The sequence below is a fragment of the Ruegeria lacuscaerulensis genome, from assembly GCF_013034745.1.
In the GTDB taxonomy this organism is placed as follows: Bacteria; Pseudomonadota; Alphaproteobacteria; order Rhodobacterales; family Rhodobacteraceae; genus Ruegeria; species Ruegeria lacuscaerulensis_B.
The window spans coordinates 225,747-280,265 of record NZ_WQGP01000001.1 but is presented as its reverse complement, the minus strand read 5'-3'; the positions used below and the strand labels follow the sequence as shown (position 1 = coordinate 280,265).

Genomic DNA, 54,519 nt, shown 5'->3' with positions numbered 1-54,519 from the left:
ACGGATACCCGCGCGGCGCTGGTGCCCTTCACCTTCTCGGATGGCCGGTTCAAAGAGCTGTCAGGCGTGTCCGTACCTGCGCGCCTGTCGAACGTGCGCACCAGCTTTGATGAGGCGTTGTTGTTCACCCATCGTGGCCTCAGCGGACCGTCAGTGCTGCAACTGTCGTCCTATTGGCGTGAAGGCGAGGCGATCTGCGTCAACCTGATCCCGGGCTTGCCCCTGTTCGACCTGCTACGCGATCAGCGTCAGGTCGGAGGGCGCAAGGCCCTGACCACCGAACTGGCACGCCACCTGCCCGCACGATTGGTGGAGTACCTGAAACACCACCTTCCGATGAATGGAAATCTGGCCGATCAATCCGACGTCGCCCTGACCGATCTATCAGCAGCTCTGTCCGACTGGCAATTGACCCCCTCAGGCACCGAAGGCTATCGCACCGCCGAGGTCACTTTGGGCGGGATCGACACTGATGATCTGTCGTCCAAAACGATGGAGGCCAGGGATGTCCCCGGCCTCTATGCGATTGGTGAAGCAGTGGATGTCACGGGGTGGCTGGGCGGCTATAACTTCCAGTGGGCGTGGTCCTCGGGCCATGCTGCCGGAACCGCCATTGCGGCGCGTTAGCCAACACATCCCATGGCGCGGCCCTAGCCGACGACGTTGTACCCGCGTCCACGCATGCAGTTGCGCACGATGACTTCCTGGTTCTGAGTATTGCTGATCGCACTGGCCCCTGCACCGACAATGGCACCAGCAACTGCCGCGCGGCCAAGATCACTGGCGCTGTCGTCGATGATAGCCTTGGTGCCAGCGACACCCGCCGCACCGATCGCCGCAGCCCCTGCCGTGTTACCATCCACTACTGGCTGAGACCGGGCCAACGCCTGACATTGGGCCAGATCCGCGTTGTAGTTCGGACCCACAGGCCCATCGACCACGGGCTGGTAATTGGCCCCCACATTGGTGCAGGCCCCCGCAACAAGCAGAGCGGGCAGGATCAAAGAGACTTTACGGTAGGACATAATCTTAACCTCACATTGAATTTGGTGGCACGCAAAACCAAAAATGTTGGTGCGTCAAGCAGATGGCACCGCAGCTTGGCGCAACCGGCGGTCTATTGCAAATCCTTAGTCCGCCAGCCGCTTCTGCACCTCTGCCGTGAAGTCGTCGCCTCGTTGTTCAAAATTGTCATATTGGTCGAAGCTGGCCGCCGCCGGGGCCAACAAGACCGTCTCACCCGGTTGGGCATCGGCGAAGGCCTGCGCCACGGCTGCGCCCATGGTGGTGCAAACCTGCGCCACAGTCTCAAGCTGCATGGCAAAACCAGCAGCCTCACGCCCGATGACGTAGGCTTTGACAACATGGTCTTTCGCGCCGTTCAGGGCATCGAGCCCGCCCTCCTTCTCAAGCCCGCCGCAAATCCAGCGAATCTTCTTGAACGCGCGCAACGCCTTGAGCGCACTGTCCACATTGGTGGCCTTCGAGTCGTTCACATAGGTCACACCATTCGCTTCGGCGATGATCTGACTACGATGCGGCAAGCCCGGATAGCTGTGTAGCGCATCTTCGATCACGCGCGGGGCCAGCCCCAACGCGCGGCACGCTGCATAAGCGGCACAGGCGTTTTGATGGTTATGGGCACCCGGCAGACCCTTGATCTCACGTAGGTCAATCGCGCCGGTTTGGCGGCCTTTGCGGTATTCCGAAAGAAACCCCTTGCGCGCAAAAACCTGCCACCCCGGCCCCGTCAGCTTGCGCGTGACCGAAATCCGCATGACCCGGTCATCCGCGGGCCCCTCGGCCAGTTGGCCTGCCAGAAACGCACCTTCTTTCTCATCCACTCCGATCACCGCGCGGTCGGGTCCGCCTTCGGCGAACAGGCGGCGCTTGGCCGCGAAATAGCCACCCATCCCGCCATGCCGATCAAGATGATCGGGCGACAGGTTGGTAAAAACCGCCACATCCGGCGTCAGCGCACGCGCCAGTTCGGTCTGATAGCTCGACAGTTCCAGCACGACGACCGAGCCATCGCCCCCCGGCTCGATATCCAGCACACCGCGCCCGATATTGCCCGCCAGTTGCGTTTCTCGCCCGGCCGCAGTCAGAATATGATGGATCAGCGCGGCGGTCGTTGATTTACCGTTCGACCCGGTGACCGCTATGACCCGCGGAGGGATGTCGTAATTGTTCCACTCCGGCCCGGCGAAAGACCGAAAAAACAGGCCGATATCATTGTCCACCGGCACTCCGGCCTCCAATGCCGCCGCAACAACCGGGTTCGGCTCAGGGTAGAGATGCGGAATGCCGGGGGAAACGATCAGGCTCACGATATCGTCAAACGCACCTTGCCGCCGCAGATCAGCGCAAGTGAACCCCTCGGCTTCGGCCTTTTCTCGGGCTGCTGGGTTGTCATCCCAACAGATCGGTTCAGCCTTCCCGGCCCGCAGGGCCCGCGCGGTCGCCAACCCGGATCGCCCCAGCCCCAGAACTGCAATTTTTTGTCCTGAACACCCTTTGACCGGGATCATGCCGCCCACCTTCTTCTGCCGCCAAATGCGCCGCCACACTGCGCAGAAGAAACCAGCATTGGCAAGAGACGCAAAAGGCTCGCGCGTCAGCGCGAGCCGGGCCCAACTGGTGGCAGGCGGGCCGCAGGCCCTCCGAACCAGGCGGGAGCGTTACCGGACCTTCAGCGTCGCCAACCCGATCATCGCCAGGATCAGCGAGATGATCCAGAACCGGATCACAATCGTCGGCTCAGCCCAGCCTTTTTTCTCATAGTGATGATGGATCGGCGCCATCAGGAACACCCGTCGCCCGGTCCGTTTGAAATACAGCACCTGAATGATAACACTCAGCGCCTCGACCACGAACAGGCCGCCAACAACAGCCAGCACCAGTTCGTGCTTCGTGGCCACCGCTATCGCCCCCAAAGCACCGCCCAAGGCCAACGACCCCGTGTCGCCCATGAACACCGCCGCCGGGGGTGCATTGTACCACAGGAACCCAAGTCCCGCGCCGAAGAGCGCCGAGGTAAAGATGAAAATCTCACCAGTCCCCGGCACATAATGCACGTCCAGATATTCGGTAAAGTCGACCCGCCCAACCGCATAGGCAATCACACCCAAAGTCGAGGCCGCGATCATCGCAGGCATGATCGCCAAACCGTCCAGCCCGTCGGTCAGGTTCACCGCATTCGCAGCCCCCACGATCACAACAATCGCAAACGGGATATAGAAAATACCCAGATTGACCAGCGTATCCTTGAACACCGGCACTGCCAGCTGGTTCTGCAACGCCTCGGGGTGGTGCAGCGTTGCCCAGCCCGAAGCCAAAACCGCAATCAGTATACCCAAAGCCAGTCGCATCTTGCCCGACACGCCCTTGGTGTTCTGCTTGGAGACCTTGGCATAGTCATCCGCAAAGCCAATCGCCGCATAGCCCAGTGTCACGAACAAAACCATCCACACATAGGGGTTGTCCCACCGCGCCCAGACCAGCGTCGACGTGACCAGAGCACCCACGATCAGCAAGCCCCCCATCGTTGGCGTTCCCGCCTTGGAAAAATGCCCCTCGGGACCATCGTCACGGATCGGCTGACCCTTGCCCTGCTTGCGACGCAGCACATTGATCAGCGGTTTGCCGAAGATAAACCCAAAGATCAGCGCTGTCATAAAGGCACCACCCGCACGGAAGGTGATATAGCGAAAGAGGTTAAAGAAATCCCCGCCATCCGATAGGCCGGTCAACCAATAGAGCATCCTAGTACCTTTCTGATGCGGCGATCATGGCTCAAGCGCGTTCCCTTGCCCCATTTCACGCAGCCCGTCAACAATCCGTGCCAATGCCATACTCAGCGAGCCCTTGGCCAGAACTACATCCCCCGACCGGATCAGGTCAGGCAGCTTGTTGGCCATCTCGGCGCTTGTTTCCGTCCAAAGCCCGCGCTTGTCGTCGGGCAGCGCGTCGTGCAACGATTTCATCAGCGGACCAATGCAATGCACTTGATCGACCTTGGCCATCGCCGCAACATCTGCCATAGCCGCGTGCATTGGCAATTCCTGCGCACCCAGCTCTTTCATGTCACCCAGAAACGCGATGCGGCGGGAACCTTCGGCGGCTGCCAAAACGTCCAACGCCGCTGCCATCGAGGTCGGGTTGGCGTTGTAGCTGTCGTCCAGCAGCTCAATCTGACCACCACCAGCCAACGCGATTTGCTCGCGTACGCCACGGCCTTTGACTGGGGACCAGCGGCGCAGACCGGCAATCGCCTTGTCCAGATCGACCCCCATCTCGACGCAGGCCGCCAGAGCACCCAGGGCATTCATCGCAAAATGCGTGCCCGCCGATTGCACGTCGAAACGGACGGCGTCACCGCCCACCTGAGCCGTCGCGTGAACGGAGTCTGCGCTCTGCTCAACATCCGTGAGAATGTAGTCTGCCGCCGCGCGCCCAAATTCCACAATGCCGGCACCACAGCTTTGCGCTGTCTCACGCAAGATACCCGCATGTTCAATATCAGCATTCACGATGGCCGCCCCACCGGGTTCCAGCCCTTCGAAGATCGCAGCTTTTTCATGGGCGATACCGGCCACCGAGTCGAACGCTTCAAGATGCACGGCCGCCACGGTCGTCACCAGCGCCACATGTGGGCGGGCCTGTAGGGCCAGAGGCGCAATCTCTCCGGGATGGTTCATGCCGATCTCAATCACTGCAAATTCGGTGTCGCGCGGCATCCGCGCCAAGGTCAGCGGCACGCCCCAATGGTTGTTGTAGCTGGCGACGCTGGCGTGGGTTTTGCCCTGCGTTTCCAAAATATTGGCCAGCATTTCCTTGGTCGAAGTCTTGCCCACACTGCCCGTCACACCCACCACGCGCGCATCGGTGCGTGCGCGGCCTGCCCGGCCCAACGCCTCCAACCCGGCCTGTACATTGTCGACGATCAGCAACGGCGCATCCGCGGCCACGCCATCGGGGATGCGGGACACCAAAGCCGCCCCTGCCCCCTTTTCCAACGCCTGCGCCACGAAGTCATGCCCGTCCCGTGCCGCCTTTAGCGCCACGAACAGGTCGCCGGGTTGCAAGGTTCGGGTGTCAATCGACACGCCGTTCACAGACCAGTCACAGGTGACGCGCCCGTCTGTAGCATCAGCGGCCTCAGCCGCAGTCCAGAGCGTCATGCCACCCTCCCGTCCAGCGCGGCCACGCTGATGCTGGCCTGTTCCACATCGTCAAAGGGCAGAAACTGATCGCCGACAATCTGGCCGGTTTCATGCCCTTTGCCCGCAATCAACAAAGCATCCCCCGGTTGCAACGCGTCTACGCCGCGCAAAATTGCCTCGGCCCGGTCGCCCACCTCAGCCGCCTCAGGCGCGCCCAACAAAACGGCGGCGCGTATGGCGGCCGGATCCTCGCTGCGGGGGTTGTCATCGGTGACAAAAACCACGTCGGCATGGTTTGCAGCCGCTTGCCCCATCAAAGGTCGCTTGGTCGCATCGCGATCGCCGCCGGCGCCAACAATGGCAATCAGCCGCCCCATCACATGTGGGCGCAATGCCTTGAGCGCAGTGGCCACAGCGTCGGGCGTATGGGCATAGTCAACGAACACCGCCGCTCCATTGTGGCGCGTCGCCGCAAGTTGCATCCGGCCCCGCACGGTTGTCAGATGCGGCAAAGTTTCAAACACGCGTTCGGGCTCTTCCCCACCGGCGATCACCAGACCACAGGCCAGAAGGATGTTTTCAGCCTGGAACCCTCCGATCAGGTTCAAGCGCGTCTGGAAAACTTTGCCCTTCCATGAAAACCGCAAATCCTGCCCGGTCGCGTCAAAACGCTGGTTCATCAGGCACAGATCTGCATTGCCCAGCCCAACGGTCAGAACCTCCTGTCCGCGCGCCTTGGCGATCTTGCGAACTTCGGCCCCCTTGGGGTCACTCATATTGATCACGACTGTGCCGTCTTGCGGCAGCACCCGGTCGAAGAGACCAGCCTTGGCGGCGAAATACGCCTCGAACGTTTCGTGATAGTCCAGATGGTCTTGCGTGAAGTTCGAGAACCCTGCAGCCACTAGATGCACTCCGTCCAGACGGCGCTGTTCTAACCCGTGCGAGGACGCCTCCATCGCGGCGTGGGTCACGCCATTTGCGGCCGCCTCAGCTAGACAGCGATGCAGGGTGATCGGCTCGGGCGTGGTATGGGCTAGCGGGGCGGTCCATGCGCCCTCGACCCCGGTGGTGCCCAAGTTGACGGCGGCGTGGCCCAGTTCCATCCAGATTTGGCGCACGAATGTGGCGACCGAGGTTTTCCCATTGGTTCCAGTTACGGCCACAATGGTCTGCGGCTGCGCGCCGAACCACAGCGCCGCACATCCAGCCAGCGCCTGGCGCGGGTCTTCAACCACAACCAAAGCCGCATCTGATGGGGCCAGTTCATCGGCTGCAATCTCGGCCCCTTCGGCATCCGTCAGGATCGCTGCCGCGCCCATGCGCAGGGCGTATTGGATGAACTCTCCGCCATGGACCCGCGTGCCCGGCAAGGCAGCGAACAGAAAGCCCTCCTGCACCTCGCGGCTGTCTACGGCCAGACCGGTGATTTCGGGATTCGCGCCTCCGCGTGCGGTCAGGGCCAGTTGGCTGAGTGTTTTTGTTCTTGTGCCCATGCCCTACCCTTTGCCGGACGGTCTAATTTGAGGTGAGCGTTATAGCAGCGCGCGCCTCAGGCTCAAGCCGGGGACGAAGGCCCAGCAAGGGGGCGACACGTCCGATCAGTTCCGCAGCAACCGGAACGGCTGTCCACCCTGCCGTACGGCGCTTCTCGCCGTATGCCACGATTGAAGGTTCATCCAGCGTGACGATCAGCACGTATTTCGGATCATAAGCTGGAAAGATCGTCGCAAAGGTCGAGATCACTTTGTCATCGTAGTACCCACCGCGCGGTTTGGGCTTATCGGCGGTGCCTGTCTTACCCGCAACGTCATAACCAGCCACATCGCCAAAGCTGGCGGTGCCATCTGTGACCACCTTGCGCAACATCTGCTGCGCCTGGCGCGCCGCACTGTCAGACATAATGCGCGGACCGTACTGAGGCCCATTGCGCCGCAAGATCGTCGGGCTGACATAGTGCCCGCCATTGGCAATTGCCGCATAACCCGCCGCCAGATGCATCGGGCTCGTCGACAACCCGTGGCCATAGGAAATGGTCACAGTGCTAAGTTCGCCCCATTTCTTGGGTTTCAGCGGTTCGCCACCTGCGGCCTCGACAATCTCAAACGGGGTGGGCTCGAACATGCCCAGCGCCTTGAGGAACTGTTGCTGCCGCTGCGCGCCGATCTGCAAAGCCAGCCGTCCCGTGCCCCGGTTCGAGCTGTGGACGATCACATCCGCAACGCTGATCTCCCCATAGTTCTTGCCGTTGAACTCGCCAATCGGGAACCGCCCGATCCGCATTGGTCCGGACGTGTCGATGATCGTGCTGGAATTCACCAAGCCAAGCTGCACCGCCTGAGCCGCCGTGAAAATCTTGAAGACCGAGCCCAGCTCGTACACGCCCTGCACATAGCGATTGAACAGCGGACTGTCCGAAGGATCGAACCCCGAGGTCGGCGGGCGCGGTCGGTCATTGGGATCAAAAGACGGTAGCGATGCAGCTGAGACGACCTCGCCCGTATGAGCGTTCATCAGAACGGCGGACGCGCCCTTGGCGTTCATGATCTTCATGCCGCCATACAGAACCTGTTCGACCGCCGCCTGTACCGTCAGGTCCAGCGACAGTTGCAGCGGTTTGTTGCCATTGGCAGGGTTGCGCAGATAGTCGTCGAATTGTTTCTCGACACCAGCCACACCGATCACCTCGGCGGCGCTTACGCCTTCGCGCCCAAAGCCCGAGCCACCCAGAATATGCGCGGCCAGCTTACCGTTTGGATAAAGCCGCATCTCACGCGGGCCGAACAGGATACCAGGATCGCCGATGTCATGCACAGCCTGTTTCTGCTCGGGCGAGATCCGTTTCTTAATCCACAGGAATTTACGGTCGCCTGTGAAGTCCTTGATCAGGCGTTCTTTTTCCAGATCAGGAAAAATCGCCACTAACTGGTCCGCAGCCGCCACCGGGTCAATCATCAAAGGCGGCTGGGCATAGACAGAATAGGTGTCCAGATTGGTCGCCAGAATGCGCCCTTCACGGTCAACGATATTGGCGCGCTGCATAGCAATTGCAGCACCGGGGGCACTGGCCAGCGGTTCCTGCGCCTCGGAGGTGGCGAGCATCCCCATGCGAAAACCAACGACCGAAAAGGCGCAGAAAAAGAACAGACCCAGCACCAAAAGGCGCCCTTCGGCCCGCGCACGGGCGCGGTCTTTCATGTCTTCGTGACGCTGGCGGATATTCTCGCGTTCGATGGCTTTGGGGTTCTCACCCTTGGCGCGGGCGTCGAGAATACGGGCCAGAGGACGGAGGGGCGTACGTGTCATGGAATCTGCACCTCGCCCAGTGCCTGAATATTGGTGATCGCTTCCAACTCAAAAGGATCAACACCCGGCAAGTCCGGGTCTTCGGCGTAAGAAACCTGGTCGGCGCGCCCAAACTGCTCGGCACGCAAGGGCAACAGGCCCAAGCGCTCAAAGTTCAAGTCAGCCAGTTCGCGAAGGCGGTCCGGACGGTTTAGATAGGCCCATTCAGCGTTCAACACCGCCAGACGTACCTGCGCCATACCGATTTCACGCTGCAATTTCTGCGTTTCCTTCACCACCTGCTGGGTGCGGTAATTTTCTTGATACGCCCAAAGGGCCAGCCCGAACACCGAAAGCGCAGTTAAGACGTACAATATACTTTTCATCTTGCTCTTCCCCCAAGTTGCGGCATCCCAATGGCGCGGGCTTCAATTTCCCCCGCCGGAGCCTCAGTCCGTACCGCCACGCGCAGCTTGGCCGAGCGCGCGCGCGGATTTTCTTGCAATTCCTGCTCGTCCGGCCCCACCGCCTTGCGCGTTTTCAGCGTGAATTGCGGAAGCTCCTGTTCCATCTCGGGCGCATAGCGGTTGGCGCGCCCGGTTTTACCCGCCCGCGACTGAAAGAACCGTTTGACCATGCGATCTTCGATGGAATGAAACGTCACCACGGCCAGTTGCCCGCCGGGCTTTAACGCCCGCTCGGCAGCCATGAGGCCTTGAAACAGTTCCTCATATTCTGCATTCACCGCGATCCGCAGCCCCTGAAAGCTGCGGGTCGCCGGGTGCGACTGCCCCGGTTTGGGGCGCGGCAGGCAGGATTCGATGATCTCGGCCAAACGAAGGGTCGTCGTGATCGCCTCCTCCGTACGCGCCTTGACAATGGCCTTGGCAATGCGGCGGCTGGCGCGTTCTTCGCCATAATGGAATAGAATATCGGCCAGTTGCGCTTCGGTTGCGGTATTGACCAGATCTGCAGCGCTTTCGCCCTCCTGGCTCATCCGCATGTCCAGAGGGCCGTCCTTCATGAAGGAAAAGCCCCGCTCGGCCATATCCAACTGCATGGAAGACACGCCCAAATCCAGCACGACGCCATCCAGATCCTGCGCATATTCGTCCATGCGCGAGAATACACCGGCCTGCATCATCAGCCGGTCACCATAGTCGCCCGCCCATTCGGCTGCCATCTGAAAGGCCAGCGGATCACGATCAACGCCGATGACCTTGTCAGCCCCGGCGTCCAGCAGACCGCGCGTATAGCCACCCGCACCGAACGTCCCATCCAGCCAGACGCCCGAAACAGGAGCCACAGCCGCCAGCAATGGGCGCAACAGAACAGGGATATGAGGCTTCTCGGACGAGGGAGTAGCGCCGGCCATGCCGCTACGCGTCCCCGGCGCCGTCTAGGAATTCCAGCGGATCGAAATCGTCCGGCTGATCATCCAACCACTCTTCGGCGGCGGCGAGTTCCTCGGATTCGTATGTTTCCGGCTTCCAGATTTGGAATGTATCGCCCGCGGCGATAAAGAAGGCCTCGCCCTCGAGACCGATTTTGCTGCGCAGCTTGGCCGGCAGCACCAGACGTCCGGTTTCATCCACGGTTGTTGGAAAGGACTGCCCGTGGAACATGCGCTGCAACATCTTCCGCTGCATCGACCCGCGCGGCAAAGCGTCGATCTTGGCATCGACCTCGTCGATCGCCTGCATTGTATAGCATTCCAGAAATTTGCGGCGATGGTCGCCGTAGACGATCACCAGCTCAGGTGTGTCACCGGGCTGCCAGTTCGGATCAGAGGATTCAAGCACGCGGCGAAACGAGGCCGGGATCGAGACCCTGCCTTTCGTATCCACCTTGTGGTGGCTTTCACCTCTAAACCTGCGCGCCAAGACGACTGTCCCTTTCGCTTGCGCCCCACTTGAACTTCACGTTCCCCCCGGATGAAAAACGGCGGGTTGATCTGCTGCCACCGATCAACCCGCCGCATTAGCCCGCTGAGCGGGAAGTCCAGCTGCGCGCGCCACCTGGGGGGATGTCTGCTCGCCCGCGCGCCGGATCTCTTGAATGATGAAAGCGAGATGCCTGTATGAAACCTGTATTTTATTGGTTCGGGGTCGTTTGATGCCCCATGTGCCTCGTCCTCATCGGATGAATAAGGGATGCCATGGGAATTCATGGAAAGCAATGGAAAATTTCACCGCAAAATTGCCGATTCTACAAATCTACCTCAAAAATCGAGGTCAAGTGCAAGCTATCAACACAATATATAGACGATAGACCCCAAGTTATGCCGATATATACGCATACTGGAGCACTTCCCCGAATTCCCATTAATTCCCAAAAAATTTTCCTATCAAGCAGGAATTCTAGATAATCGGCATTTCCGCAACAGATTTTCGGGACGAATCGATGGCGATGAATCGCAGGCTTTCCATAAGATCCATTGAGCAGACAACGCTTCGCCCATGAATTCCCATGCCCTTCTGGTACAATAGTTCAGCAGCGCGACTACAAAAGCATCGCTAAACGGATGCACAAATTTCGGAAACCCCGCACAAAGAATTTGCAGAAAACCCGCATCAAGGATCAAGCTGACATTTCTTCCGAAAAGTGTAAAAGCTGAAAACCTTTATTTTTAAGGCACTTTCTTCCCAAAAACGCCAACCGGTTGATATCCATGCATTTGCTGCATAGCGGCATTGACGACGCGAACCATTGTGCAATCGCAGCATTTGCCTATTTTCAATCTCAAGCAAACGCCGGAACGCCCGGCAACACGGAAACACACAGGTTTTACTCATGGCCGCAGCAACACATCAAACCGCGCTCAAAAGTTCACCGGCAACCGGCATGGCTTCATTGATCGACGCGGCAAAGATCCGGTTCGCGCGCTATCGCGTCTACCGTCGGACAGTGAATGAACTGTCCGAATTGTCGAACCGAGAGCTGGCTGATTTGGGCCTGCACCGCTCGATGATCCGACGCCTTGCGCTGCAAGCGGCCGAAGAGCAATTCGCGCGCACTTAAGCGCAACCATATACCGAGATCAGGTCCTTCCTCCTCCCTTTAGGACCTGTATTTCAGCGGCGGCATCTCTCCTCCTCCCTGATGTCGCCGCAGATTATACCGGCCCTGAACGCCGGAACGCGATACACCGGGTTCTCCTCCTCCCTTTCCCGGTGTTGAAAGCGCGCGGCGACGTCTCTCCTCCTCCCTGACGTCGCCGCGACTTAAACATACCGGGATCAGACCCGGACGAAGATACATCAGGGCTCTCCTCCTCCCTGCCCTGATGTTGAAAGCGCGCGGCGACACCTCTCCTCCTCCCTGGTGTCGCCGCGACTTAGACATACCGGGATCAGACCCGGGTTCAGATACATCAGGGCTCTCCTCCTCCCTGCCTTGATGTTGCAAAGAACGGCGGTTCCCCTCCTCCTCCCTGGGAACCGCCGTTTTTCTTTTTTCGGCCCATTTTGTATGGTGATGGAGTGTTGGCTTAGTTCAGGAGCATTCCATGGCCGCGTATTTCATCGCTCAGATATCGATCCACGATCCCGACGGGTATCAGAAATATCTGGAAGGCTTCATGCCCATCTTTGATCGACACGGAGGGCGCCTGCTGACGGTCTCGTCAAAACCGGTCGAAGTGATCGAAGGCGTTTGGGAAAAAGATGGGATCGTTCTGATGGAGTTCCCCAGCCTCGAAGCCGCAAAGGCATGGAAAGACGACCCCGACTATATCGAGCTGGCCAAAATCAGGCAGAATACAGCCTCAGCCAATTTAGTTCTGGTTGACGGATTGTGACCGCTAAAACGGCACGTCGTCCTTGGCGGTCAGGAAACGCGCAACTACTTTTTTGACGCCTGCCTTGTCGAAATCGACCTCGACCTTGTCGCCCTCGATACCGATCACCGCGCCGTAGCCGAATTTCTGGTGAAAAACCCGCTCACCCAGAGTGAAACTGGCCACTGCGGTCGCATCAATCACCGTATTGCGGCTTTCGCGGGGCTGCGACATCCCATATTGCCCCTGCCGCGCCTGCATCCGCTTCCACCCCGGTGAGTTGTAGACATCCGCCTTTACCGCGCGTGTTTCAATGGTCGCTGCCGGTTGAGCACCGCCATAAAGCCCCGGAGGCGTCAACACTTCCACATGATCCTCGGGCAATTCGTCGATGAAGCGCGATGGCATCGCATTCTGCCACTGCCCGAACACCCGCCTATTGGCCGCGAAGGAAATCGTACAGACCTCTTCAGCGCGCGTGATGCCCACATAGGCCAGACGCCGCTCTTCCTCCAAACCCTTGAGACCGGATTCGTCCATCGATCGCTGCGAGGGGAACAGACCATCCTCCCACCCCGGCAGGAACACGGCGGGAAACTCCAAACCCTTAGCCGCGTGCAGCGTCATGATCGAGACTTTGGCCCCGTCGCCGTCCTGCTCATTGTCCATGACCAGACTGACATGCTCCAAGAACCCCTGCAGGTTCTCGAAATTGTCCAACTGGTTGACCAGTTCCTTGAGGTTTTCCAACCGCCCCGGTGCCTCGGGCGTCTTTTCATTCTGCCAATGGGCCGTATAGCCGGATTCGTCCAACACGATCTGCGCCAGTTCGATATGCGAGACCTCGGGCTCACCAAACCGCAGCGGAGCACCGTCGTCGATGACCGAGTCATCCTCGACCTCGATCCGCGGCCCGCGCGTCATCGCATTCCAACGCGCCAGCCCCTCGATCAATTCGCGCAGCGCCTTGCCGCCTTTGCCCTTGATCAGCCCATTGTCGACCGCAATCCGCGCCCCATCGACCAGCGACACGCCATTTTCGCGCGCGGTCATCTGGATCGTCTGCTGCGCCTTATCGCCCAAACCACGTTTGGGCGTGTTCACGATCCGCTCGAACGCCAGATCGTCGCCGGGGCTGACCACAAGCCGGAAATAGGCCATGGCATCGCGTATCTCCATCCGCTCATAGAACCGAGGGCCACCAATCACCTTGTAAGGCAACCCGATGGTCAGAAACCGATCCTCGAACGCGCGCATCTGGTGCGAGGCGCGAACAAGGATGGCGATTTCATCCAGATTCATCGGACGAATCCCACGCGTGCCACCTTGCAGCGCGTCGATTTCCTCGCCGATCCAGCGGGCCTCTTCCTCGCCATCCCAATGGCCGATCAGGTTGACCTTGTGACCGTCTTCTGCATCCGTCCAAAGCTCTTTCCCCAAACGGTTTTCATTGCCCCGAATGACATTCGAGGCAGCGGCCAGAATATGCGGGGTCGAGCGGTAATTCTGCTCCAATCGCACCACAAACGCGCCTGGGAAATCCTTTTCGAACCGCAAGATGTTACCCACCTCGGCCCCGCGCCAGCCATAGATCGACTGGTCATCATCGCCCACGCAACAGATATTCTTGTGCCCCCCGGCCAGCAGTCGTAGCCACAGATATTGAGCGACGTTGGTGTCCTGATATTCGTCCACGAGGATGTATCGGAACCAGCGTTGGTACTGTTTCAACACATCCTCGTGCTGCTGAAAGATCGTGACCATGTGCAGCAACAGGTCGCCGAAGTCGACGGCGTTCAGCTCCAGCAGTCGGCGCTGATACGCGGCGTAGAGCTCAATGCCTTTGTTGTTATACGCTCCGGCATCTGCAGCGGGCACTTTGTCGGGCGTCAATGCGCGGTTCTTCCAATCGTCGATAATTCCGGCCAACATACGCGCCGGCCAGCGCTTGTCGTCAATATTGGCTGCCTGAATCAATTGCTTGAGAAGACGCAACTGGTCGTCGGTGTCCAGAATGGTGAAGTTCGATTTCAAGTGAAGCGCTCGATCGGCAACTTGCTCTTGTGGACGAGGAACTGGTCCAACATCATAGTTTGAGGCTTCTTGCATCCCCAATGGATCGACAAGCCCATCAGATTTGTCTGCGGCCGGAAGCACCTGACCATCTCCAACCAATTCCGCATGTCGGCGCAGCAGCTTGACGCAAATTGAGTGGAAGGTCCCCAGCCAAGGCATTCCCTCGGCCGGCTGGCCCAACAATCGACCCACACGATTTTTCATTTCGCGCGCGGCCTTGTTCGTGAATGTCACCGACAGAATCTCATTCGGGCGGGCTCGCCCGGTGCTGAGCAGATGCGCGATCCGCGCTGTCAGCGCTTTGGTTTTACCCGTTCCCGCCCCGGCCAACATCAGAACTGGACCTTCCAAACGCTCCACCGCCTCGCGCTGCGCAGAGTTCAGATCGTCCAGATAGGGGGAAGGTCGCGCAGCCATCGCGCGCGCGGACAGGGATGCGCCCTCGAAGGCGTCCATTTCGTCGGAACTGCTCATACCCGCAAACTACGCCGGATCAGTCCCGAGGGAAAGAGTTTGTTCACCCCTTGTTCGCAAAGAGTTTTGTAGAAGGTTCCAATCAATTCTAATCAACTCCTGTGATTTGCGCAGACAAAAGTTAACCTTCCGTCAAAGCTTGCACCTGATGCTTCCAGCCAAAGAAGTGGGAGCGCGAAAATGGAAACCAATACAGAAACAACCGGGGCATCCCGCTTGAAAATGGCCGCCATCATATTGACTTTGATGGCTCTGACTGCGGTGTCCGGCTGGGGAATCTATGCGGTACCAACGCCGGTCGTAGATCGGATGCTGGAAGCAGACCTGCGTAAAGAAGCAACGCAACTGGGCAAACAAGTCACCTCTCATCTTAATGATGTAGAAGCCACGTTCCAGACGGGATCTATTGGAATTCATGACCAGGAGTTTCTGGAACTGTTGCCGGCGACTTCGGACATCTACCGATTTAAACTGTTCAATGCGGATGGCGGCGTGTTCTGGTCGACCCGGTCTGCGGACGTGGGAACCGTGAATTCCAAGCCCTATTTTCAATCCGTTATCCGGCAGGGAAATATCTATTACAAACACGAAGAAAAACCTCTGACCGAAGTCGACGACTATGAAGGAACGGCCATTCACGCCTCTGGTCCTGAAACCCGTCATGTGGCCGAAATCTATACGCCAATCATCCGCGACGGTGAGTTTCTTGGCGCGATCGAATTCTATTCCGACATCACCGATGTTCGAAATCTGTTCATTGATCGCGTTCGCTTGTCGCTTTTCATTCTAAGTGCCGTTGCGCTTCTGGCCTTCAGTATCGTGACGCTGGTTGTCTATCGCAGCAACCGCCGACAGATGCGTAGCCTACGCGGGCGTGCGGTGAAAGAGCGCCAATTGATGGATGAACAACTCCGCCTGGCCCGCGAAGTTCGGTTACTGGGCGAATTGAACGAGTGGCTGCAATCCAGCCAGTCTCTGGATGAGCTTTTCGACATGGTTTCACGGTTTATGACGCATATCCTGCCCGAGGCCGAGGGGAGCGTCTATGTTTATTCGAACTCCCGCGATGTGCTGGATGGCTGCGCCAGTTGGAACGGGGCAGAGCATAAGGCGCATATTCATCCCGAAGGCTGTTGGGGCCTGCGGCGCGGCCGCACCTATGAGTTCGGCGCGTCCGAAATTGATTTCGTCTGCGAGCACGCCGAACCGCATGATGGTCGCCCGTATTTCTGCTTTCCGATCCTCGCACATGGCGAAACTGTCGGATTGCTGCACTTGCGAGCGTTGGAGGGGCGTAAAGATTGCTTCCATTCCAGCAAGAAATTGGCTCAACTTTGCGCCGAACAGATCAGTATGGCGATTGCCAACGTGCGGATGCGTGATCAACTGCATGACCAATCTGTCCGCGACCCGCTGACCGGGCTTTTCAATCGCAGACACATGACAGAGACTTTGCGCAAGTCCATCAACCGCAGCCAACAGACCGGTGCCCCGCTGAGCTTGATTGCAGTGGATGTGGACCATTTCAAGAAGTTTAACGACACCCATGGGCATGATGCGGGTGACATGGTTTTGCGGGCGGTTGGCTCGGCGCTGGAGCAAGGATGCGACCGGGATGAGGTCGCCTGCCGGATCGGAGGAGAGGAATTCATGTTGATCCTGCCGGACAATCGCCCAGAGGAAGCTGTAACCCGCGCAGAACACTTGCGTCAGACGGTCGAGGCGGTCACGGTTCGCTACGGTGAAAAGGCGTTGCCGCGCATCACGATTTCGGTTGGCGTGGCCCACTATCCGGCCCATGGGGCAATGCCGCAGGATCTGATGCGCGCGGCGGACGACGCGCTATACGCGGCCAAGGATAAAGGGCGCAATCAGGTGCAGATGGCCGGCGATGCGCAGAACGCACCAGAAGCTCTTCGTCCCGTGAAAACCGCTTTGGGCAAAGCAAAACCTTAAAATCCTTGCCGAATCGCCCGTTTGGTCAGATCAAACGGCATGGATCTACACAGCCTCTACCCCGGCATAGCCGACCTGAAACGCCGTGCGCAGCGTCGTATCCCTCATTTCGTATGGGAATATCTGGACAGTGGCACGGGAGTCGAAGCGACCCTGCGCAGGAATCGTGTCGGATTAGATCGCCTGGGGTTCGCACCTTCGATCCTGCACGGCCCAATCGAATGCGACACACAGGTGGAATTTCTGGGTCGCACCTATCCTATGCCTGTTGGCGTCGCGCCTATCGGGATGGCGGGATTGATCTGGCCGGACGCCGAGGGGCTGCTGGCCCGTGCAGCCGCAGCAGCCAGACTGCCCTTCACGCTGTCGAATGTCGCCGCCCAAAGCCCCGAGGATGTCGCCCCGCATCTGGGCAATGACGCGTGGTTTCAACTGTATCCGCCAAAAGACCCGGATATCCGGCGCGACCTGTTGGACCGAGTTGGGCAAGCCGGGTTCTCAACCCTTGTACTGACCGCAGATGTTCCGGTTGCGTCCAGACGCGAACGGCAGACACGCTCCGGGCTGACCAATCCGCCGAAGCTTACACCAAAGCTACTGGCTCAGATCGCACAACGCCCGGCTTGGGCCATGGCCATGGCACGCAACGGGCCTCCGCGTATGCGGACTTTGGACAGATATACCGACAACTCAAGCAACCTGCCTCCGACGGCGCATGTGGGTTACCTACTCAGAACTTCGCCGGACATGGAATATGTGCACTGGCTGCGCGATGCGTGGGACGGGCCGCTGATCGTCAAGGGCGTGATGCGCCCCGAAGATGCCGAGCCGTTGAAGCAAGCGGGGGTGGACGCGTTGTGGGTCTCGAATCACGGGGGGCGGCAATTTGATGGCGCGCCAGCCGGAATAGACGTGCTGCCCACCATCCGCGCGGCAACCGACCTGCCGTTAATCTTCGACAGCGGCGTTGAAGGCGGCCTCGATATCTTGCGTGCGCGCGCCGCCGGAGCGGATTTTGTCATGTTGGGACGGGGCTTTATGTATGCCCTGGCCGCGCTGGGTGCTGCGGGACCAGCGCATGTCATCGACATATTACGACAGGATCTGAAGGCCAATATGGGACAACTAGGAGCCCGAACGCTGGAAGAAATCCCACCAATTTTAACGCTGGATTGATGCTGCACCGCAGCATGTGTATGAAGAAAGCGCCACAAAAGGGCGTTTGCGAGCGTTAACATGCCGGTTCTACCCAGAACGACTGATATACGCGCACGTATTGTCCGCCTATCAACACGGCCAAACCACAAAGACCGGGACCGACAATGACCGACTTCAAAAAGATCCTGATTGCCAACAGGGGCGAGATTGCCATTCGCGTAATGCGCGCAGCCAATGAGATGGGCAAACGCACCGTTGCCGTCTTTGCAGAAGAAGACAAGCTGGGCTTGCATCGCTTCAAGGCGGATGAGGCCTATCGCATTGGCGAGGGGCTGGGCCCGGTTGCTGCTTACCTCAGCATTGACGAAATCATCCGCGTTGCCAAGGAATGCGGTGCAGACGCGATCCACCCCGGCTATGGGCTTCTGTCGGAAAATCCGGACTTCGTGGATGCCTGCGTGCAGAATGGCATCACCTTCATCGGCCCCAAGGCCGAAACCATGCGCGCCCTTGGTGACAAAGCGAGTGCCCGCAAGGTTGCCATCGCCGCCGACGTGCCGGTTATCCCCGCCACGGAAGTTCTGGGCGACGATATGGCCGCGATCAAAGCCGAAGCCGCCGAGATCGGGTACCCGTTGATGCTGAAAGCCAGCTGGGGCGGCGGCGGACGCGGGATGCGCCCCATCAACTCGGAAGACGAGCTGGAAGAAAAGGTTCTGGAAGGCCGCCGCGAAGCCGAAGCCGCCTTTGGCAATGGCGAGGGGTATCTGGAAAAGATGATCACCCGCGCCCGCCACGTCGAAGTTCAGATACTGGGCGACAAGCATGGCGAGATTTATCACCTATACGAACGTGACTGTTCAGTTCAGCGCCGCAACCAGAAGGTCGTGGAACGCGCCCCTGCCCCGTATCTGAGTGAAGAACAACGTGCGGAAATCTGCGAGCTGGGTCGCCGCATCTGCGCTCATGTAAACTATGAATGCGCGGGCACGGTTGAATTCCTGATGGATATGAATACCGGCAAGTTCTACTTCATCGAGGTGAACCCGCGCGTACAGGTCGAACACACTGTCACCGAAGAAGTCACCGGCATCGACATCGTCCAGGCTCAGATCCTGATCGCAGAGGGCAAGACACTGTCTGAGGCCACCGGCAAAGCCAACCAAGATGAGGTACAACTGAACGGTCACGCCCTGCAAACGCGCGTAACGACCGAAGATCCGCTGAACAACTTTATCCCGGATTATGGCCGCATCACTGCCTATCGCTCGGCCACTGGTATGGGCATCCGGCTGGATGGCGGCACGGCCTATGCGGGCGGGGTGATCACGCGGTATTATGACTCGCTGCTGACCAAGGTTACTGCCTGGGCGCCAACGCCCGAGAAAGCAATTGCGCGGATGGACCGCGCGCTGCGCGAATTCCGGGTGCGCGGTGTTTCGACCAATATTGCGTTTGTCGAGAATCTGCTGAAACACCCGACCTTCCTGTCGAATGAATACACCACCAAATTCATCGACGAAACACCAGACCTGTTCACCTTCAAGAAACGCCGTGACCGGGGCACCAAGGTTCTGACCTATATCGCGGATATCACCGTAAACGGGCATCCCGAAACCAAAGACCGCCCAATGCCACGCGCCGATCTGAAAGACGCGCGCCCACCTGCGTTGAAGGGTGAGCCCAAGATGGGCACCCGCAACCTGCTGGAACAGAAAGGTCCGCAGGCTGTTGCCGACTGGATGAAAGCGCAGCGCCAGCTGCTGGTCACCGACACCACCATGCGTGACGGGCATCAGTCGCTGTTGGCCACCCGGATGCGCTCGATCGATATGATCAAAGTGGCTCCGACCTATGCTGCGAACCTGCCGCAGTTGTTCTCAGTCGAATGCTGGGGCGGTGCGACCTTTGATGTAGCCTACCGCTTCTTGCAGGAATGCCCGTGGCAGCGCCTGCGCGACCTGCGCGAAGCGATGCCGAACCTGATGACCCAGATGCTGCTGCGCGGCGCGAACGGTGTTGGCTACACCAACTACCCCGACAACGTGGTGCAGGAATTCGTCCGTCAGGCGTCGCAGAATATCGACGTGTTCCGCGTGTTCGACTCGCTGAACTGGGTCGAGAATATGCGCGTGGCGATGGATGCAGTCGTTGAGAACGGAAAGATCTGTGAGGGCACCGTTTGTTATACCGGTGATATTCTAGACCCGGATCGCTCGAAGTATGACCTGAAATACTATGTCGGCATGGCGAAAGAGCTGCGCGATGCAGGTGCTCATATCCTTGGCCTGAAAGATATGGCGGGTCTGCTGAAACCGGCCTCGGCCAAAATCCTGATCCGCGCGCTGAAAGAAGAGGTCGGTCTGCCGATCCACTTCCACACGCACGACACTGCTGGCATCGCAAGCGCCACCATTCTGGCCGCGTCCGAGGCGGGCGTGGACGCGGTGGATTGCGCGATGGACAGTTTCTCGGGCAACACCTCGCAAGCGACGCTGGGTACCGTGGTCGAGGCGCTGCGCCATACCGAGCGTGATACCGGTCTGGACATCAAAGCCATCCGCGAAATCAGCGATTACTTTGAGGCGGTGCGCGGCCAATACGCCGCCTTCGAATCCAGCCTGCAGGCCCCAGCCTCCGAGGTCTACCTACACGAAATGCCCGGCGGTCAGTTCACCAACCTCAAAGCGCAGGCGCGCAGCTTGGGGCTGGAGGAACGCTGGCACGAGGTCGCCCAAATGTATGCCGACGTGAACCAGATGTTCGGCGATATCGTCAAGGTGACGCCCTCGTCCAAGGTGGTTGGCGACATGGCGCTGATGATGGTCAGCCAGGGCCTGACCCGTGCTGACGTGGAAAGCGCGGATACGGATGTGGCCTTCCCCGACTCGGTCGTGGACATGATGCGCGGCAATCTGGGCCAGCCTCCGGGCGGGTTCCCGGACACGATCATCAAGAAGGTGCTAAAGGACGAATCGCCCAACACCCAGCGCCCCGGCAAGGACGTGCCTGCGGTCGATCTGGAAGCCACCCGTGCAGATCTGTCCAAGCAGTTGGATGGCAAAGAGGTCGACGACGAGGACCTGAACGGCTACCTGATGTATCCCAAGGTCTTCCTGGATTACATGGGCCGCCACCGCACATATGGTCCAGTCCGTACTCTGCCTACCCGCACCTTCTTCTATGGTATGAATCCGGGTGAAGAAATCACAGCCGAGATCGACCCCGGAAAGACGCTGGAAATCCGGTGTCAGGCCATTGGCGAGACAGATGAGAACGGCGAGGTCAAAGTCTTCTTCGAACTCAACGGGCAACCCCGCGTCATCCGCGTGCCAAACCGATTGGTAACCGCGTCCACACAGGCTCGCCCCAAGGCCGAAGCGGGCAACCCAAACCACGTGGGCGCTCCGATGCCCGGTGTTGTGGCCACTGTCAGCGTGACTTCAGGTCAGGAGGTAAAAGAAGGCGATCTACTGCTCACCATCGAAGCGATGAAGATGGAAACCGGCATCCATGCCGAACGCGACGCTGTGGTGAAGGCCGTCCATGTCCAGCCAGGCGGTCAGATTGACGCTAAGGACCTACTGGTCGAACTGGAATGAACGACCTAGTTTAGCTTCCAACTGGAGGGCCGCCCGGAAATCCGGACGGCCCTTTTCATGCGTCAGGGAGAAAAACATGCTGTCCATCACACCTATCTACGCCGCCGTCCTGGCGCTCATCTACATCGCTCTCAGCGGTTGGGTCATCACTAAACGCCGTGGCCACAAGATCTCTTACGGTGATTCCGGCAATAGCGAGATGCTCAAGGCGATCCGAACCCATTCCAACTTCGTCGAATACACCCCGTTCGCGCTGCTGCTGATCGCCATGGTCGAGCTTCAGGGCGCAAGCGGCCTGCTCGTCAATCTGCTGGGGCTGAGTTTGCTGGCCGGGCGCGTCCTGCATGCCTATGGGTTCGGCAAAACCCCGCAGATCGTTATCTTTCGACAGCTTGGTATGGTGCTGACATTCACCGCTCTTCTGGTCGCCGCTCTCGCGAACCTTGTTCTGGCGCTTTAGCCGCTGTTGCCGGGATCATCCCATCAGAACGCGTGTTTCAATCTTCGGAGCTTTCATAAGCTCCGGTTCCGCCTCGCCCAACCGGTCACCGTCCTGCAGGCAAAATGCAGATGTCAAAACAATCAATGCGGCTAACAACGCCATTTTCATGTCTGCTATACGCGTCATATCCTCTGCTCCATCCTGTTGGTTTTGCAACGCTCTATGACTTGAACACGTCAGACCGGCATTTCCGTCGAAAGATTTTTCCTTTTTTTTGTATTTTTCCGCTTGCAGCCCCGCGTGGGAATTTATACATCCCTCCTCACTCAACGGCGCGGGCGTAGCTCAGGGGTAGAGCATAACCTTGCCAAGGTTAGGGTCGGGCGTTCGAATCGCCTCGCCCGCTCCATTGAGAGGTCTCCGGACCAAAACATATGTATCTGATGCGGGCGTAGCTCAGGGGTAGAGCATAACCTTGCCAAGGTTAGGGTCGGGCGTTCGAATCGCCTCGCCCGCTCCAGATACAGCATTTTTTCAAACTTTACTGGTGTCTTGCGGGATGTTGCGTCATTCTGAGGTCGTTAACGATTGCAGGATGTTATTATGTCCAACTACACCATCCGCCCTCTGACCGAGGCGGAAGTCAAACAAGCCGTGGACTGGGCTGGCCGCGAAGGCTGGAACCCCGGGGTCCACGATGCCGAGTGTTTCAGGCCCACAGACCCCGACGGATTTATGGGCGGTTTTCTGGATGGGGAGATGGTCGCTTCGGTCTCAGCCGTGAATTACGACGATGCGTTTTCCTTTCTGGGATTCTACATTGTCCGACCGGAATATCGCAGCCATGGTCACGGGCTTGAAATCGCAGGCCACGCGCTGGCCCATTGCGAAGGCCGCAATATGGGGCTGGATGGAGTGGTCGAACAGCAGGACAACTATCGCAAATCCGGCTTCACATTTGCCTACAACAACTACCGCTTCGGCGCGCGGGTTCGGGATGTGCTGCCCAAGCTGGGGCAAGTTCTGGGCAATGGTGTAGCCTCGCTGTCAACCGCCAGCGAAGCTCTCAAAGCCTATGACCGCCAACTGTTTCCAGCGGCGCGCGACAACTTCCTGCAAAGCTGGCTGGGGGCCACCAGCCATATCTCTCGGGTTTATACCGAAAGTGGCCAGATCAGGGGCTATGCCACCCTGCGCCCCTGCAAGACGGGGTACAAGGTTGGCCCGCTGTTTGCCGACGACGCTGCAATAGCGCAGGCGCTGCTGGCAAGCCTCTTGGCGGCCATTCCCGTGGATCATCGCGATCACGATGTCTTTGTCGACATGCCGCAACCCAATGTGGCAGCATTCGCCATGGCCGATCAACTGGGATTGGACAAAGTGTTCGAAACCGCGCGGATGTATTCCGATCACGAACCGGATATCGACCTCAGCCGGATCTTCGGCGTGACAACGTTTGAACTGGGTTAGAACGCCTTGAACGTCATTGTAGTCAGTGATCGTTCGATGCCGGGAATCACCAGCAGATTTTCGTTGATGAAATGGCCCACATCCTCTGCCTCGGGGATGTAAAGCTTCAGCAACAGATCGTATTCGCCGCTGGTCGAGTACAGCTCGGAGTGGATTTCGCGCAGAGCGATTTCTTCGGCCACTTTGTAAGTGGTGCCGGGTTTGCAGCGGATCTGGATGAAAACGCAGGTGGACATGGGCCGGACCTTGTTGGTTTGAGTTGCTCGCAAGCTGGCACGGGGCGGGCCGGGGTGCAATCCCCTGCAACAGATTGCGGCGAATGCTACATGCGCTCTGGATATGGCCGCCCTACCCCGTCTATAAGCGCGCCTGTAGCAAAAGGAATTCGCCCATGCGCAGCGCAAAGATCAGCCGTCAGACCGCTGAGACCGAGATCACCGTCGAGGTCAATCTGGATGGCACCGGCACCTATGACAATCAGACCGGTGTGGGGTTCTTCGATCACATGCTGGATCAGCTGGCGCGTCACTCGCTGATCGACATGACCATCCGCGCCAAGGGTGACTATCACATCGACGACCACCACACGGTCGAGGATACCGGCATCGCGCTGGGCCAGGCGTTGACGCAAGCACTGGGCGACAAGAAAGGCATCCGTCGGTACGGCGAATGCCATCTGCCTATGGATGACGCACAGGTGCGTTGCGCGCTGGATCTATCGGGCCGTCCGTTCCTGATCTGGAACGTGGACCTGCCGACAGCCAAGATCGGCACGTTCGACACCGAGTTGGTGCGCGAATTCTTTCAGGCGCTCAGCACCCATGGCGGCGTCACGCTGCATATTGACCAGCTGCACGGTTTCAACAGCCACCACATCGCCGAGGCCGCCTTCAAGGCCGTCGCCCGCGCCCTCCGCCTGGCGGTCGAGACCGACCCGCGTAAGGCGGATGCGATTCCGTCCACGAAAGGCGCGCTGTAAATGCTGACAGCGATCATCGACTACGAAAGCGGCAACCTGCACTCGGCCGAAAAGGCGTTTCAGCGCATGGCGCGGGAATTGGATGCGGGTGAGGTTGTTGTGACCTCGGATGCAGATGTCGTAGCGCGCGCCGACAGGTTAGTCTTGCCCGGTGACGGAGCCTTTCCGGCCTGTGCGGCCGAACTGCGTGGGCACAAGGGTATCCACGACGCTATGGTTGAAGCGGTGGAGCAGAAAGGTCGCCCGTTTCTGGGCATTTGCGTCGGGATGCAGCTGATGGCGTCAACGGGCCACGAATACACTGACACCAACGGACTGGGCTGGGTTGCGGGCGATGTTGTGCGGATTGAACCGTCAGACAGCGCGCTGAAAGTGCCGCATATGGGCTGGAACGATCTGGTGCTGGAAAGCGATCACCCGGTGTTTTACGGAGTGGAATCCGGCGATCACACCTATTTCGTCCATTCCTACCACTTCCGGGTTACTGACCCGGCGCAGCGTCTGGCTTATGTGGACTATGGGCAGGAGGTCACGGCCGTGATTGGCCGTGACACAATGGTTGGAATGCAGTTCCACCCTGAAAAAAGTCAGGATGTGGGGCTGCGCATGATCGGAAACTTCCTAACCTGGGCCCCATAAGGGCTTACTGAACGCGCGACCAGGTCTGGCCGCGGCAGATCAGACCACCCGCGACACAGCCTTTGACGGTCAACGAGTTGCCGCTCAGCGCCATTTTCGAGTTATACGTCTTGTCGCGGTCCGGTGCCCAGATCTTACCGTTGTCATAGGCTCCGCCACCTTCGGGAATCATGTCCCAGATCATCTGTTTGCCGTCATGCTCGTAGTTCAATACCTGGTTGCCTGACGCATCAAAAGCGCTATCGATGGTGCCGCAGATTGCGCTGCCGCACTCGGCAATCGACACGTGCAGATATTCGCCGTCATCACCGGGCTCTGTTTTCCAGATGCCATCTACAGGATCGGCGGACGCGACGGTTGCCAGTGCCGTCAGGGCTGCTGCCGCAAGGATCGTGTGTTTCATAGAAATCTCCCTTTTACCCCCATAGTCTGTCCCGAATATCGGTCTGTGAGCAACTATGACCCCGCGTCGCGTTGCATCCCCTACCTGCCTTGTGCGATATCCCGCCACAACGACAGTGAAAGAAGGCCCGATATGATCCTTTACCCCGCCATCGACCTCAAAGACGGCCAGGCCGTGCGCCTGTTGCGCGGTGAAATGGAGAAGGCAACAGTGTTCAATGACGACCCGGCGGCGCAGGCTAAAGCCTTTGTCGATGCCGGGTGCGAATGGCTGCATCTGGTTGATCTGAACGGTGCTTTTGCCGGTGAGCCGGTCAATGCTGCTCCGGTCGAGGCGATTCTGGCCGCCTGTAAAGTTCCTGCGCAGCTGGGCGGTGGGATTCGTGACCTGAAAACGATCGAAACCTGGATCAGCAAGGGGCTCGCTCGCGTGATTCTGGGCACCGTGGCGGTCGAAAACCCCGATCTGGTCCGCGAAGCGGCGCGCGAATTCCCCGGCAAGGTCGCCGTGGGAATCGACGCACGCAACGGCATGGTCGCCACCAAAGGCTGGGCCGAGGAAACAGACGTGCAGGTCACAGACCTTGCCCGCAGTTTTGAAGACGCAGGCGTCGCGGCCATCATCTATACCGATATCAACCGCGACGGCGCGATGCAGGGCCCGAATATCGAGGCGACCGCCGCCCTCGCCCGCGCCGTATCGATCCCGGTGATCGCTTCGGGTGGTGTCAGTTCGTTGGACGATCTGATCGCCCTGCGCGATTGCGGCGTAGAGCTGAATGGCGCCATCTCGGGCCGTGCACTCTATGATGGCGCGATTGACCTGAACGAGGCCATTCGCGCTCTAAAGTGACTTACTGTGCGGCAGCGGCGGTCAGCTTGGCCAGCGCGCCGCGCATCTTTTCGACGACGGGCGCGTTAGAGACGCCATTCAAATCGTCCAAGGTCTCTTTCGGGTCCTCATAGGCCAGCCAGACCTGCCCCTCGGCGTCCTCATAAGCCTGAACCTTCAGCGGCAGGAACAGCCCGGCGCGCGGATCGATCTGCATGGCGGGCGTGCCCAGCGCAGGGTTGCCGAAGATCAGCACCTGATTGGCTGGAATTGGCGTGCCCACCTTCTCGGCCCCTGCGGCGTGGTCAACGCGGGCAAAGACCGTTGCGCCTGCATTGCCAACGGCAGCCTCGAGCGCGTCCAGCGCCTCGGTCACGGATTTGTCTGTTTCAACTTTGATGATGTCGTCTGCCATGGCGGACAGTGCCCCTCCGAATGTGAGTATTGAAGCCAGAATAAGATGTCGCATCTCGATAATCCTTTTCATGAATTTCATCCTTAATTTCCACGGCTTCGCGGCAGATCACAATCACAAGTCTGGCATCGGCGGGGCTTTGCCGTTACAGGTGCGCCAACAAAGGACATCGCCATGCTGAAAACCCGCATCATTCCCTGCCTGGACGTCGCTGATGGCCGCGTAGTCAAAGGCGTAAACTTCGTGGGTCTGCGCGATGCCGGCGATCCGGTGGAATCGGCCAAAGCCTATGATGAGGCTGGTGCGGATGAGATCTGTTTTCTGGACATCCACGCCACCCATGAAAACCGAGGCACCATGTTCGATGTAGTGCAGCGCACCGCGGAACAGTGTTTTGTCCCCCTGACCGTGGGCGGCGGCGTGCGCACCAAGGATGACGTTCGGGCGCTGCTGCTAGCGGGGGCGGACAAGGTCAGCTTCAACTCGGCCGCCGTGGCCAACCCCGCTGTCATCGCCGAAGCAGCGGACCAGTTCGGCAGCCAGTGCATTGTCTGCGCCATCGACGCCAAAACCGTCAGCCCCGGCAAGTGGGAGATTTTCACGCATGGCGGTCGCAAGCCCACTGGTATTGACGCTGTCGAGTTTGCCAAAACCGTTGTCGCCAAGGGCGCGGGTGAGATTCTGCTAACTTCGATGGACCGCGACGGCACCAAGGCGGGGTTCAACCTGCCCCTGACCCGCGCGATTTCCGATGCGGTGGACGTGCCGGTGATCGCCTCGGGCGGGGTCGGCAATCTGGACCATCTTGTCGAAGGCGTGACCGAAGGCGGGGCCAGCGCCGTCCTGGCAGCCTCGATCTTCCATTTCGGCGAATACACCATCCGCGAGGCCAAGGAACACATGGCCGCCGCAGGCATCCCGATGAGGCTGACATGAGCATACTGCACGATCTGGCCGCCACGATTGAGTCCCGCAAGGACGCTGACCCCGACAGCAGCTGGACCGCCAAGTTGTTGGCGAAGGGCCCCGAAAAATGCGCCGAGAAGTTCGGAGAAGAGGCCATCGAGGCGATTATCGAAGCCACCAAAGGCGACGTGAAAAAGTTGACGTCAGAGGCTGCGGACGTACTGTATCATCTGCTTGTCATGCTGGCGGCCCGCGACGTGGCGCTAGACGATGTGCTGACTGAACTGGCTCGCCGTCAAGGCATCAGTGGCATCGCAGAAAAAGCTGCGCGTTCAAAGGGGTGACGACCGTCACAATCGCGCTTTAAGATGGCTGCATGACCCTTCGCTTAGGAATCTTGGCGCTGATCAGGCCGATTTTGTTCATGCTGGCCCTTGTACTGGGCGCTTGCGCGACCGCTCCTCGGTCGACGCCGGAGGATGTGCAGCGTTTGGCCACTGAAATACGAAGCCTCGGGCCGGGCATCGACCCTGAAGAGGCAGACCGGGCGGCCCAGATCGCCTATGCCTATACCGCACAGTTGGCGAAGGAATATCAGATCACCGATCCTCCGTTGATCCATAATGCCAAGGTCAACAAGGGCCTGCGTCCCCGCGGGCTGTGCTGGCACTGGGCCGAGGACATCGAACGCCGCCTGGATCAGGAACAGTTCCGAACGCTTGAGATGCACCGCGCCATTGCGAATGCCGACAACCCATTTCGAATCGACCACAGCACGGCGATTATCAGCCGCAAGGGCGAGACGATGTATGACGGCGTGATTCTGGACCCCTGGCGATATGGAGGCGTCCTGTTCTGGGCCCCCCTGCCCGAGGACACCCGATATGACTGGGTCCCGCGCGCGGTCGTTTTGGAAAAACGACGCGCCGAACAATACGGTGCACTGCTGCCCTATGCAGGCGAATAGCTCAAAGCTTGGATGAGATCACTCCGGTGGCGAACCCACCCATACGCAGCTCTCCGAATAGGCGTTGGTATTCGATCTTGGGGCAACGGTTCATCACAACATCCACCCCGCGCGCCTGCGCCTTGGCGGCCGCTTCGGGATGTTCTACGCCGATCTGCATCCAGATCGTGCGCAGGTTCGGGAAGCCGTCCAACGCCGCGTCGACGATCGGGGGAACCGCCTCGGACCGGCGAAAGATATCGACCATATCGACCGGTTCGTCGATTTCAGACAGGGACGCCCGCACCGTATTGCCGAACAAGTCTTTGCCCGCATGTCCGGGATTGACCGGAATGACCGTGTAGCCTTTCAACGACAGGTAGCGCGCCACGTAATAGCTGGGGCGCACCGGATTCATCGACACACCAACAACGGCCACTGTCTTGGTACGTTTCAGGATGTCAGTCAGGAAAGCATCGGAATAGTCGGTCATGCGGCCACCTTATGCGCCAAGGACCAAAGAAAAAAGCGCCCAGGTAAAGACCCGGGCGCAAGGTGTTGGAACGAGGGACAGTGAAATGACCCGCGGCAGTTCCGTTCCGCGGTCACTGTGACATTTAAGCATGTCTTGGTTAAAAAAAAGAGGGGGAGCGCATTTTTGTGATGACAGATCACGAAAAGCGGAACTTCGCCTAGTTTTCGTAAAGGACAACGGGCCAATGCGCCTCGGCCATTTCGATGTAACCGGCAGTATCCTGTATCCACATACGCTCAATCTCGCGCGAGTGAGTCAGATAGAGCCGCCCGTCAATCACACGCCACAGCGCTGGGTCGGTACTGACCAGCTCACCCTGTGCCATCGCATAAGCGCAATAGCCGCCGAATTGCGGGGCGTAGGCCCGTGGGTTCATCTCAAACGCGGCTTGGTTTTCGGCTGTTGCAAAGTGCCATTCAGCCCCTTTCCACACGACCGAATACTCTGGCAGACCGCGAACAGGTGCACCATCCCCGAAATAGGACACCACATCATAGCCGGCCATAGCTGCGCCGTCCGTTTTGTAGAAAACGGGCAATTCCTGCGCAAACGCGGCAGGAGCAATCATAGCGGCACAAATTGCACCAAAGAGAAAACGTCGGTTCATCATCATAGCGCGTTCATTAGAAAGTCAGGGTATCAAGATGCAATTCTTTAACGCATCTGAAACCCCAATTAACGCGGATGTGAACGGTCGTGCCCGAATAAACTGAGTTAGTCGAAAATATCCTCTATCACATCCCACGCCTCATCGAACACGCGCGAGAATACGCCCTTTTTCTTCTTCTTTTTGGCTTTCCGTGGCTTTTCGTATCTGCGATCCGGTTTGGGCTCGGGCAGTTTACGCTTGGGCACCATTTTCAGGTCGTGCAAGGGTGCGCCGCAGCTTGAGCAACTAAGCTCATGACGCTGCTTGCCTTTCAGCACCAATGCGGCCCGCGTGCCGCAATAGCAGCAGGTGGCAATTTTCGAAGGGGTGGAAATGGCGCGCTCCTGTCTATCTGTGTCTCGATGCATATAGGGCAATCGCCGCCGCATTTGAGACGTTCAGAGACCCAAAACCGCCCGCTGCGTCGATTTTCACCAGATGATCCACGGTTTCTTTGGTCTTTTGCCGCAATCCCGGCCCCTCAGCCCCCAGCACCAAGGCGACCGGCTGGTCGAACCGGCCATCCAGCGTCTCTTCAATTGTTTGCTCGGCCTCTCCGTCCAGGCCCAGGACCAGAAAACCCATATTCTGCAGCTCGACAATGGTATCGGCCAAATTGCGCATGCGCAGGTATGGTTGCCGCTCCAACGCGCCGCTGGCCGTTTTGGCCAAAGCGCCAGTTTCCGGGGCCGAGTGATGTCGCGTGCCGATGACCGCACTGGCCCCCAGGACCTCGGCCGAGCGCAGAATCGCCCCCACGTTATGTGGGTCGGTTACACGGTCCAGCAGGATGACACGCGGGTGTTCACGCCCGATACAGTTCTCGGCCAATCCGCCCCAGTCCAGCGGCTTGACCTCAAGCGCCGCGCCCTGATGCACCGAGCCGGGATCGATTGGAGCCGTAAATTTCCGCGGATCGACCATTTCGGCCTCGACCCCTGCAAATTCAATGGCTTCGCTCAACTTGTCACGGGCATTCCGGGTTACGATCAGGCGCAGCTTCTGACGTTTCGGGTTCATCAGGGCATCGCGCACAGCGTGCAGGCCGAACAGCCACACGGTTTCAGAAGCCGCCGCCTTGCGCGCCTGTTCCTTTTCAACGACCCACTTGGGTTTCTTCATTTCTTGGGCCTCCGGGCCGGGAATTCGGTTTCCTGCGCCAAAGCGGTATTTTCCTGTTGACGCTCGTTTAAGGCGCTAGTAATCACGCCTCCACGTCAGGTGCAACGCCTGACAGTGGGCGACAGGCCGCAAGGTGTGGCAGGGGACTGTAACTCCCTCGCGGAGACGCACGCCTGGTTCGATTCCAGGGTCGCCCACCATCTTCCCTAGATGGTGACAAAGCGCAACATGCTGCATTCGGTGCGTCGCGTTTTCTGGCTTTCCCGATCGCCTTTTTGCAAAAAACGCCCTTGGCGGACCAAAGGCGTTTTGTCGACTTACCTGCAAAGGACTTGGCTTAGGCAGCATCAGCCCGCTGAGCGGAAACACGGTTGAACCAGTCGATGATCGCATCCAGATCTGGTGCAATTTCTTCCGCGGCGCCGCCGGTAAAGTCCTGAAATTTCTCTTTGTTCAGGCCATTCACGCCGACCAGAACCGGGATGTCCTGTGCCAGTGCCTCGGCGATGACGGGACGAAAGCCACGCCCGTCGGCTTCGTGCTTCCCGAATTTGTTGACGATCAGCAACTGCGGCGCATCCTCCAGCGAGGCCGTGACATAGCCCACGGCTTGCTCCAGCGCGGCAGGGTCCAGACGGCAGCCGCGCGACTGCGTTCCCAGCGATTGCGAGATGCGGATAGTCTCACCTTCGGGCAGGACACGCACGTCCATATCGCACTTGGTGTTGTCGGCACATTCGGTGTTGGTTTGCACCACACCCGACAGCCGGGCACCGGATTTCAAAAGCTGTTCTGCGGTCGCGCTTAGCAAGCGGTCGGTCGCGCCGCGATCGGTGGTGGTTACATAGGCCAGGTACATTCAGGGACCCTCGTCGTAAAACTGTGACATTCCAGATAGCACGCAAGATGCGGTCCGGCCACTCTTCTGCGCTACGGCAGCGGAGAAAGCCCGATCACAGCTGCGTGCAGGTGAAGCAGAACCGCAAAAGCAGCAAGTGAGGCCAGCCAGACCCAAAGGGGCGGCCAGGGATGCGGGGCGCGCAGGGAAAAGCGCGCGGTGTTCCGGGACAGACGGACCCATTCGATGCCCATCTCGCGGGATTTGCGCCGGTCGATCAGAGCCATACCCATTGCGGCAAAGCCCCCAAACAGACCGAACAGGATCACATGCGACAGGCTGCCATTGGCCAGCAGATGCGCCAGTGCCCAAAGCATCAGCGCCGCCAGCACCGGATGGCGCGTGCTGCTCAGGATGCCCGGGTTTTCCGGATCAAACGCGCGCTGACCCAGCCCGCCGAACGAGAACGGGTTCTGGATCGCCATCCCGGAGACGGCCAGCCAGCAAACCACCGGCATGACCAGCAAAGGCACCCAGCGGAAAAGCGCCCAAGGCGGGATTACCTCGACATACGGTGCCCGGGCGGCAGCGATAATCAACCAGCCCAAAACCAGAAGTGACAGCACGGAATAAGCCGCGAAGTACCCCTTGCGCCCCAGCGCCGTGATCAAATGCCCGCGTACGGCGGGACGCGCCGGGATGGCATGTGTCAGCAGAAAGGTGATCAGCGCTGCAAGGAAGAGAACCCAACCGGTCATAAGATGCTCCGAACCTGTTGCGTTCGGTTTAGCCCCGTTGGATGGGGCCGTCTTTGTCCGAAATCAAGTGGCGGGCGGGGCGGTCGCGCCGCCGCCTGCCCTTTGTTACAGGCCCAGCGCCTTGCGGCGTTCCTCGGCAAAGCCCTGCACCATACGGTCTGCAATCAGCGCAAGTATGGCCATGGCCGCGCCTGCCGAGATGCCAAGCCCCACATCTGCTTGACCCAGTGCCAGATAGATAGATTGGCCAAGACCGGTGGTGCCGATCAGCGCCGCGATCACCAGCATCGCAAAGGCATACAGGATGGTCTGGTTCAGCCCCAGCAGGATGGTCGGCGCGGCATAGGGCGCGCGGACATCGCGCATGATCTGCCACTCGGTCGCGCCGCTGGAAATGGCGGCCTCCATCATCTCGGCTGGGGTGTTGACCAAGCCGTGCCGCGTGTAGCGGATCATCGGCACGATCGCATAAGCGCAGATCGCCAGAAAGGCAGAGAACTCACCGATCTGAAACACCATCAGCACCGGGATCAGGAACACGAACAGCGGGATCGTCTGCAGCATGTCACAGATCGGACGTACGAATTTCCAAACGGGTTCCCAAACCGCGCTGGCCAGACCAATCAGCCCGCCGACCACGGCACAGGAAAACACCGCCGCACCGCTGAGGTAAAGCGACAGCAAGGCGCGCTCCCACAGGCCCGAGACAAGGATGGTGCAAAGCAGCCCTACTGACAGCGCCGCCAGTCGCCAACCGCCCGCGACATAGCTGAGGGCAGCAGCCCCCGTCAGGACAAAGGGCCATGGAAGATTCGCAATGCCAGTTTCCAACATGCCGATCAGGATCAGCACAACCAGCCCTCCGGTCAAATGCCCGCGCCATGCCATCAGTGCCGCGATCACAGCGGCCACGGCAAAGAGACCGAAGCTCATCCCGGACGTCCACTGAAAGCCCCACGTGAACGGCAGCACCGCTTGGTCGAGACCAATCCGCAGTGGCAGCAGCACGTAGAACAGCGAGTTGTTCTTGAGCGCATCTAACCACGGACCGTTGGCCTGAGTGAAGGCGGTCAAGCCGCTGTCAATCGCCTCGGCCATCGGATCCAGAAGGGTCAGCTCGGACGGGTTCGGCAGCCGCAGCCAGAAGGCCGCAGTGAACAGCACGGTGAAGCTCAGAACCGCCCAGACGACTCGCTGATCATAGCGTTTGCGTTCGGTAGCTAGCGTTCCGCTCATCCGGTCAATGACGACGGCAAACACCACGATCACGAGACCGGCCATCAGGGATTCACCAAACTGCGCCTTGCGCATGGTCAGCAGAACCTCCCAGCCGATATCGTTGAACCCTCCGATCACGGCCGCGATGATTACCATCGACAAAGCCGCCATCAGGCATTGGTTCACGCCAACCATGATCTGGGTTGCGGCCGCTGGGATCTCCACCTGAAACAGTTGCTGGGACCGCGTGCCACCGGACATGATGGCGGCCTCTTTGATTTCGGGTTCGACCCGCTCGAGCCCCAGCATCACATTGCGTGCCATGGGCGGTGCCGCGTAGATGGCCGAGGCGATCAGACCCACAACCGGGCCGAAGCCAAAGAGCAGAAGCAAAGGTGTCAGATAGGCGAAGGTCGGCACGGTCTGCATGACGTCCAGCACAGCCTGAACAAAGTTTTTCACGCGGGGTATCTCATTGGCCAGAATGCCGATCCCTCCACCCACAACCAGCGCCACGGGAACCGAAACGGCCACCAGCGCCAGAGTGTTCATACTTTCAGCCCAATAGCCCGAGGCCAGCACGAAGCTGAGGCCAAAGAACCCCAGCGCCGCCATTGGCAGCCCGCCCAGATACCAGCCCAGCGCGGTGACAAACCCGATCAGGATCGGCCATGGTGTGTTCGCAAGTACGAAATTAGCCGCGTCCATCGGATAGGTCATCAGGTCGGAAAACAACCGCATCGCCGGTTTGATGCCGTTCAGGAACCAGTCCAGGAAGGCTCCGACCCACTGCGTCGCCGGCAACTCCCAAGCGGCGGGCCATTTGACCAACCACGGGGCAATGCCCTCAAGCGCCAAACACTGCGCTCCGACGATAACGGTGATCAGTGCCGCTTTGGCCCCAATCGTCAGGCGTGCCTGCGCAGGGATGTCCGTGATCACCGTCATGTCTCATCCACCTGCAGCGCTGCAGCCAGATCGGACGGGTGAACCGTACCGACGATATTGCCCGCGTCATCCCGCACGGGCACGGGTTCATACAGCTCCATACAATGCGCCAGCGCGGCGTCCAATGTCATACTGGTTGTCAGACCGGGATCGTCCGGGCCACGTTCGGACTCATCGCGCATGACTGAGGCGACCTTGGCGTGCTGGCCCTTGGCGACGTCTTTCGAGAATTCGCGCACGTAGTCATCGACCGGGCGCAGCACGATATCGGTGGGCGTGCCGATCTGCACGATCTTGCCATCGCGCATGATCGCGATGCGGTCGGCCAGCTTCAGCGCCTCTTGGATATCGTGAGTGATAAAGACGATGGATTTCTTCAACGTCGCCTGTATGCGCAGGAATTCGTCCTGCAACTGACGACGGATCAGGGGATCGAGGGCCGAGAACGGCTCATCCAAAAACCAAATGTCGGGGTTCACGGCAAGACTGCGGGCGATGCCCACACGTTGCCTCTGACCGCCCGATAGCTGCCGTGGGAAGCTGTCTTCGCGCCCCTCAAGGCCGACCAATGAGATCACCTCTTGCGCGCGGGCCAGACGTTCCTTTTTACCAACGCCTTGAACACGCAGCGGATAGGCCACGTTTTCGGCGACGGTCATATGGGGGAACAGGCCGAAATGCTGGAACACCATGCCCAGCTTTTTGCGGCGCAGGTCCGTCAGTACCTTTTTCGAGGCTCCAATAACGTTCTCGCCATCCACGCGGATTTCTCCACCCGTGCCGGGCAGCAATTGCGAGATACAGCGGATCAGCGTCGATTTACCCGAACCCGACAGGCCCATGATAACGAAAAGCTCGCCCTCTTTGACCTCGAAATTGGCATCCTGCACGGCGGGAATGAACCCGCGTTCGCGCAAGTCTGTGGCGGCTTTGTCGGCGTCATTCCCTGACCGAGACAGCGCGTCGGTCAGGGCCTTGTCTGCACCGGGGCCAAAGACCTGCCAGAGATTCTGGCAGGCAATGGCTGGTGTTTGCGCGTCAGTCACTTAGGCAGACTCACTGAGTTGCCGCGTCAACAACCGGACGCCACTTGCCTTCGTTTTCTGCCATCCATGCGGCGACGACTTCCTCGACCTTACCGCCGTCGACGTCAATCGCGCCCATCATCGGCTGCTGATCTTCGACTGCCAACTGATAGTTGGTCAGAATTTCATAAGCTGCGGGCCACTTGTCTTCCATGCCGCTCCAGCTGGCCTTGAAGATGCGCGAGGGCGAGAAGTCACAATCATTCACCGCGTTGGGGTTCGGACCCCATGCGGGATCGTTGAAACAGGCTTCTTCACCGGCAGGCAGTTCAACGAATTGCACGTCATAGGCGGACATCGCCCAATGCGGTTGCCAGAAGGTGATCAGCAATGGTGATTTCCGCTCGGTCGAGGCACGCAGTTCGGCAATCAAAGCGCCTTCCGACCCGGCAGGAACAGCTTTGAACGGCAGTTCCAAACCGGTCATGCGGTCCGCACCCGGCGTACCCCAATCAGCCGGATAGTCTACCAGACGGCCACCAGGCAGTGTTTCTGCCGTCGCAAAGACCTGCGCGCAGTCTTTCAGAGCTTCCCATGCAGGCAAACCGGGGCACAAATCTGCCACGTGAGCAGGGTATGCGATGCCTTCCTTGGCATCCAGACCCAGATCACCGATCTCAACCACGGCGCCTTCGGAGACTTTCTTGGCGTATTCATCCGATACGTTCGAAGACCAGATCTCTAGCGTTGCGTCGATATCGCCATCGGCCAGCGCCTGGAACTGGTTCATCATGCCTGCGGTAACGTATTCAACGTTATAGCCTGCAGCTTTCAGCATCTCGCCGGCCACATGCGTCGTCACGTGCTGACCGGTCCATTCGTTGATGGCCAGTTTGATCGGCTCATCCACGGCGCCCATATCGGCGGCATAGGCCGATCCGGCGACGGTCATGGCCAAAAGGCTTACACTCAGTTTCTTCATCGACATTCTCCCTGTCTTCTTTGTGTTCGTCCGGCCGCACATGAAAACGGGCCAGAGCGTTTGATTCACGACATTGCCATGCCGCAACATGCACAAAATCAGCCGGAAAAGGGAAGCGAACAGTTGGGCCCGGCGCGGAAATCACGCGTAAGGTCCATCTGCCTGTCCCCCCTGCTGATACGTGCAGGATACCCTCGCCCTTCCTGTCTATCACACTTTTTCGAGCGGGATATTGATTGATCAGTCAATCACAAACCCAATCCAAACACTTTGTCGAGTATTTCTTTTGCCCAAACGCAACTTTTTTGCCTTTGCCCGTATTCACACAGCGTTTGTGAGGGCTTGAAACCCATCCATCAAAGCGCGACCTTTGAGTCGGAGGACCCTGATGCGCCATTTCGACGAACTCTTTCAAATCGCCGCAGACCGTCATGGCGGCGCGCACGCCCTGGGCGGAAAACTCACCAAGCCCAAGCCGTTGGAGGAACTGGAAGCGATGCCCGAAGACCGCTGGCTTGCGGTGATCACCAAGTGTATCTTTCAAGCCGGGTTTAACTGGAAAGTCATTGAAAACAAATGGGACGGGTTCGAGACCGCCTTTGACGGGTTCGACGTGGGCAGATGCGCCTTCATGGATGACGAGAAATTCGACGCCCTGCTGACCGACACCCGAATCGTCCGAAACGGCACCAAAATCGCAACCGTCCGGGACAACGCGGCGTTTCTGCTGGAACTTCGGCAGGAAGGCGGAGCCGGGCATGTGCTTGGGGGGTGGCCCTCGACGGATTATGTTGGGTTGCTTGCGATGTTGGCCAAACGGGGATCGCGGTTGGGCGGGGCCTCGGCACAATATGCGATGCGATTTGCCGGGCGGGACAGTTTCATCCTGTCGCAGGACGTCACTGCGCGCCTGATTGCCGAAGGGGTGATCGACAAATCACCCACCTCGAAGAAAGCGATGGCAGCAGTGCAAGAGGCTTTTAACACATGGATGGATCAATCAGGCCGGTCGCTGACCGAAATCAGCCGCGTTTTGGCAATGAGCGTTTGAAAACAGATTACAGAGCAGAAGCTAAGGACTAAGCTGCGAACATGTTGCGCCTTATTTTGATGACGTCTGCATTATTTTTGACCTCATGCGGTCGTCCTTTGACCGATCAGGAGGTCGCATTCGCCAGCGCCATTCAGGGCGATACGCTGGATGTGGGCACAGTCCGTCTGGTCAAAGGGGCACCGGTTGCCCCGATCACCTTTTACCGCAAGGAACGTCCGCGATTGGCATGTCGCGAGCGTATCCTGCCCCCGCAGGAAGAAGGCGTGGTGACGGCAAAACCGGCCGCCGTAGCCCTGTTCAACAAGGTTTATTTCACACAGGATTGGTATCTTGAGGACTACATGTCCGATTTCCCCGAAGAGATGAACCTGATCGCTGCCATGCTTCTGGCGCATGAATTGACCCATGTCTGGCAGTGGCAGAACCGCAAGACCACGGGCTATCATCCCCTGCGTGCAGCGGCAGAACATGGCGGCAACAAAGACCCCTACCTATTCGATCTGGCGACCTCGTCCGATTTCCTGTCCTACGGGTTCGAACAGCAAGGTGCCATTGTCGAGGAATATGTCTGCTGCCGCGCCCTGGACCCAACTGCGCCCCGCACCGAGCGACTGCATGAAATGCTGGGCGCGCATTTCGATCTGGCCCCTCTGCCCAGTGAGTGGGCCGAGCGGGCGGTTGTCATCCTGTGGTCCGAGGCCAAAATCGAGGGAATATGCCGCTAGGCTCAGTTGCCCTGCAATGTCTCAAGATAGGCCACAAGATCCACGATCGGTTGGCTTGTCAGGATCGGCTGCCCCTGTGGCGTTTTCATCGAGGTGTCCTGCCCGTCGAAATACGGCCCATAGACCGGCATCGGGCTGCCATGGCTGACCAGCGGGTCGCGCCCGTCGATCCTTGACACGACACGAGCAACCGGGAATGTGCCATCATCGTTGGCAAGGGTTGTCAGGTCTACGGGTTGAATAACCAAAACTCCGGCCATCGGACCATGCCCGGTGGCATCGATCCCGTGACATGTTGCGCAATAATGCTGGTAGAGCTTTGCGCCCTCTTCGACATCCTGCGCACCGGCCTGCGACGCCATCATCCCGGCCGCAACGAAAACACCCCCAACTATCGCTCTGATCATCGCATCCTCCTGTCCCGATTGACATTTGCAGGCTTGCCCGAGGCGCGGCTTGGCGCAATGATCCAGATCAACGCAACCAAAGGATACGGGCCATGACACAATATGCAGTCATCATGTTGGCCGCCGGGGTCGGAGTGCCCATTCTAGCCGCGCTAAACGCGGCTTTGGGCAAGATGATCGGCTCACCCACCACTGCGGCGGTGGTTCTATTTGCCATCGCCTTTGCGGCCTCAGCAGCGGTCATGGTGGTTTATCCCGGCTTTGGGGCCGTGTCCAAAATCGCCGAAGCCCCGAAACACCTGCTACTGGCCGGTGTGCTAATCGCCTTCTACGTCCTGTCGATCACCCATGTCGCCCCGCATTTTGGCGTGGGCAACGCAGTGTTCTTCGTGCTGATCGGGCAGTTGATCAGCGCCGCCGCCATTGACCATTTCGGCCTGTTCGGCGCCCAGGTCACGCCGCTGACATGGATCCGCGCAGGCGGCATCGCTGTGATGGCCGCCGGGGTGGCGATCACGCAACTGGCTTGAGAATGCCCCCATCCAACCGCAGCTTGCGATCCATCCGCGCGGCCAGATCCATATTGTGCGTGGCGATCAGGGCCGAGAGCCCCTCGTCCCGCACCAATGCCATCAGCGCTTCGAACACCTGATCCGAGGTCTCGGGGTCCAGATTGCCCGTCGGTTCATCCGCCAACAATACGCGCGGCGCGTTGGCCAGCGCGCGGCAAAAGGCGACCCGCTGTTGCTCGCCGCCAGAAAGGGCCGCCGGGCGGTGATCGGCGCGCGCCGCAACGCCCACACGGTCCAGCAGCGCCATCGCCCTGTCCTGTGCAGCTTTCTCGGAGACACCATTGGCCAGTTGCGGCAGGGTGATGTTCTCCAGCGCTGTGAACTCGGGCAGCAGATGGTGGAACTGATAGACAAAGCCCACATCCTGCCGCCTCAGCGCCGTGCGGGTGCGGTCGCCTTTGCCTGCGATGCTCTGCCCCGCGATCTCAACGGTGCCGCTGTCGGGCGTGTCCAGCAGACCCGCAATATGCAGCAGCGTCGACTTGCCCGCCCCAGAGGGCGCCACCAGTGCCACCGCCTCGCCCGCGCGTAGGTCCAGATCGACGCCGCGCAGCACCTGCACCTCGCCCGGTGTGCCTTGCAGATAGGTTTTGGTCAGGCCGTTCAGCCGCAATGTCACATCACTCATAGCGCAGCGCCTCAACCGGGTTCAGCCGCGCCGCGCGACGGGCCGGGAAATAGGTGACAAAGAAGGACAGGCCCAGCGACAGCCCGACCGCCTTGAGCACATCGGACAGGTGCAATTCAGCAGGCAACGCATAGATGCCCCGGATCGACGGATCCCAGACCCCGCCGCCCATGACAAAATTCACAAAGCTGAAGATCGGGTCGATATAGATCGCAAACAGGCAACCCAGCACCACACCCATCGTGGTGCCGATAATGCCTGTAAATGACCCGCAAATGAAGAATACGCGCAAGACCGAGCCTTCGCTGAGGCCAATGGTGCGTAGGATGCCGATATCTCGCCCCTTGTTCTTGACCAGCATGATCAGACCCGAGACGATGTTCATCGCCGCAATCAGTACAAGGATCGACAAGATGATGAACATCACATTGTCCTCGACCTCAAGCGCGCGCAGGAACCCACCCGAGGCGTCCTGCCATGTCCAGATCTGACTGCGTTCGCCTGCTGCTTCCAGGATGGGGATCAGAATGGGTGTGAGATTTTCAGGTTCATCCACCATAACCTCGATCTCATCGGCCACACCTTCCCGGTTAAAGAAGGTCTGCGCCTGTTCGAACGGCATGTAGACACGGGTGCGGTCGATGTCATAGCGCCCGGCTGAAAACACATAAACCACCCGATAGGCGCTGACGCGGGGCGAAGTGCCAAAGGCCGTTTTTACCCCATTGGGCGAGGTCAGCTTGACTGTGTCCCCTACTGTTGCGCCGATACTGCGCGCCACGCCTGAGCCGATGGCGATGACGAATTCCTCGTTCTGGAATTCCGACAGATCCCCCACCGCCTGATCGCTTTCAGCGATGCCCGGCAGGTCCAGTAGGTCGTCCGGCTGGATGCCAAACACCTCAACCCCGCTGCTGCGCTGGTGATTGGTGATCAGCACTTGTCCCTTCACCAGAGGAGCGGCACGTTGCACGCCGGGCACCTGCCCGATCCGGTCCGCCACCTGATCGTAGTTTACGATTGTCCGGTCGATCCGTCCTTGTTCATCGAAATTGCCTGCCGAATAAACCGTCACATGCGCGTTGGCCCCCAGAATGGTGCCCACGAACTCGGCCCGAAACCCAGAACGCACCGCCAAAGTCGCAATCAGCGCGAAAACCGCCAGCGTGATCCCGATCAGCGAGATCCAGGTCATTACGCTGACGCCCCCCTCGGCGCGGCGCGCGCGTAGGTATCGCCAGGCGATTTTCCATTCAAAAGGTGCAAAAGGCGGGGGTGTCTTGGCCATACCTGCTCCGGTGTTTTTGTTGGACGTGACCCTTTCGGCATTTGGCCGAATGGTCAAGCCGTGCGTTATCCCGACAGGGCGGCGGTTTGCTGCAATACGGCCTCGGCCCGGTTCCGTTCGCAAATGCCGCGCGCCTCAAGCTCGTGAAAGACACGGTCGCGTAAATCCTGGGGCAGGTTCGCGATGGCACGGTTGTGCAACCCAAGCGTCAATGTGCGCGGGTCATCTAGCAGTCCCAGCAACTGCGTTAACACCTCGGTCGAATAGGTGGGCCAGAGCCCGATGGCTGTGGACTCGGCCTCTTCGAACCAGGGCGGGTATCCGTCGGGGGATTTCAGGCAAAACGCGTTCATCAGCATGAACTCTGACGGCCGCCTGTGCGACGCGAACAAGGCCTGAACCGAGCCGTAGCGCGCGTTGATTTCATCCAGCAGAGACAGGGCAAGTGACCGGCGCACCGGGTACGGCGTGGCAAAGGTCGTCGTCTTAGTCTTCCCAGGATCAGGCCGAGACGCATCAAGGGCATCCAGACTTTGCAGCAGCCAGTTCCGGTGAAAATCGCTTTCAATGTCTATGAACGGGATGCGCGCCGCGCCGCCGGGCGCAAAGAACTCTGCCTCATCAAACTGGCGCAGAAACAGGTTCTTGGTGTCCAGAATTACCATATTCTCGGACGCCGCGACCCGCGCCGCGCCCAGTTTCAGAACCTGTTGATTGCGGTAGCCATTGTTGCCACGCCAACCGCCCTTGCGGATCAGCGGAATGCGAAAGCGGTTCTCGATCAGCACACGATCAAGCACCGGGCGTCGCGCACAATGACCCTCCCCCAGTAGAACATCGTCTCCACTGAGGACGCGTACCTTGTCTTGCAGCGCTCCGTAGGCAGGCAGGATCGGCTCGATCTGCTGCCGCAACGTATCTTCATCAACGTCGTTCATGATCACATGGATCGACCCGATCTGCGCCGGATCAACAAACCGGGCGAAGGATCGCGCCTGAAGTTCCAGCAGAGGGAAGTCCTTGGAATATACGACCGTTGCGAAACTCAGCACCAGGTGGACCCTTTCAAGGTTTTCGCCCCTCTATCAGCAATCCCGTTTGGTTCCAACCAACCCAACGCCCGAATCAGCTCTGCCTGCTGAAGGGCTCGATCAATCAGAGCGTAAGTGGACATCCGTCAGACACACCAAGGGTTGTAACGCCGTTCACAGACATCGCGCAACTGTTTCAGCTATGTAGTCAATGCTAGGCTTGCGTGATCGACTGAACTCAAAATGCAACATATCGCGCGGAACAAAATTTCGATTTTTGATTATTTTGCGAAACTTTGTCACCCTGACTGTGGGGGAATACATTTGTAGGAGCGGGGGTCGCTCATGAGTATTCGACTAAACAAAGAAGAAGCGGGCGTCATTTCAGCCCGGCAGGCATCAACAGAACTGGATTGTGAAACGGCCGCATTGCTGAGGGCCGCGATCCGACCTTTATTTGCAAGTGCTGCAAGTTGGAACAGCCTCACCGATATTCTGAAAGACAAGGGGTATCAACTGGCCTTCCGACAGGGTCGGCTGTGTGTCACCGAGATCGCCACGGCAAAACGGATTTGCGGGCTGCGGTTTCTGGGGTTGGAGTTTCGCGATCTGGTGCAACGGATGGGACGCCCCATCGTTGTTGCCCGCGACAGTGAAACCGGAGACCTGCTAGCCGCCCGACCTTCGGTGAACGGCGCTTAGAAGCTGCGCCAGAACTGGACTGAACGCCGCGTGGTCTTCCACAGGCTGTGGCGCGCCGCCGCTTTGATACCGGCGCATGTTCCTGGTTCGATCAACCGCCCAAGGACCAGTTTCGCGGGCATGTGGCCGCGATGGTAGAACCGGCAGAAATCTTCCTCAGTCAAGTCACGCGCGGCTTTACGCCCGTCGTAATACTTCATCCAAACCCGCGCATAGTCACGGGCCGTCACATCCGTATCACTGCTGGCCCCGCGCCCCCAGAACATAGAGATCGGCTCATCCATCCGTTCGCCCTGATACCCGGCCGTGATCATACGCAGCATCAGGTCATAATCAGCCGCCACGCGAAATTGCGGATCATGGCCGCCCAGCGCCGCAAACACGTCGCGCCGGATCAGGACTGAGTTATGGCAGAACGGCATCCGTTGCAGGATCGCAGTCAGCGACATGCGCTTTTCGCGGCTTTCTGTCCCATCCTCGAACCGACGTAGGGTAGACCCGTACAGGAAGTCGGGCCGGGTCGCGGTCAAACGGTCAGCGACTGTGTTCAGGATGTCATCCGAAGCGAGCGAGTCATCCGAGTTCAGGAACAGCAAATACTGGCCGCGCGCGGCCCCTGCCCCCTTGTTCATCGCGTCATAGAGGTTGCGGTCCGGTTCGCTGATCATGCGGGTTCGCTGCGCGTCTGCAGTGACATCCTGCAGAAAGGCAACTGTGCCGTCGGTCGAGGCCCCGTCCTGAATGACATGTTCGGCCCGCCCACATTTCTGGCGAGCCATACAGGTGATCACTTCGCGAAAGCTATCCTGCCGCCCTTGGGACAGCAGGTTATGCGTCGCCGTGATGACCGAGATCAGCGGCGCGTCGGTGTCAGCCGATTTGCTCATAGATCTCGGCGATCTTGGTGACGGCGGCCTCGGGGCTGAGTTCCTCGCTCTCGCCCGAGCGGCGGCAGGTCAGTTCAACCACACCGTTTTTCAACCCGCGCGGGCCAACGGTGATGCGCCATGGCAGACCGATCAGGTCCATGGTGGCGAACTTGCCCCCGGCCCGTTCGTTGCGGTCATCATAGAGCGGCTCCAGCCCCAGCGCGGTCAGCGCACCGTAGAGCTTGTCACAGGCCGCATCTGCCTCTTCATCGCCCTGCTTCAGGTTCACGATGCCGCAGTGGAAGGGTGTAACACCTTCAGGCCAGATGATGCCTTTGTCGTCATGGCTGGCCTCGATGATAGCGCCGATCAAGCGGCTGACGCCGATGCCGTGGCTGCCCATATGCACGGGCGTCGGTTTGCCATCGGGGCCTTGGACAGTTGCGCCCATCGCCTCGGAATATTTGGTACCGAAATAGAAGATCTGCCCCACTTCGATCCCGCGCGCCACGCGGCGACGATCCTCGGGCACTTGATTGAACAGCACCTCGTCATGAGTTTCATCGGTGCGGGCATATCTCGAAGTAAACTCCTCGAGGATCGCCTGACATTGCGCGCGGTCGTCATAGTCGATCTGACGGTCGCCGAAGCTCAGGTCGGTGACGGCGCTGTCATAGAAGACCTCGGATTCACCCGTATCGGCCAGCACAAGGAATTCATGCGTGTCATCCCCACCGATGGGGCCAGAATCGGCGCGCATCGGGATGGCTTGCAGGCCCATACGTTCATAGGTGCGCAGATAGCTGACCAGATGGCGGTTATAAGCGTGCAGCGCATCCTCTTTGGTCAGGTCGAAGTTGTAGCCGTCCTTCATATAGAACTCGCGCCCCCGCATCACGCCGAAACGCGGGCGGATTTCGTCGCGGAACTTCCACTGGATCTGGTACAGGGTCAGCGGCAGGTCTTTGTAGCTGTTGACGTGGCCACGGAAGATATCGGTCACCAGTTCCTCGGCAGTCGGCGTGAACAACATATCCCGGTCATGCCGGTCCTTCATCCGCAGCATTTCCTGACCATAGTCGTCGTAACGCCCGGATTCGCGCCACAGGTCCGCCGATTGGATGATCGGCATCTGGATCGCTATGTGGCCAGCGCGCGCCTGCTCCTCGTGGATGATGTTTTCCAGCTTGCGCAGCACTTTGAAGCCCATCGGTAGCCACGAGTAAATCCCGGCGGATGCCTGCTTGATCATGCCCGCGCGCAGCATCAGCCGGTGGCTGACGATCTGAGCCTCGGAGGGGTTTTCCTTGAGAACGGGCAGAAAGTAACGGCTCAGGCGCATGGGAGGACCTTCGAAGGTTAAAATTTCGCTGCAAGGTGATTATGCCAAAGCCTCGCCGGGGGCAATCACGCAATGGCGTTTTTGCGACCCCGGGCCCGTCGCATTTTTTATTGACCCGCCAGTCAGGAATCTCAAATGTGACAGGAATGTAAAAACATGAGGCCCGGATGCAGACAATCTCGGAACCCGCCCGTCAAATTCCTGTTGTTCACCATACAGATGTTCTGGTCGTGGGCTCTGGCCCCGCCGGGCTGGCCGCCGCTTTGGCCGCCGCGCGCGCCGGGGCCGAGGTGTCACTGGTCGATCGCTTCGGCTGTATGGGTGGCAACATCACCGCCGTGGGGGTCGAAGGGTTCGCCTGGTATCGCCATGAACAAACGGTCGAGGCAGGCGGCATCGGGATGGAGTTCGAGACCCGCGCCAAAGAGATGGGCGCGGCGGTGCCAGAAAGCCAATCGCTCAGCTATGAGTTGGACAGCGAAGGGTTCAAGCTGGTGGCCGACAAGCTGGTCGAAGAGGCCGGCGTGCATCCCATGCTGCACCGTCAGTTCGTGGCCCCGATCATGGACGGCAACCGGATCACCGGCATCATCACCGAATCCAAAGCGGGTCGCGAGGCGATTCTGGCCCGCGTAGTGATCGACGCCACCGGCGACGCCGATGTCGCCCACCGCGCCGGTGCCCCCACCCACAAAACCGCGCGCGAGGATATGATGGCGGCCTCGGTCATGTTCCATCTGGCCGGTGTCGACAAGCGCGCCTTTATGGAAGGCGTCAAGGCCGATCCGCAGACTTACAAGGACTGGGGCGGCGGCGGTGAGTGGAACATCGAGACCTCAGGCAAAGAGGACGACATGTTCTCGCCCTTCGTTCACAAACCCTTCCAGCAGGCGATTGATGCGGGGATGATCCCGCCGCATCTGAACACCATCGCGGGCACATGGGGCGCGATGCATGACACTGGTGAGCTGACTTATATGAACCTCATCCATCTGGCCGAAATCGACGGAACAGATCCCGACAGCCTGACACGGGGCGAGATCGAGGGCCGTCGTCAATCGATGCTGGCCATCGAGGCACTGCGGCGCTTCATGCCCGGGTGCGAAAACGCGCGGCTGCGGAATTTCGGCATGACCATTGGCATCCGCGACACCCGCAAGATCGACGCGATTTACAACATGACCGAGGATGACGCCCGACATCAGGGCCGGTTCGAGGATACGATCGGCATCTACCCCGAGTTCATCGACGGCTATGGCATCCTGATCCTGCCGACTACCGGGCGTTACATGCAGGTGCCCTATCGTTCGATGTTGCCCAAAGGGATCAAGGGCTTGCTGGTCGCGGGTCGTTCCCATGGCGCAGACAAGGTGGCCCATGCGGCCACGCGCAACATGGCGTGCTGTGCTGTGATGGGACAGGGCGCGGGCATCGCCGCTGCGCTATCGTTAAAAAGCAATCAGGAGGTCGACACGATGAACCTCGCCCCCGTCCACAAAGAACTCGACCGTCAGGGCGTGCGGATTCACTGATGCAGCATATCCCGACCATCGACATTTCGCCTCTGCGTGACCCTGCGCACCCGGACTATGCCCGAACCGTTCAGCAAATCATGGACGCCTGCACTGGGATCGGCTTTCTGTCGATCACCGGCACCGGCATTTCCCCCGATACGGTAGACGCCGTGCGCGCCTGCGTGCGCGATATCTTTGCGGTCGAGGAAAGCACCAAATGGGATCAGGCCATCACGCGCGAGAATTATCGTGGATACATCCCCATGGGATTCTTCACCCCCAATGACGGATCAGGCAATGCCGACAAATACGAAGGCTACAAGCTACACTATGACGTGGCCCCCGATGCACCGATCCGGCAGGACTGCGCACTTTATGGCCCTAACCTCTGGCCAAAGGGCGTGGATAGCGCGCGCGACACGATACTTGGCTATTGGTCGAAACTGGATGCGGTAGCCGATCATCTGCTGGGCGCGCTAGAGGTCGGCCTGTCCCTGCCTGCGCGCGCTCTTCGCGATGCCTTTGTCGATCCAATGACCAACATGACTCTGCTGCATTACCCGCCGCAGGCTCCGGATGAAGGCGGCTATGGCATCCACCCGCACAAGGACACCGACGCGCTGACCATCATCGCCCCAGACCCAGTTGGAGGGCTAGAGGTTCAGAACCGCGAAGGTGGCTGGATCACGCCGGACTGCCCGCCGGGCGGGTTTGTCGTGAATATCGGTGACATGCTGGAACTATGGTCCGGTGGGCGCTTGAAATCCACGCCACACCGGGTCGTGAACCGATCTGGACAAGAACGGTACTCGTTTCCCTATTTCGCGGTGCCACGCCATAACGTTGTTGTCTCGCCCTTGTTGGAGCCGCAACCCGGTTTTGACCGCCCGGCTGTTCACTGCGGTCACTGGTCGGTCGAAATATGGCGAACCAACTGGCCCGATGAAATTGCGGATGAGGCGACGCCGGAACTGGGAACGTTGCAAGACTGACAGGCTGAAAATATCCCTTGCATGAAGCACTTGCATCACCGTGCTGCATACGCCAAGAACGATGGCAAGCGCCGCAAAAAGGGGACAGCCATGGCTTTGCCGGTGAAGGATCAGCTTAGGTATTGGGGCATCGCCGCAGCCGTATTTGTGCTGATGTTATGGGCCCTTGGCGATGTCTTGCTTCCATTTGTGATCGGCGGGGCCATTGCCTATTTCCTTGATCCGGTCGCCGACCGTCTTGAAAACTTTGGCCTATCCCGGATGGCCGCCACCGGGCTTATCACCGTGGTTGGCATTTTGGGTTTTGTCCTGCTGATCCTGATGGTGGTTCCTGCGCTAGTGACGCAGCTGATTGATCTGATCGAGTTCATGCCAAGCCTCGTCAAACAGCTGCGCGGCTTTGTCGAACAAAAATTCCCTTCCCTCCTTGATACCCAATCCAGTTCGCATCAGTTCCTGGTGTCGCTGGGTGAAACGTTGCAATCCAAAACCGGGGATGTTCTTCAATCCGTCGCCGCCTCGCTCGGGTCGGCGATCAACGTCGTTGTCCTGCTGGTGATCGTGCCCGTTGTGGCCGTCTACCTTCTGCTGGACTGGGATCGCATGATCGCCCGGATCGGAGAGCTGCTGCCCCGTGACCACGCCCCGACCATCAAACGGCTGGCGGGTGAAATCGACGATGTTCTGGCCTCATTTGTGCGCGGCATGGGCACGGTCTGCCTGATATTGGGCACCTACTACGCGGTCGCGCTGATGGCTGTCGGTCTGCAGTTCGGACTAATCGTTGGGTTCATCGCCGGGCTGGTTACGTTCATCCCCTATCTGGGCGCCCTGATCGGAGGATCGCTGGCCATCGGTCTGGCGCTGTTCCAGTTCTGGGGCGATTGGGCGCATATCGCGCTTGTCGCGGGTATTTTTGCGGTCGGTCAGGTGACCGAGGGCAATTTCCTGACTCCAAAGCTGGTCGGCAGCTCGGTCGGGCTGCATCCGGTCTGGCTGTTGTTGGCCCTGTCAGTGTTTGGAGCGCTGTTTGGCTTTGTCGGAATGCTGGTGGCAGTTCCGGTCGCAGCGGCGCTGGGGGTTCTTGCACGGTTCTGCACCTCGGTCTATCTGGACAGCCGACTGTATACCGGCCTGGAAGGCTTGAACCAGAAAGACGACTGAATGGCTCGCCAACTGAACTTCGATCTTCCAGCCAAAACTGCGCTGGGGCGCGAGGATTTTTTCGTCTCGCCCGCAAACGCGCTGGCGGTCGCCATGATCTCGGCAACGTCCTGGCCGGGTAACAAGCTGGTCCTGAGCGGCCCCGCCGGTTCAGGCAAGACGCATCTGGCCCATGTTTGGGCGGCGGAAACCGGCGGGCGTATTCTGCATGCCACCGATCTGCGCCACGAAGATGTTCCCGCACTGGCCCAAACTCCGATTGCCATCGAAGATGTGCCGATGATCGCCGACGATGCCGAACGGCAAAAAACGCTGTTTCACCTGCACAACCTGACTTTGGCCGAGGGTAATGCCCTGCTTATGACCGGGCGTCTGGCTCCGAAATTCTGGGAACTGCCCCTGCCCGATCTGCAAAGCAGGATCGAAGGCGCGCATCACGTTTCGCTGGATCCGCCCGATGATGCCTTACTGGGCGCGGTACTGGCCAAACTATTCGTGGACCGGCAGTTGAACCCCGGCCCCGAGGTGATCTCGTACCTCGTCAAACATATGGACCGTCGGTTTGAAACAGCTGCCGACGTGGTCGCCCAGCTTGATATGCTGGCCCTGACCGAGAAACGCGACATTACCCGCGCGCTGGCTGTGCGGGTTCTCAATTCGGACCCCGCTGAAGTCGCATCCGGCGATTGACCCGCAACGAACGATTTCGCATTCTGCGCACGGAATATCTGGAAGAGACATGGATCAGACCGTCGAAACCGACATCCCCGACTGGGGGCCTTTCGGAAAGCCGCTGTTCGACAACCCCGAGGCCCGCGCTCTGTCGCGCGTCGGCGTTGTTGATGTCGGGTCGAACTCGGTCCGGATGGTGATCTTTGACGGCGCGGCGCGCTCGCCCGCCTATTTCTACAACGAAAAAGTCATGTGTGAGCTGGGCGCAGGTCTGTCCGAGACCGGGCGGCTCAATCCCCGTGGCCGCGAACGCGCCCTGGCGGCCCTGCGCCGCTTTGGCCAACTGGCAGATGATCTGGGCCTGCCCGGCCTGCACGTAGTCGCCACCGCCGCCGTGCGCGAGGCCGAAGATGGCCCGGCCTTCTGCAAGGACGTCCATGCCGAGACCGGCCTGACCGTCTCGGTCATCGATGGCGGGGAAGAGGCGCGCCTGTCTGCCCAAGGCGTCCTGCTAGGCTGGCCCGGTGCCTATGGGTTGATCTGCGACATCGGCGGTTCCTCGATGGAACTGGCCGAAATCGGGGAGGGAGTCGTAGGCCGCCGCCTGACATCAGCCCTTGGTCCGCTGAAACTGCGCGACATTAAAGGTGGTCGCCGGGCACGCAAGGCGCATATCAAGGAAACGATGGAGGACCTGCGCGACCGGCTTGGTCCGCAGCGGGATCGTTTGTTTCTGGTCGGCGGCAGTTGGCGGGCCTTTGCACGTCTGGACATGTTGCGTCGGGGCTATCCCCTGAACGTTTTGCATGAATACCGCATGACCACCAAGCAGGTACATGAAACGATCAAGTTCATCGAAAAAAGCGACCCCGAAAAACTGCGCAACCGCGCCGGCGTCTCAAGCTCGCGCATGGCGCTGATCCCTTACGCGATGGACGTGCTCGCGCGGTTGCTGCGCACCTTCAAGCCAAAGGATATTGCGATCTCAAGCTACGGTATCCGCGAGGGACTACTGTACGAACAGATGCCTCAAATTCTGCGCGACCGTGATCCGCTGATCGAAGCCAGCCGGTTTTCCGAGGCCAAGGATGCGCGCCTGCCCGGTTTCGGCAAGCACCTGTTCGACTTCGTGATGCCCCTGTTCAAATCTGCCCCGCCAGCGCGGGTGCGGCTAATCAAGGCGGCCTGTCTGCTGCATGACGTTAGCTGGCGCGCCCATCCCGACTACCGGGCAGAGACCTGCTTCGACTATGTCACCCGCGCCAATCTGGGCGGGCTGAAACACTCGGAACGGGTATTTATCGGGCTGGCTTTGCAGCACCGCTATCGCAACAAGCGCGAGGACACCCGCTTTGCGCCGCTATACGAGTTGCTGGACGAAAACGACCAGAAACAGGCCGAGATTCTGGGCAAGGCCATGCGCTTTGGTGCAATGTTGTGGATGCAGAACGACGCCACCATGGGCAAGCTGCGCTTTTACCCCAAGAAACGCCAGCTTGAGTTGTTCCTGCCCGAAACCGCTGCCGCCTTGTTCAGCGAAGTGGCCGAGGCACGGCTGAATTCTCTGGCAACTGCGTTGAAATCCGAAACCCGGATCGTGCTTAAAGGCTGAACCTCAGATATCAATCTCACCTTCGGGTGCCTCGGGTGGCGTCTGCGGCGCAACTTCCGGGGGTTCCGGTTTTTTGCGGATGATGATGTCCCCATTGGGCAGGATTTCAGGCACCTCATAGGCGCTCCAATCCTCGATCTCGGCAGCCAGATCGGCCAAAGCCGGACCCATTTCGGCCATAAAGGACTGCATTGCCGGCCCAAACTGGTCGGCCAGCCCTAGCAATTCATCCAACGCCGGTTCCATTTCCTTTCGCAATCCTTCAAAGAACAATTCAGCGCCCTGCTCCATCAGTGATGGGCCGGGCTCGTCCTCGGCAAGAACAGGCGTGCTGAGCGCCGTGGAAATTGCGCAGATCGTGATGAAATGTCTCATGGTGAGAATATAAGGCGAAAATACCGCGCATGTAAGGTCACAGGTCGATATCCAACGTGACCGGAAAGTGGTCAGAGGCCGTAAGAAGCGCGTCGTGTAACTCCTTTGCGGCCAAACATGCCGGGTCATGGAACGGATGCCAAATCCGCCAGCGCGGGTTGAGCGCCCGCAAATCATCGCAGATCATGATGTAGTCCAGCAGGGCCTCAAGATAGCCGCCATCGGCCGGACGCGCGAAACGGGCCGTTGACGGTGGCGTGTCTGTGTGGCTCGAAACCGCATGGGGATCGAACAATCCCGTTTGCACCAGAATCTCGACCGAGGATCGCCCGAACAGGTTTTCGAATTCGTCCAGTCCCGGCCCGTCGTTGAGATCGCCCAACAGAATGACCGGCTCATTCGCCTCAAGATGCGCCCGAACGCGCCGCGACAGCCACACTGCCTGCGCCAGCTGTTTGCGCCGGTTGGCAATCGAGATTCGGATCGCTTCGTCCCGGCTACTTGCTCCGTGGGGGGCTTTGGACTTGAGATGCGCGCCAATAAGGCGAAAGCTGGCTCCATCGGACGTCGTCACCGCAAGCTCCATCGGCGGTTTTGAGAACTCGACAAGGTCTTCGGTGGCGTCAATGTCGAGATCAATTCGGAACGCCCCATCAAAACGAGGAGCATCATTTGATCCGGTCCCTTTTGGGTCATGACGAACCGTCAGCACCGCAGGATCATAGAGCAGCGCCAGTTCCTGATGCGTATCGTTGGCAAATCCCATCACCGCATGGCTGGTGCGTAGGTTAAACGCCTCTGCAAACCCTTGCAGGGCGCGCACGCTGTTCTGAGTTTTGCCGGTATTTGGCGCCTCGACAATCAACATCGCATCCGCGTCGACCGCAGTCAGGACCTTAGCGATGGCTTCGACCTGTTGAGCTTTGGTAATATTTTGCCTGCCAGACCAACTGTCATCAACAATCAGCCTGTCCTTGCGGTCAAACAGATTGGCGAACCATTCGATATTGTAGGTCGCCAGCCGCATCGCGGTCAGGCTCGCGCGCCGTTGATCTCATCCCAGGCGCGGTTGATGTCGATCATCTTTTTCTCCGCCAACCGGATCGCCTCTTCCGGGACACCACGCGCCATCATTGCATCGGGATGTGTTTCGCGCACCAATTGACGCCAAATCTTGCGGATATCTGGCAAAGGCATATCGCGAGGCACCCCCAGCACCGTGTAAGGGTCATTCGGCGCATCCGGCACAAACCGCGCGCGCAGGGCCAGAAACTGAGCTTCGGTCTGGCCGAAAATCCGGCTGACTTCCTCTAGGAACTCGTTTTCGTTGGGGTGATAGAACCCGTCGGCCATGGCGATGTGAAACAGCCCCTCCATCAGGTCGCAGAAGGTGGTGCTGTCATCGGCGAACATCCCGGCGATCTTGCGGGCGTATTCCTGATAGCCGGCAACATCGGTCCGGGCCATGTCGAAAACGCGGGCCGCGTCGGCTTCGTCCTCGCGTGCGATTTGAAAGACGTCGCGAAAGGCCGTGACCTCATCCCGCGTTACCTGACCATCGGCCTTGGCCATCTTGGCCCCGAGCGCGATAACAGCGATCGTAAACGCGACCGAACGCTCTGGCGGCGTGCGCAGCTTTTCGAAAACAGCCGTAAGGCTTTCGCCTTGGGCAAGCGCGCTGAGCGCGTCGGATATGCGGGTCCAGATCGACATGAGGGCACCCTACCCTCTGAATTCGCCCGTGTCAGGTGCGACCAATCACTGCGGTGTCAGAATTTTCTGCATCAGCACAAGATCCAGCCGTTTTCCCCATTTGAAGCCCACCTCGGGCATCCGACCGGTCTCGGCGAACCCCATCGCCGTATGGAATGCAATCGCATCAGGATTGGCCGACGAAATCCCCGCGACCAGAACATGCACCTGTTGGGTTCTTGCTACCTTTTCCAAGGCATTCATCAGCGCGCGCCCGACACCCTGCCCGCGCGCGGCAGAGGTCAGTTGAATGGAATGCTCGCGGCACTGCGCGTATCCGGGACCAGACCGAAACGGAGCGTAAGTGGCAAAACCCAGCACCTTGTCGTGTTGCTCGGCCACCAAGAACGCGGGCCCACGCGCGGAGATATCCTCTGCGATGCTCTCGACGTTTCGTTCAGCCGTTGTGAAGGTGATCAAAGTGTCTCGGATGATCGCATTGGTGATGTCAGCGATGGCCGGTGCGTCCAAAACCTGTGCAGGGCGAATGATCATTCCAGCACGCGCAGGCCATGCGGCGTCTCAAACTCGGCCTTCAGCGTGGCGGGGCCGGTATCAAACACCACGCGATCCATTTGGCCCACCAGTTTTGCCAGTTCCAACCCTTCGGGATGCATGACCACCAACCGCCTCAGCTGACAACCACTATGTTGCAACATCCGGGCTGGGTGCAAGTCCCCTTGCCACTGGATGAGCGCAGGAAACAGGTTGTCGAACGGCAAACGCCCGCTGGGCGGAACTGCCATCTGCCACCGCAGGGCGCCTCGTGCCAGATCAATTGGTTGTCCGACACCGTCGGGGAACATATCCAGCGCTGCTGCGATACTGGGGACGCGACAAATCCAGTTAGACAGGCGCGGAGTTCCCTGAAACCGGTCCAGATCGAACCAGCGTGTGCGTTCAAGGTCGGGGGCATCGGGATCGACAGCGATTGCTTCTAGATACAGCCCGTCAGCCAAGCCTAGTAGCCGGTTATGCGTTCCAAACGCCTCGTGTTTGCCACCTTCCTGCAAGGCGACGCCAAGCGCCTGTTCAATATGGGCCGTGGCCTCTTCCAAATTCTCGCCCGCCACGGCCAGATGATCCAGTTGCATTGGTGCCCCCTGCTAGAAAGTCTTCGTCGAAGACTTTCTAGCATAAGATTTTTCGACGAAGAATCTCAGACTATGCACGGGTATCGCCGATCAGACTCAAGATGTCTTGCGCCGCCTCGGGGATAT

Annotated in this window: 58 protein-coding genes and 3 tRNA genes (2 of these 61 running past the window's edge); 26 read left to right on the top strand and 35 right to left on the bottom strand. The window is 59.3% G+C overall.

The features are described from left to right. Positions 1-627, top strand: the 3' portion of a protein-coding gene (locus tag GOV79_RS01405; RefSeq protein WP_170788326.1) for a BaiN/RdsA family NAD(P)/FAD-dependent oxidoreductase. It extends 552 nt beyond the left edge of the window; only the last 627 of its 1,179 coding nucleotides appear in the window; the start codon falls outside the window, past its left edge; its stop codon occupies positions 625-627. 23 nt (positions 628-650) lie between these two features. On the opposite strand, the gene GOV79_RS01400 is transcribed toward GOV79_RS01405, so the two are convergent. From GOV79_RS01400 to mraZ, 9 genes are all read right to left on the bottom strand, one after another. Continuing rightward, entirely contained in the window at positions 651-1,025 is a 375-nt protein-coding gene (locus GOV79_RS01400; protein WP_170769209.1) for a glycine zipper family protein, read from the bottom strand. A 105-nt stretch (positions 1,026-1,130) separates the two neighbouring features. Continuing rightward, a complete protein-coding gene (murD, locus tag GOV79_RS01395) occupies positions 1,131-2,531 on the bottom strand; it encodes a UDP-N-acetylmuramoyl-L-alanine--D-glutamate ligase (protein WP_170788325.1) in 1,401 nt (466 codons plus the stop codon). 150 nt (positions 2,532-2,681) lie between these two features. Next, complete coding sequence (mraY, locus tag GOV79_RS01390; protein ID WP_170769207.1) at positions 2,682-3,764, bottom strand: phospho-N-acetylmuramoyl-pentapeptide-transferase; 1,083 nt, start codon at positions 3,762-3,764, stop codon at positions 2,682-2,684. Between the two features lie 24 nt (positions 3,765-3,788). After that, on the bottom strand, positions 3,789-5,183 hold the full coding sequence (locus GOV79_RS01385; RefSeq protein WP_170788324.1) for a UDP-N-acetylmuramoyl-tripeptide--D-alanyl-D-alanine ligase: 1,395 nt from the start codon (positions 5,181-5,183) through the stop codon (positions 3,789-3,791). Next, complete coding sequence (locus GOV79_RS01380) at positions 5,180-6,661, bottom strand: UDP-N-acetylmuramoyl-L-alanyl-D-glutamate--2,6-diaminopimelate ligase (protein ID WP_170788323.1); 1,482 nt, start codon at positions 6,659-6,661, stop codon at positions 5,180-5,182. Before GOV79_RS01380 ends, GOV79_RS01385 begins: the two co-directional genes overlap by 4 nt. Positions 6,662-6,683: 22 nt before the next feature. Continuing rightward, the gene (locus GOV79_RS01375) at positions 6,684-8,471 is read right to left on the bottom strand and encodes a peptidoglycan D,D-transpeptidase FtsI family protein (RefSeq protein ID WP_170788322.1); all 1,788 of its coding nucleotides are present in this window, start codon (positions 8,469-8,471) and stop codon (positions 6,684-6,686) included. Then, positions 8,468-8,836, bottom strand: coding sequence for a cell division protein FtsL (ftsL, locus tag GOV79_RS01370; RefSeq protein WP_170769203.1), 369 nt, complete (start codon positions 8,834-8,836; stop codon positions 8,468-8,470). The genes GOV79_RS01375 and ftsL overlap by 4 nt, the downstream gene beginning before the upstream one ends. After that, complete coding sequence (rsmH, locus tag GOV79_RS01365) at positions 8,833-9,825, bottom strand: 16S rRNA (cytosine(1402)-N(4))-methyltransferase RsmH (RefSeq protein ID WP_170788321.1); 993 nt, start codon at positions 9,823-9,825, stop codon at positions 8,833-8,835. The genes ftsL and rsmH overlap by 4 nt, the downstream gene beginning before the upstream one ends. A 4-nt stretch (positions 9,826-9,829) precedes the next feature. Continuing rightward, positions 9,830-10,333, bottom strand: a complete 504-nt coding sequence (gene mraZ, locus GOV79_RS01360; protein WP_170769201.1) for a division/cell wall cluster transcriptional repressor MraZ — start codon at positions 10,331-10,333, stop codon at positions 9,830-9,832. Between the two features lie 910 nt (positions 10,334-11,243). Here mraZ and GOV79_RS01355 point away from each other — a divergent pair. Then, positions 11,244-11,471: a DUF1127 domain-containing protein gene (locus GOV79_RS01355; protein ID WP_170769200.1), complete on the top strand. Its 228-nt coding sequence runs from the start codon at positions 11,244-11,246 to the stop codon at positions 11,469-11,471. Between the two features lie 487 nt (positions 11,472-11,958). Continuing rightward, the gene (locus tag GOV79_RS01350) at positions 11,959-12,249 is read left to right on the top strand and encodes a DUF1330 domain-containing protein (RefSeq protein ID WP_170788320.1); all 291 of its coding nucleotides are present in this window, start codon (positions 11,959-11,961) and stop codon (positions 12,247-12,249) included. 3 nt (positions 12,250-12,252) lie between these two features. Here the strand turns inward: GOV79_RS01350 and GOV79_RS01345 are convergent, their stop codons facing one another. After that, positions 12,253-14,778, bottom strand: coding sequence for an ATP-dependent helicase (locus tag GOV79_RS01345; protein WP_170788319.1), 2,526 nt, complete (start codon positions 14,776-14,778; stop codon positions 12,253-12,255). Between the two features lie 180 nt (positions 14,779-14,958). Here GOV79_RS01345 and GOV79_RS01340 point away from each other — a divergent pair, with 180 nt between their 5' ends. The 4 genes from GOV79_RS01340 (at position 14,959) to GOV79_RS01325 (ending at position 21,954) form a co-directional block, all read left to right on the top strand. Beyond that, complete coding sequence (locus tag GOV79_RS01340) at positions 14,959-16,734, top strand: sensor domain-containing diguanylate cyclase (protein ID WP_170788318.1); 1,776 nt, start codon at positions 14,959-14,961, stop codon at positions 16,732-16,734. A 39-nt stretch (positions 16,735-16,773) separates the two neighbouring features. After that, the gene (locus tag GOV79_RS01335; protein WP_170788317.1) at positions 16,774-17,910 is read left to right on the top strand and encodes an alpha-hydroxy acid oxidase; all 1,137 of its coding nucleotides are present in this window, start codon (positions 16,774-16,776) and stop codon (positions 17,908-17,910) included. Between the two features lie 146 nt (positions 17,911-18,056). Next, complete coding sequence (locus GOV79_RS01330) at positions 18,057-21,494, top strand: pyruvate carboxylase (RefSeq protein ID WP_170788316.1); 3,438 nt, start codon at positions 18,057-18,059, stop codon at positions 21,492-21,494. A 76-nt stretch (positions 21,495-21,570) separates the two neighbouring features. Then, positions 21,571-21,954 carry an MAPEG family protein gene (locus GOV79_RS01325; protein ID WP_170788315.1) on the top strand — a complete coding sequence of 128 codons (384 nt, stop codon included), beginning with the start codon at positions 21,571-21,573 and terminating at the stop codon, positions 21,952-21,954. 15 nt (positions 21,955-21,969) lie between these two features. Here GOV79_RS01325 and GOV79_RS01320 read toward each other — a convergent pair whose 3' ends face one another. Continuing rightward, positions 21,970-22,266, bottom strand: coding sequence for a hypothetical protein (locus GOV79_RS01320; RefSeq protein ID WP_170788314.1), 297 nt, complete (start codon positions 22,264-22,266; stop codon positions 21,970-21,972). 4 nt (positions 22,267-22,270) lie between these two features. Here GOV79_RS01320 and GOV79_RS01315 point away from each other — a divergent pair. The 3 genes from GOV79_RS01315 to GOV79_RS01305 all read left to right on the top strand — a co-directional run bounded on the left by GOV79_RS01315 (position 22,271) and on the right by GOV79_RS01305 (position 23,406). Continuing rightward, positions 22,271-22,345: transfer RNA gene (locus tag GOV79_RS01315), tRNA-Gly, on the top strand. A 36-nt stretch (positions 22,346-22,381) separates the two neighbouring features. Further along, positions 22,382-22,456: transfer RNA gene (locus GOV79_RS01310), tRNA-Gly, on the top strand. Positions 22,457-22,539: 83 nt separating this feature from the next. Then, on the top strand, positions 22,540-23,406 hold the full coding sequence (locus tag GOV79_RS01305) for a GNAT family N-acetyltransferase (protein WP_170788313.1): 867 nt from the start codon (positions 22,540-22,542) through the stop codon (positions 23,404-23,406). Here the strand turns inward: GOV79_RS01305 and GOV79_RS01300 are convergent. Beyond that, positions 23,403-23,642, bottom strand: a complete 240-nt coding sequence (locus GOV79_RS01300; protein ID WP_170769191.1) for an Lrp/AsnC family transcriptional regulator — start codon at positions 23,640-23,642, stop codon at positions 23,403-23,405. The two genes, GOV79_RS01305 and GOV79_RS01300, sit on opposite strands and share 4 nt — an antisense overlap. 155 nt (positions 23,643-23,797) lie before the next feature. Here GOV79_RS01300 and hisB point away from each other — a divergent pair, with 155 nt between their 5' ends. Together hisB and hisH are read left to right on the top strand one after the other, a co-directional pair. Continuing rightward, positions 23,798-24,385: an imidazoleglycerol-phosphate dehydratase HisB gene (gene hisB / locus GOV79_RS01295; protein WP_170769190.1), complete on the top strand. Its 588-nt coding sequence runs from the start codon at positions 23,798-23,800 to the stop codon at positions 24,383-24,385. Further along, positions 24,386-25,024 carry an imidazole glycerol phosphate synthase subunit HisH gene (hisH, locus tag GOV79_RS01290; RefSeq protein WP_170788312.1) on the top strand — a complete coding sequence of 213 codons (639 nt, stop codon included), beginning with the start codon at positions 24,386-24,388 and terminating at the stop codon, positions 25,022-25,024. Between the two features lie 4 nt (positions 25,025-25,028). Here the strand turns inward: hisH and GOV79_RS01285 are convergent, their stop codons facing one another. Next, positions 25,029-25,427: a DUF2147 domain-containing protein gene (locus GOV79_RS01285; protein WP_170784082.1), complete on the bottom strand. Its 399-nt coding sequence runs from the start codon at positions 25,425-25,427 to the stop codon at positions 25,029-25,031. A 132-nt stretch (positions 25,428-25,559) separates the two neighbouring features. On the opposite strand from GOV79_RS01285, the gene hisA reads away from it, so the two are divergent. Next, the gene (gene hisA / locus GOV79_RS01280) at positions 25,560-26,279 is read left to right on the top strand and encodes a 1-(5-phosphoribosyl)-5-[(5-phosphoribosylamino)methylideneamino]imidazole-4-carboxamide isomerase (protein WP_170788311.1); all 720 of its coding nucleotides are present in this window, start codon (positions 25,560-25,562) and stop codon (positions 26,277-26,279) included. A gap of 1 nt (position 26,280) precedes the next feature. Here the strand turns inward: hisA and GOV79_RS01275 are convergent, their stop codons facing one another. Continuing rightward, on the bottom strand, positions 26,281-26,673 hold the full coding sequence (locus GOV79_RS01275) for a DUF302 domain-containing protein (protein ID WP_170769827.1): 393 nt from the start codon (positions 26,671-26,673) through the stop codon (positions 26,281-26,283). A gap of 174 nt (positions 26,674-26,847) precedes the next feature. Between GOV79_RS01275 and hisF the strand changes: the two genes are divergently transcribed. From hisF to GOV79_RS01260, 3 genes are read left to right on the top strand one after another with little or no spacing between them, the layout of a single operon-like run. Then, the gene (gene hisF / locus GOV79_RS01270; protein WP_170784078.1) at positions 26,848-27,609 is read left to right on the top strand and encodes an imidazole glycerol phosphate synthase subunit HisF; all 762 of its coding nucleotides are present in this window, start codon (positions 26,848-26,850) and stop codon (positions 27,607-27,609) included. Then, the gene (locus GOV79_RS01265) at positions 27,606-27,923 is read left to right on the top strand and encodes a phosphoribosyl-ATP diphosphatase (protein WP_170788310.1); all 318 of its coding nucleotides are present in this window, start codon (positions 27,606-27,608) and stop codon (positions 27,921-27,923) included. The genes hisF and GOV79_RS01265 overlap by 4 nt, the downstream gene beginning before the upstream one ends. Positions 27,924-27,955: 32 nt before the next feature. Further along, positions 27,956-28,546, top strand: coding sequence for a hypothetical protein (locus GOV79_RS01260; protein ID WP_237217913.1), 591 nt, complete (start codon positions 27,956-27,958; stop codon positions 28,544-28,546). A gap of 1 nt (position 28,547) precedes the next feature. Here GOV79_RS01260 and GOV79_RS01255 read toward each other — a convergent pair whose 3' ends face one another. From GOV79_RS01255 to rlmB, 4 genes are all read right to left on the bottom strand, one after another. Then, the gene (locus GOV79_RS01255) at positions 28,548-29,018 is read right to left on the bottom strand and encodes a CoA-binding protein (protein WP_170788309.1); all 471 of its coding nucleotides are present in this window, start codon (positions 29,016-29,018) and stop codon (positions 28,548-28,550) included. Between the two features lie 199 nt (positions 29,019-29,217). Beyond that, positions 29,218-29,628: a YHS domain-containing (seleno)protein gene (locus tag GOV79_RS01250; protein ID WP_170769183.1), complete on the bottom strand. Its 411-nt coding sequence runs from the start codon at positions 29,626-29,628 to the stop codon at positions 29,218-29,220. A gap of 146 nt (positions 29,629-29,774) precedes the next feature. After that, entirely contained in the window at positions 29,775-30,077 is a 303-nt protein-coding gene (locus tag GOV79_RS01245) for a hypothetical protein (RefSeq protein ID WP_170769182.1), read from the bottom strand. Further along, entirely contained in the window at positions 30,058-30,831 is a 774-nt protein-coding gene (rlmB, locus tag GOV79_RS01240; protein ID WP_170769181.1) for a 23S rRNA (guanosine(2251)-2'-O)-methyltransferase RlmB, read from the bottom strand. The genes GOV79_RS01245 and rlmB overlap by 20 nt, the downstream gene beginning before the upstream one ends. A gap of 116 nt (positions 30,832-30,947) precedes the next feature. Between rlmB and GOV79_RS01235 the strand changes: the two genes are divergently transcribed. Beyond that, positions 30,948-31,031 (top strand) — tRNA-Tyr (locus GOV79_RS01235). Positions 31,032-31,168: 137 nt separating this feature from the next. On the opposite strand, the gene GOV79_RS01230 is transcribed toward GOV79_RS01235, so the two are convergent. From GOV79_RS01230 to GOV79_RS01210, 5 genes are all read right to left on the bottom strand, one after another. Beyond that, positions 31,169-31,690, bottom strand: a complete 522-nt coding sequence (locus GOV79_RS01230; protein ID WP_170788308.1) for a DUF2478 domain-containing protein — start codon at positions 31,688-31,690, stop codon at positions 31,169-31,171. 71 nt (positions 31,691-31,761) lie between these two features. Next, a complete protein-coding gene (locus tag GOV79_RS01225; protein ID WP_170788307.1) occupies positions 31,762-32,427 on the bottom strand; it encodes an NnrU family protein in 666 nt (221 codons plus the stop codon). A 105-nt stretch (positions 32,428-32,532) separates the two neighbouring features. After that, a complete protein-coding gene (locus GOV79_RS01220) occupies positions 32,533-34,593 on the bottom strand; it encodes an ABC transporter permease (protein WP_170788306.1) in 2,061 nt (686 codons plus the stop codon). Continuing rightward, the gene (locus GOV79_RS01215) at positions 34,590-35,639 is read right to left on the bottom strand and encodes a quaternary amine ABC transporter ATP-binding protein (protein WP_170788305.1); all 1,050 of its coding nucleotides are present in this window, start codon (positions 35,637-35,639) and stop codon (positions 34,590-34,592) included. The genes GOV79_RS01220 and GOV79_RS01215 overlap by 4 nt, the downstream gene beginning before the upstream one ends. Before the next feature lie 10 nt (positions 35,640-35,649). Then, complete coding sequence (locus tag GOV79_RS01210) at positions 35,650-36,600, bottom strand: ABC transporter substrate-binding protein (RefSeq protein ID WP_170788304.1); 951 nt, start codon at positions 36,598-36,600, stop codon at positions 35,650-35,652. A gap of 388 nt (positions 36,601-36,988) precedes the next feature. Between GOV79_RS01210 and GOV79_RS01205 the strand changes: the two genes are divergently transcribed. Then, positions 36,989-37,651, top strand: coding sequence for a DNA-3-methyladenine glycosylase I (locus GOV79_RS01205; protein ID WP_170788302.1), 663 nt, complete (start codon positions 36,989-36,991; stop codon positions 37,649-37,651). Positions 37,652-37,692: 41 nt separating this feature from the next. Further along, positions 37,693-38,379, top strand: a complete 687-nt coding sequence (locus GOV79_RS01200) for a hypothetical protein (RefSeq protein WP_170788300.1) — start codon at positions 37,693-37,695, stop codon at positions 38,377-38,379. Between the two features lie 2 nt (positions 38,380-38,381). Here the strand turns inward: GOV79_RS01200 and GOV79_RS01195 are convergent, their stop codons facing one another. After that, positions 38,382-38,786 (bottom strand): c-type cytochrome, encoded by a 405-nt coding sequence (locus tag GOV79_RS01195; RefSeq protein ID WP_170788298.1) that lies wholly within the window; start codon positions 38,784-38,786, stop codon positions 38,382-38,384. Positions 38,787-38,878: 92 nt separating this feature from the next. On the opposite strand from GOV79_RS01195, the gene GOV79_RS01190 reads away from it, so the two are divergent. After that, the gene (locus GOV79_RS01190; RefSeq protein ID WP_170788296.1) at positions 38,879-39,316 is read left to right on the top strand and encodes a DMT family transporter; all 438 of its coding nucleotides are present in this window, start codon (positions 38,879-38,881) and stop codon (positions 39,314-39,316) included. Here GOV79_RS01190 and GOV79_RS01185 read toward each other — a convergent pair. From GOV79_RS01185 to GOV79_RS01175, 3 genes are all read right to left on the bottom strand, one after another. Then, the gene (locus GOV79_RS01185; protein WP_170788295.1) at positions 39,300-39,986 is read right to left on the bottom strand and encodes an ABC transporter ATP-binding protein; all 687 of its coding nucleotides are present in this window, start codon (positions 39,984-39,986) and stop codon (positions 39,300-39,302) included. The two genes, GOV79_RS01190 and GOV79_RS01185, sit on opposite strands and share 17 nt — an antisense overlap. Then, entirely contained in the window at positions 39,979-41,274 is a 1,296-nt protein-coding gene (locus tag GOV79_RS01180) for a lipoprotein-releasing ABC transporter permease subunit (protein ID WP_170788293.1), read from the bottom strand. Before GOV79_RS01180 ends, GOV79_RS01185 begins: the two co-directional genes overlap by 8 nt. 65 nt (positions 41,275-41,339) lie before the next feature. Then, complete coding sequence (locus tag GOV79_RS01175) at positions 41,340-42,326, bottom strand: DUF6492 family protein (RefSeq protein ID WP_170788291.1); 987 nt, start codon at positions 42,324-42,326, stop codon at positions 41,340-41,342. Positions 42,327-42,650: 324 nt separating this feature from the next. On the opposite strand from GOV79_RS01175, the gene GOV79_RS01170 reads away from it, so the two are divergent. Continuing rightward, a complete protein-coding gene (locus tag GOV79_RS01170; protein WP_170769168.1) occupies positions 42,651-43,007 on the top strand; it encodes a hypothetical protein in 357 nt (118 codons plus the stop codon). Here the strand turns inward: GOV79_RS01170 and GOV79_RS01165 are convergent. Further along, positions 43,004-43,894, bottom strand: a complete 891-nt coding sequence (locus tag GOV79_RS01165; RefSeq protein ID WP_170788290.1) for a glycosyltransferase family 2 protein — start codon at positions 43,892-43,894, stop codon at positions 43,004-43,006. The two genes, GOV79_RS01170 and GOV79_RS01165, sit on opposite strands and share 4 nt — an antisense overlap. Then, entirely contained in the window at positions 43,878-45,218 is a 1,341-nt protein-coding gene (gene proS / locus GOV79_RS01160) for a proline--tRNA ligase (RefSeq protein WP_170788288.1), read from the bottom strand. The genes GOV79_RS01165 and proS overlap by 17 nt, the downstream gene beginning before the upstream one ends. 167 nt (positions 45,219-45,385) lie before the next feature. Between proS and GOV79_RS01155 the strand changes: the two genes are divergently transcribed. The 5 genes from GOV79_RS01155 to GOV79_RS01135 all read left to right on the top strand — a co-directional run bounded on the left by GOV79_RS01155 (position 45,386) and on the right by GOV79_RS01135 (position 51,172). Continuing rightward, positions 45,386-46,750, top strand: a complete 1,365-nt coding sequence (locus GOV79_RS01155) for an FAD-dependent oxidoreductase (RefSeq protein WP_170788287.1) — start codon at positions 45,386-45,388, stop codon at positions 46,748-46,750. Then, complete coding sequence (locus GOV79_RS01150) at positions 46,750-47,724, top strand: isopenicillin N synthase family dioxygenase (RefSeq protein ID WP_170788285.1); 975 nt, start codon at positions 46,750-46,752, stop codon at positions 47,722-47,724. The genes GOV79_RS01155 and GOV79_RS01150 overlap by 1 nt, the downstream gene beginning before the upstream one ends. Positions 47,725-47,814: 90 nt before the next feature. Then, the gene (locus GOV79_RS01145) at positions 47,815-48,888 is read left to right on the top strand and encodes an AI-2E family transporter (protein WP_170788284.1); all 1,074 of its coding nucleotides are present in this window, start codon (positions 47,815-47,817) and stop codon (positions 48,886-48,888) included. Continuing rightward, positions 48,889-49,578 (top strand): P-loop NTPase family protein, encoded by a 690-nt coding sequence (locus GOV79_RS01140; RefSeq protein WP_170784037.1) that lies wholly within the window; start codon positions 48,889-48,891, stop codon positions 49,576-49,578. It abuts the gene before it with no gap. Between the two features lie 49 nt (positions 49,579-49,627). Next, a complete protein-coding gene (locus GOV79_RS01135; RefSeq protein WP_170788282.1) occupies positions 49,628-51,172 on the top strand; it encodes a Ppx/GppA family phosphatase in 1,545 nt (514 codons plus the stop codon). A 3-nt stretch (positions 51,173-51,175) separates the two neighbouring features. On the opposite strand, the gene GOV79_RS01130 is transcribed toward GOV79_RS01135, so the two are convergent. From GOV79_RS01130 to scpA, 6 genes are all read right to left on the bottom strand, one after another. After that, positions 51,176-51,547: a hypothetical protein gene (locus GOV79_RS01130; protein ID WP_170788281.1), complete on the bottom strand. Its 372-nt coding sequence runs from the start codon at positions 51,545-51,547 to the stop codon at positions 51,176-51,178. A 37-nt stretch (positions 51,548-51,584) separates the two neighbouring features. Continuing rightward, positions 51,585-52,574 (bottom strand): endonuclease/exonuclease/phosphatase family protein, encoded by a 990-nt coding sequence (locus tag GOV79_RS01125; protein ID WP_170788279.1) that lies wholly within the window; start codon positions 52,572-52,574, stop codon positions 51,585-51,587. A gap of 5 nt (positions 52,575-52,579) precedes the next feature. Next, positions 52,580-53,260, bottom strand: coding sequence for a molecular chaperone DjiA (locus tag GOV79_RS01120; RefSeq protein ID WP_170769158.1), 681 nt, complete (start codon positions 53,258-53,260; stop codon positions 52,580-52,582). A 45-nt stretch (positions 53,261-53,305) separates the two neighbouring features. Further along, entirely contained in the window at positions 53,306-53,794 is a 489-nt protein-coding gene (locus GOV79_RS01115; RefSeq protein ID WP_170788278.1) for a GNAT family N-acetyltransferase, read from the bottom strand. Further along, the gene (locus GOV79_RS01110) at positions 53,791-54,393 is read right to left on the bottom strand and encodes a VOC family protein (protein ID WP_170788277.1); all 603 of its coding nucleotides are present in this window, start codon (positions 54,391-54,393) and stop codon (positions 53,791-53,793) included. The genes GOV79_RS01115 and GOV79_RS01110 overlap by 4 nt, the downstream gene beginning before the upstream one ends. Positions 54,394-54,463: 70 nt before the next feature. Next, a protein-coding gene (scpA, locus tag GOV79_RS01105; protein ID WP_170788276.1) for a methylmalonyl-CoA mutase crosses the window boundary here: on the bottom strand, positions 54,464-54,519 show its 3' portion. It continues 2,071 nt past the right edge of the window; 56 of the gene's 2,127 nt are visible here — the last part of the coding sequence; the start codon falls outside the window, past its right edge; it ends in the stop codon at positions 54,464-54,466.

Excerpts from the sequence above, each read along its gene's own strand:
- GOV79_RS01205 (WP_170788302.1), top strand. The coding sequence starts at position 36,989 with ATGCGCCATTTCGACGAACTCTTTCAAATCGCCGCAGACCGTCATGGC.
- proS (WP_170788288.1), bottom strand. The coding sequence starts at position 45,218 with ATGCGCCTGAGCCGTTACTTTCTGCCCGTTCTCAAGGAAAACCCCTCC.
- ftsL (WP_170769203.1), bottom strand. The coding sequence starts at position 8,836 with ATGAAAAGTATATTGTACGTCTTAACTGCGCTTTCGGTGTTCGGGCTG.
- GOV79_RS01300 (WP_170769191.1), bottom strand. The coding sequence starts at position 23,642 with ATGTCCACCTGCGTTTTCATCCAGATCCGCTGCAAACCCGGCACCACT.
- GOV79_RS01340 (WP_170788318.1), top strand. The coding sequence starts at position 14,959 with ATGGAAACCAATACAGAAACAACCGGGGCATCCCGCTTGAAAATGGCC.
- GOV79_RS01125 (WP_170788279.1), bottom strand. The coding sequence starts at position 52,574 with ATGCGGCTGGCGACCTACAATATCGAATGGTTCGCCAATCTGTTTGAC.
- GOV79_RS01380 (WP_170788323.1), bottom strand. The coding sequence starts at position 6,661 with ATGGGCACAAGAACAAAAACACTCAGCCAACTGGCCCTGACCGCACGC.
- GOV79_RS01150 (WP_170788285.1), top strand. The coding sequence starts at position 46,750 with ATGCAGCATATCCCGACCATCGACATTTCGCCTCTGCGTGACCCTGCG.
- GOV79_RS01305 (WP_170788313.1), top strand. The coding sequence starts at position 22,540 with ATGTCCAACTACACCATCCGCCCTCTGACCGAGGCGGAAGTCAAACAA.
- rsmH (WP_170788321.1), bottom strand. The coding sequence starts at position 9,825 with ATGGCCGGCGCTACTCCCTCGTCCGAGAAGCCTCATATCCCTGTTCTG.
- GOV79_RS01180 (WP_170788293.1), bottom strand. The coding sequence starts at position 41,274 with ATGGCCAAGACACCCCCGCCTTTTGCACCTTTTGAATGGAAAATCGCC.
- GOV79_RS01170 (WP_170769168.1), top strand. The coding sequence starts at position 42,651 with ATGAGTATTCGACTAAACAAAGAAGAAGCGGGCGTCATTTCAGCCCGG.
- GOV79_RS01185 (WP_170788295.1), bottom strand. The coding sequence starts at position 39,986 with ATGAGTGATGTGACATTGCGGCTGAACGGCCTGACCAAAACCTATCTG.
- GOV79_RS01345 (WP_170788319.1), bottom strand. The coding sequence starts at position 14,778 with ATGAGCAGTTCCGACGAAATGGACGCCTTCGAGGGCGCATCCCTGTCC.
- GOV79_RS01145 (WP_170788284.1), top strand. The coding sequence starts at position 47,815 with ATGGCTTTGCCGGTGAAGGATCAGCTTAGGTATTGGGGCATCGCCGCA.
- GOV79_RS01335 (WP_170788317.1), top strand. The coding sequence starts at position 16,774 with ATGGATCTACACAGCCTCTACCCCGGCATAGCCGACCTGAAACGCCGT.
- GOV79_RS01350 (WP_170788320.1), top strand. The coding sequence starts at position 11,959 with ATGGCCGCGTATTTCATCGCTCAGATATCGATCCACGATCCCGACGGG.
- GOV79_RS01375 (WP_170788322.1), bottom strand. The coding sequence starts at position 8,471 with ATGACACGTACGCCCCTCCGTCCTCTGGCCCGTATTCTCGACGCCCGC.
- GOV79_RS01330 (WP_170788316.1), top strand. The coding sequence starts at position 18,057 with ATGACCGACTTCAAAAAGATCCTGATTGCCAACAGGGGCGAGATTGCC.
- GOV79_RS01195 (WP_170788298.1), bottom strand. The coding sequence starts at position 38,786 with ATGATCAGAGCGATAGTTGGGGGTGTTTTCGTTGCGGCCGGGATGATG.
- mraY (WP_170769207.1), bottom strand. The coding sequence starts at position 3,764 with ATGCTCTATTGGTTGACCGGCCTATCGGATGGCGGGGATTTCTTTAAC.
- GOV79_RS01230 (WP_170788308.1), bottom strand. The coding sequence starts at position 31,690 with ATGTACCTGGCCTATGTAACCACCACCGATCGCGGCGCGACCGACCGC.
- GOV79_RS01225 (WP_170788307.1), bottom strand. The coding sequence starts at position 32,427 with ATGACCGGTTGGGTTCTCTTCCTTGCAGCGCTGATCACCTTTCTGCTG.
- GOV79_RS01285 (WP_170784082.1), bottom strand. The coding sequence starts at position 25,427 with ATGAAACACACGATCCTTGCGGCAGCAGCCCTGACGGCACTGGCAACC.
- hisA (WP_170788311.1), top strand. The coding sequence starts at position 25,560 with ATGATCCTTTACCCCGCCATCGACCTCAAAGACGGCCAGGCCGTGCGC.
- GOV79_RS01135 (WP_170788282.1), top strand. The coding sequence starts at position 49,628 with ATGGATCAGACCGTCGAAACCGACATCCCCGACTGGGGGCCTTTCGGA.
- GOV79_RS01155 (WP_170788287.1), top strand. The coding sequence starts at position 45,386 with ATGCAGACAATCTCGGAACCCGCCCGTCAAATTCCTGTTGTTCACCAT.
- murD (WP_170788325.1), bottom strand. The coding sequence starts at position 2,531 with ATGATCCCGGTCAAAGGGTGTTCAGGACAAAAAATTGCAGTTCTGGGG.
- GOV79_RS01400 (WP_170769209.1), bottom strand. The coding sequence starts at position 1,025 with ATGTCCTACCGTAAAGTCTCTTTGATCCTGCCCGCTCTGCTTGTTGCG.
- GOV79_RS01220 (WP_170788306.1), bottom strand. The coding sequence starts at position 34,593 with ATGACGGTGATCACGGACATCCCTGCGCAGGCACGCCTGACGATTGGG.
- GOV79_RS01255 (WP_170788309.1), bottom strand. The coding sequence starts at position 29,018 with ATGACCGACTATTCCGATGCTTTCCTGACTGACATCCTGAAACGTACC.
- rlmB (WP_170769181.1), bottom strand. The coding sequence starts at position 30,831 with ATGAAGAAACCCAAGTGGGTCGTTGAAAAGGAACAGGCGCGCAAGGCG.
- GOV79_RS01140 (WP_170784037.1), top strand. The coding sequence starts at position 48,889 with ATGGCTCGCCAACTGAACTTCGATCTTCCAGCCAAAACTGCGCTGGGG.
- GOV79_RS01120 (WP_170769158.1), bottom strand. The coding sequence starts at position 53,260 with ATGTCGATCTGGACCCGCATATCCGACGCGCTCAGCGCGCTTGCCCAA.
- GOV79_RS01200 (WP_170788300.1), top strand. The coding sequence starts at position 37,693 with ATGTTGCGCCTTATTTTGATGACGTCTGCATTATTTTTGACCTCATGC.
- GOV79_RS01190 (WP_170788296.1), top strand. The coding sequence starts at position 38,879 with ATGACACAATATGCAGTCATCATGTTGGCCGCCGGGGTCGGAGTGCCC.
- GOV79_RS01165 (WP_170788290.1), bottom strand. The coding sequence starts at position 43,894 with ATGAGCAAATCGGCTGACACCGACGCGCCGCTGATCTCGGTCATCACG.
- GOV79_RS01115 (WP_170788278.1), bottom strand. The coding sequence starts at position 53,794 with ATGATCATTCGCCCTGCACAGGTTTTGGACGCACCGGCCATCGCTGAC.
- GOV79_RS01265 (WP_170788310.1), top strand. The coding sequence starts at position 27,606 with ATGAGCATACTGCACGATCTGGCCGCCACGATTGAGTCCCGCAAGGAC.
- GOV79_RS01325 (WP_170788315.1), top strand. The coding sequence starts at position 21,571 with ATGCTGTCCATCACACCTATCTACGCCGCCGTCCTGGCGCTCATCTAC.
- GOV79_RS01130 (WP_170788281.1), bottom strand. The coding sequence starts at position 51,547 with ATGAGACATTTCATCACGATCTGCGCAATTTCCACGGCGCTCAGCACG.
- GOV79_RS01385 (WP_170788324.1), bottom strand. The coding sequence starts at position 5,183 with ATGACGCTCTGGACTGCGGCTGAGGCCGCTGATGCTACAGACGGGCGC.
- hisH (WP_170788312.1), top strand. The coding sequence starts at position 24,386 with ATGCTGACAGCGATCATCGACTACGAAAGCGGCAACCTGCACTCGGCC.
- GOV79_RS01210 (WP_170788304.1), bottom strand. The coding sequence starts at position 36,600 with ATGAAGAAACTGAGTGTAAGCCTTTTGGCCATGACCGTCGCCGGATCG.
- GOV79_RS01275 (WP_170769827.1), bottom strand. The coding sequence starts at position 26,673 with ATGGCAGACGACATCATCAAAGTTGAAACAGACAAATCCGTGACCGAG.
- GOV79_RS01245 (WP_170769182.1), bottom strand. The coding sequence starts at position 30,077 with ATGCATCGAGACACAGATAGACAGGAGCGCGCCATTTCCACCCCTTCG.
- hisF (WP_170784078.1), top strand. The coding sequence starts at position 26,848 with ATGCTGAAAACCCGCATCATTCCCTGCCTGGACGTCGCTGATGGCCGC.
- GOV79_RS01250 (WP_170769183.1), bottom strand. The coding sequence starts at position 29,628 with ATGATTGCTCCTGCCGCGTTTGCGCAGGAATTGCCCGTTTTCTACAAA.
- hisB (WP_170769190.1), top strand. The coding sequence starts at position 23,798 with ATGCGCAGCGCAAAGATCAGCCGTCAGACCGCTGAGACCGAGATCACC.
- GOV79_RS01110 (WP_170788277.1), bottom strand. The coding sequence starts at position 54,393 with ATGCAACTGGATCATCTGGCCGTGGCGGGCGAGAATTTGGAAGAGGCC.
- GOV79_RS01260 (WP_237217913.1), top strand. The coding sequence starts at position 27,956 with ATGACCCTTCGCTTAGGAATCTTGGCGCTGATCAGGCCGATTTTGTTC.
- GOV79_RS01355 (WP_170769200.1), top strand. The coding sequence starts at position 11,244 with ATGGCCGCAGCAACACATCAAACCGCGCTCAAAAGTTCACCGGCAACC.